General features: G+C 72.2%; 47 protein-coding genes and 1 tRNA gene (2 of these 48 only partly in view). 22 read left to right on the forward strand and 26 right to left on the reverse strand.

Annotated features, from left to right (window positions below):
- From ACFV88_RS03120 to ACFV88_RS03130, 3 genes are all read right to left on the reverse strand, one after another.
- Positions 1-39, reverse strand: the beginning of a protein-coding gene (locus ACFV88_RS03120) for a TerD family protein (RefSeq protein WP_385485394.1). The gene continues 597 nt to the left of window position 1, outside the view; only the first 39 of its 636 coding nucleotides appear in the window; the start codon lies at positions 37-39; the stop codon falls past the left edge of the window.
- Positions 40-198: 159 nt separating this feature from the next.
- Positions 199-2,334, reverse strand: coding sequence for an excinuclease ABC subunit UvrB (gene uvrB / locus ACFV88_RS03125; protein WP_385485396.1), 2,136 nt, complete (start codon positions 2,332-2,334; stop codon positions 199-201).
- Positions 2,335-2,436: 102 nt separating this feature from the next.
- On the reverse strand, positions 2,437-3,303 hold the full coding sequence (locus ACFV88_RS03130; RefSeq protein ID WP_385485398.1) for an MHYT domain-containing protein: 867 nt from the start codon (positions 3,301-3,303) through the stop codon (positions 2,437-2,439).
- A gap of 280 nt (positions 3,304-3,583) precedes the next feature.
- On the opposite strand from ACFV88_RS03130, the gene ACFV88_RS03135 reads away from it, so the two are divergent.
- The 4 genes from ACFV88_RS03135 (at position 3,584) to ACFV88_RS03150 (ending at position 7,883) form a co-directional block, all read left to right on the forward strand.
- Positions 3,584-4,477, forward strand: a complete 894-nt coding sequence (locus tag ACFV88_RS03135) for a glycerophosphodiester phosphodiesterase (protein ID WP_385486002.1) — start codon at positions 3,584-3,586, stop codon at positions 4,475-4,477.
- A 46-nt stretch (positions 4,478-4,523) separates the two neighbouring features.
- On the forward strand, positions 4,524-5,150 hold the full coding sequence (locus ACFV88_RS03140; RefSeq protein WP_385485400.1) for a methylated-DNA--[protein]-cysteine S-methyltransferase: 627 nt from the start codon (positions 4,524-4,526) through the stop codon (positions 5,148-5,150).
- Between the two features lie 143 nt (positions 5,151-5,293).
- Positions 5,294-6,571: an MFS transporter gene (locus ACFV88_RS03145; RefSeq protein WP_385486004.1), complete on the forward strand. Its 1,278-nt coding sequence runs from the start codon at positions 5,294-5,296 to the stop codon at positions 6,569-6,571.
- 169 nt (positions 6,572-6,740) lie between these two features.
- Entirely contained in the window at positions 6,741-7,883 is a 1,143-nt protein-coding gene (locus ACFV88_RS03150; protein ID WP_385485402.1) for a magnesium and cobalt transport protein CorA, read from the forward strand.
- A gap of 13 nt (positions 7,884-7,896) precedes the next feature.
- On the opposite strand, the gene ACFV88_RS03155 is transcribed toward ACFV88_RS03150, so the two are convergent.
- Together ACFV88_RS03155 and ACFV88_RS03160 are read right to left on the reverse strand one after the other, a co-directional pair.
- Entirely contained in the window at positions 7,897-8,316 is a 420-nt protein-coding gene (locus ACFV88_RS03155; RefSeq protein ID WP_385485404.1) for a CBS domain-containing protein, read from the reverse strand.
- A gap of 109 nt (positions 8,317-8,425) precedes the next feature.
- The gene (locus tag ACFV88_RS03160; RefSeq protein ID WP_385485406.1) at positions 8,426-9,088 is read right to left on the reverse strand and encodes a uridine kinase; all 663 of its coding nucleotides are present in this window, start codon (positions 9,086-9,088) and stop codon (positions 8,426-8,428) included.
- 151 nt (positions 9,089-9,239) lie between these two features.
- On the opposite strand from ACFV88_RS03160, the gene ACFV88_RS03165 reads away from it, so the two are divergent.
- Positions 9,240-9,722, forward strand: coding sequence for a DUF1772 domain-containing protein (locus ACFV88_RS03165; protein ID WP_385485408.1), 483 nt, complete (start codon positions 9,240-9,242; stop codon positions 9,720-9,722).
- Positions 9,723-9,790: 68 nt separating this feature from the next.
- Positions 9,791-11,275: a glutamate synthase subunit beta gene (locus ACFV88_RS03170; protein ID WP_385485410.1), complete on the forward strand. Its 1,485-nt coding sequence runs from the start codon at positions 9,791-9,793 to the stop codon at positions 11,273-11,275.
- A gap of 337 nt (positions 11,276-11,612) precedes the next feature.
- On the opposite strand, the gene ACFV88_RS03175 is transcribed toward ACFV88_RS03170, so the two are convergent.
- Positions 11,613-11,855 carry a DUF397 domain-containing protein gene (locus ACFV88_RS03175; protein WP_385485412.1) on the reverse strand — a complete coding sequence of 81 codons (243 nt, stop codon included), beginning with the start codon at positions 11,853-11,855 and terminating at the stop codon, positions 11,613-11,615.
- Positions 11,856-12,716 carry a helix-turn-helix domain-containing protein gene (locus tag ACFV88_RS03180; protein ID WP_385485414.1) on the reverse strand — a complete coding sequence of 287 codons (861 nt, stop codon included), beginning with the start codon at positions 12,714-12,716 and terminating at the stop codon, positions 11,856-11,858.
- Positions 12,717-12,882: 166 nt separating this feature from the next.
- Here ACFV88_RS03180 and ACFV88_RS03185 point away from each other — a divergent pair, with 166 nt between their 5' ends.
- Together ACFV88_RS03185 and ACFV88_RS03190 are read left to right on the forward strand one after the other, a co-directional pair.
- Positions 12,883-13,437, forward strand: a complete 555-nt coding sequence (locus tag ACFV88_RS03185; RefSeq protein ID WP_385485416.1) for an ATP-binding protein — start codon at positions 12,883-12,885, stop codon at positions 13,435-13,437.
- Complete coding sequence (locus ACFV88_RS03190) at positions 13,428-13,877, forward strand: hypothetical protein (protein WP_385485418.1); 450 nt, start codon at positions 13,428-13,430, stop codon at positions 13,875-13,877. The genes ACFV88_RS03185 and ACFV88_RS03190 overlap by 10 nt, the downstream gene beginning before the upstream one ends.
- Before the next feature lie 153 nt (positions 13,878-14,030).
- On the opposite strand, the gene ACFV88_RS03195 is transcribed toward ACFV88_RS03190, so the two are convergent.
- The gene (locus tag ACFV88_RS03195) at positions 14,031-14,732 is read right to left on the reverse strand and encodes a DUF899 domain-containing protein (RefSeq protein WP_385485420.1); all 702 of its coding nucleotides are present in this window, start codon (positions 14,730-14,732) and stop codon (positions 14,031-14,033) included.
- A gap of 70 nt (positions 14,733-14,802) precedes the next feature.
- Positions 14,803-16,125: a cytochrome P450 gene (locus tag ACFV88_RS03200; RefSeq protein ID WP_385485422.1), complete on the reverse strand. Its 1,323-nt coding sequence runs from the start codon at positions 16,123-16,125 to the stop codon at positions 14,803-14,805.
- Between the two features lie 166 nt (positions 16,126-16,291).
- On the opposite strand from ACFV88_RS03200, the gene ACFV88_RS03205 reads away from it, so the two are divergent.
- Complete coding sequence (locus tag ACFV88_RS03205) at positions 16,292-16,696, forward strand: RidA family protein (protein WP_385485424.1); 405 nt, start codon at positions 16,292-16,294, stop codon at positions 16,694-16,696.
- Here ACFV88_RS03205 and ACFV88_RS03210 read toward each other — a convergent pair.
- Together ACFV88_RS03210 and ACFV88_RS03215 are read right to left on the reverse strand one after the other, a co-directional pair.
- The gene (locus ACFV88_RS03210; protein WP_385485426.1) at positions 16,665-17,516 is read right to left on the reverse strand and encodes a uracil-DNA glycosylase; all 852 of its coding nucleotides are present in this window, start codon (positions 17,514-17,516) and stop codon (positions 16,665-16,667) included. The genes ACFV88_RS03205 and ACFV88_RS03210 overlap by 32 nt on opposite strands.
- Before the next feature lie 62 nt (positions 17,517-17,578).
- Positions 17,579-19,114, reverse strand: coding sequence for a YfcC family protein (locus ACFV88_RS03215; RefSeq protein WP_385485428.1), 1,536 nt, complete (start codon positions 19,112-19,114; stop codon positions 17,579-17,581).
- A gap of 217 nt (positions 19,115-19,331) precedes the next feature.
- Here ACFV88_RS03215 and ACFV88_RS03220 point away from each other — a divergent pair, with 217 nt between their 5' ends.
- A complete protein-coding gene (locus ACFV88_RS03220; protein ID WP_385485430.1) occupies positions 19,332-19,937 on the forward strand; it encodes an RNA-binding S4 domain-containing protein in 606 nt (201 codons plus the stop codon).
- A 38-nt stretch (positions 19,938-19,975) separates the two neighbouring features.
- Here ACFV88_RS03220 and ACFV88_RS03225 read toward each other — a convergent pair whose 3' ends face one another.
- A complete protein-coding gene (locus ACFV88_RS03225; protein ID WP_385485432.1) occupies positions 19,976-20,986 on the reverse strand; it encodes an acyltransferase domain-containing protein in 1,011 nt (336 codons plus the stop codon).
- Between the two features lie 187 nt (positions 20,987-21,173).
- On the opposite strand from ACFV88_RS03225, the gene ACFV88_RS03230 reads away from it, so the two are divergent.
- Positions 21,174-21,434: a DUF6343 family protein gene (locus tag ACFV88_RS03230; RefSeq protein WP_385485434.1), complete on the forward strand. Its 261-nt coding sequence runs from the start codon at positions 21,174-21,176 to the stop codon at positions 21,432-21,434.
- Between the two features lie 35 nt (positions 21,435-21,469).
- Here ACFV88_RS03230 and ACFV88_RS03235 read toward each other — a convergent pair whose 3' ends face one another.
- From ACFV88_RS03235 to rpsA, 4 genes are all read right to left on the reverse strand, one after another.
- Positions 21,470-21,850, reverse strand: a complete 381-nt coding sequence (locus ACFV88_RS03235; RefSeq protein ID WP_385485436.1) for a tetratricopeptide repeat protein — start codon at positions 21,848-21,850, stop codon at positions 21,470-21,472.
- A gap of 28 nt (positions 21,851-21,878) precedes the next feature.
- Positions 21,879-22,541 (reverse strand): dephospho-CoA kinase, encoded by a 663-nt coding sequence (gene coaE / locus ACFV88_RS03240; RefSeq protein WP_385485438.1) that lies wholly within the window; start codon positions 22,539-22,541, stop codon positions 21,879-21,881.
- 44 nt (positions 22,542-22,585) lie between these two features.
- The gene (locus ACFV88_RS03245) at positions 22,586-23,524 is read right to left on the reverse strand and encodes a PAC2 family protein (protein WP_385485440.1); all 939 of its coding nucleotides are present in this window, start codon (positions 23,522-23,524) and stop codon (positions 22,586-22,588) included.
- Between the two features lie 223 nt (positions 23,525-23,747).
- Positions 23,748-25,244: a 30S ribosomal protein S1 gene (rpsA, locus tag ACFV88_RS03250; protein WP_385485442.1), complete on the reverse strand. Its 1,497-nt coding sequence runs from the start codon at positions 25,242-25,244 to the stop codon at positions 23,748-23,750.
- A gap of 439 nt (positions 25,245-25,683) precedes the next feature.
- Between rpsA and ACFV88_RS03255 the strand changes: the two genes are divergently transcribed.
- Both ACFV88_RS03255 and hrpB read left to right on the forward strand, forming a co-directional pair.
- Positions 25,684-26,502, forward strand: coding sequence for a class I SAM-dependent methyltransferase (locus ACFV88_RS03255; RefSeq protein WP_385486006.1), 819 nt, complete (start codon positions 25,684-25,686; stop codon positions 26,500-26,502).
- A gap of 105 nt (positions 26,503-26,607) precedes the next feature.
- Positions 26,608-29,202, forward strand: coding sequence for an ATP-dependent helicase HrpB (gene hrpB / locus ACFV88_RS03260; RefSeq protein ID WP_385485444.1), 2,595 nt, complete (start codon positions 26,608-26,610; stop codon positions 29,200-29,202).
- A gap of 104 nt (positions 29,203-29,306) precedes the next feature.
- Here the strand turns inward: hrpB and ACFV88_RS03265 are convergent, their stop codons facing one another.
- Together ACFV88_RS03265 and polA are read right to left on the reverse strand one after the other, a co-directional pair.
- Positions 29,307-31,163 carry a lytic transglycosylase gene (locus ACFV88_RS03265; RefSeq protein WP_385485446.1) on the reverse strand — a complete coding sequence of 619 codons (1,857 nt, stop codon included), beginning with the start codon at positions 31,161-31,163 and terminating at the stop codon, positions 29,307-29,309.
- A gap of 846 nt (positions 31,164-32,009) precedes the next feature.
- On the reverse strand, positions 32,010-34,736 hold the full coding sequence (gene polA, locus ACFV88_RS03270) for a DNA polymerase I (RefSeq protein WP_385485448.1): 2,727 nt from the start codon (positions 34,734-34,736) through the stop codon (positions 32,010-32,012).
- Between the two features lie 137 nt (positions 34,737-34,873).
- Between polA and ACFV88_RS03275 the strand changes: the two genes are divergently transcribed.
- From ACFV88_RS03275 to ACFV88_RS03305, 7 genes are all read left to right on the forward strand, one after another.
- Positions 34,874-37,153, forward strand: a complete 2,280-nt coding sequence (locus ACFV88_RS03275) for an FdhF/YdeP family oxidoreductase (protein WP_385485450.1) — start codon at positions 34,874-34,876, stop codon at positions 37,151-37,153.
- Between the two features lie 91 nt (positions 37,154-37,244).
- Entirely contained in the window at positions 37,245-37,712 is a 468-nt protein-coding gene (locus tag ACFV88_RS03280) for a PaaI family thioesterase (RefSeq protein WP_385486008.1), read from the forward strand.
- A 1,190-nt stretch (positions 37,713-38,902) separates the two neighbouring features.
- Complete coding sequence (locus ACFV88_RS03285) at positions 38,903-40,126, forward strand: branched-chain amino acid ABC transporter substrate-binding protein (protein ID WP_385486010.1); 1,224 nt, start codon at positions 38,903-38,905, stop codon at positions 40,124-40,126.
- Between the two features lie 135 nt (positions 40,127-40,261).
- A complete protein-coding gene (locus ACFV88_RS03290) occupies positions 40,262-41,194 on the forward strand; it encodes a branched-chain amino acid ABC transporter permease (protein ID WP_385485452.1) in 933 nt (310 codons plus the stop codon).
- The gene (locus ACFV88_RS03295) at positions 41,191-42,996 is read left to right on the forward strand and encodes a branched-chain amino acid ABC transporter permease (RefSeq protein WP_385485454.1); all 1,806 of its coding nucleotides are present in this window, start codon (positions 41,191-41,193) and stop codon (positions 42,994-42,996) included. Before ACFV88_RS03290 ends, ACFV88_RS03295 begins: the two co-directional genes overlap by 4 nt.
- Before the next feature lie 5 nt (positions 42,997-43,001).
- On the forward strand, positions 43,002-43,973 hold the full coding sequence (locus tag ACFV88_RS03300) for an ABC transporter ATP-binding protein (RefSeq protein WP_385486012.1): 972 nt from the start codon (positions 43,002-43,004) through the stop codon (positions 43,971-43,973).
- Positions 43,970-44,686: an ABC transporter ATP-binding protein gene (locus ACFV88_RS03305; protein WP_385485456.1), complete on the forward strand. Its 717-nt coding sequence runs from the start codon at positions 43,970-43,972 to the stop codon at positions 44,684-44,686. The genes ACFV88_RS03300 and ACFV88_RS03305 overlap by 4 nt, the downstream gene beginning before the upstream one ends.
- Before the next feature lie 78 nt (positions 44,687-44,764).
- Here the strand turns inward: ACFV88_RS03305 and ACFV88_RS03310 are convergent, their stop codons facing one another.
- The gene (locus ACFV88_RS03310; protein WP_385485458.1) at positions 44,765-45,424 is read right to left on the reverse strand and encodes an ANTAR domain-containing response regulator; all 660 of its coding nucleotides are present in this window, start codon (positions 45,422-45,424) and stop codon (positions 44,765-44,767) included.
- 94 nt (positions 45,425-45,518) lie between these two features.
- On the opposite strand from ACFV88_RS03310, the gene ACFV88_RS03315 reads away from it, so the two are divergent.
- Positions 45,519-45,601 (forward strand) — tRNA-Leu (locus ACFV88_RS03315).
- A gap of 153 nt (positions 45,602-45,754) precedes the next feature.
- Here the strand turns inward: ACFV88_RS03315 and pyk are convergent.
- The 7 genes from pyk to ACFV88_RS03350 all read right to left on the reverse strand — a co-directional run bounded on the left by pyk (position 45,755) and on the right by ACFV88_RS03350 (position 55,303).
- Positions 45,755-47,185, reverse strand: a complete 1,431-nt coding sequence (pyk, locus tag ACFV88_RS03320; RefSeq protein WP_385485460.1) for a pyruvate kinase — start codon at positions 47,183-47,185, stop codon at positions 45,755-45,757.
- A gap of 199 nt (positions 47,186-47,384) precedes the next feature.
- Entirely contained in the window at positions 47,385-48,113 is a 729-nt protein-coding gene (locus ACFV88_RS03325; protein WP_385485462.1) for an SIMPL domain-containing protein, read from the reverse strand.
- A gap of 116 nt (positions 48,114-48,229) precedes the next feature.
- Positions 48,230-49,678 carry a lysine N(6)-hydroxylase/L-ornithine N(5)-oxygenase family protein gene (locus tag ACFV88_RS03330; protein ID WP_385485464.1) on the reverse strand — a complete coding sequence of 483 codons (1,449 nt, stop codon included), beginning with the start codon at positions 49,676-49,678 and terminating at the stop codon, positions 48,230-48,232.
- The gene (locus ACFV88_RS03335) at positions 49,675-51,072 is read right to left on the reverse strand and encodes a pyridoxal phosphate-dependent decarboxylase family protein (protein ID WP_385485466.1); all 1,398 of its coding nucleotides are present in this window, start codon (positions 51,070-51,072) and stop codon (positions 49,675-49,677) included. Before ACFV88_RS03335 ends, ACFV88_RS03330 begins: the two co-directional genes overlap by 4 nt.
- Positions 51,073-51,249: 177 nt before the next feature.
- The gene (gene pepN / locus ACFV88_RS03340) at positions 51,250-53,745 is read right to left on the reverse strand and encodes an aminopeptidase N (protein ID WP_385485468.1); all 2,496 of its coding nucleotides are present in this window, start codon (positions 53,743-53,745) and stop codon (positions 51,250-51,252) included.
- A 301-nt stretch (positions 53,746-54,046) separates the two neighbouring features.
- Positions 54,047-54,403, reverse strand: a complete 357-nt coding sequence (locus ACFV88_RS03345; protein ID WP_385485470.1) for a chorismate mutase — start codon at positions 54,401-54,403, stop codon at positions 54,047-54,049.
- 6 nt (positions 54,404-54,409) lie between these two features.
- Complete coding sequence (locus ACFV88_RS03350) at positions 54,410-55,303, reverse strand: helix-turn-helix domain-containing protein (protein ID WP_385485472.1); 894 nt, start codon at positions 55,301-55,303, stop codon at positions 54,410-54,412.
- Between the two features lie 176 nt (positions 55,304-55,479).
- Between ACFV88_RS03350 and ACFV88_RS03355 the strand changes: the two genes are divergently transcribed.
- A protein-coding gene (locus tag ACFV88_RS03355; protein ID WP_385486014.1) for a beta-galactosidase family protein crosses the window boundary here: on the forward strand, positions 55,480-57,059 show its 5' portion. 193 nt of this gene lie beyond the right edge of the window; 1,580 of the gene's 1,773 nt are visible here — the first part of the coding sequence; it begins with the start codon at positions 55,480-55,482; its stop codon lies off the right edge, out of view.

Consider the following 57,059-nt stretch of genomic DNA (forward strand, 5'->3'; position numbering starts at 1 on the left):
CAGGTTGATGGCCTGGCCCTTGGTCATGTTGACCGTCACGCGCTGTCCCCTCTCGAACCGTCCCCTGTTACCGCGGTGAACGCGGTTGTCGAGAACCCTACGCACGGGCAGCGACAACGCCGCCCCGGCGTTCGGCATTTGTGTCGCTCTTGCAACACACCGGCCGACCGCTCCCCCGCCGTGGCCCCGACCGTGCGGTCAGGCCTGTCCGGCTTCCTTCATCTGCCGCAGTTCCTTCTTCATCTCCGACACCTCGTCGCGCAGTCGTGCCGCGATCTCGAACTGGAGGTCCGCCGCGGCGGCGCGCATCCGGGCGGTCATCTCCTCGATCTGCTCGGCGAGCTCCGCGGCGGGACGGTCCGTGGGCACCCGGGCCGCCTTGGCCCCACCCTTGCCCTTGGCCCCCTGGCCCGCGGCGCCCCGTGCGGGGACGGGGGTCTTCGTCGGCTTGCCGTCCTTGGCCGCCCGGTAGCCGGTGCCGAGCAGTTGCTCGGTGTCGACCTCTTCGCGGGCGATGGTCGCCACGATGTCGTTGATCTTCTTGCGGAGGGGCTGCGGGTCGATGCCCCGCTCCTTGTTGTACGCGACCTGCTTCTCCCGGCGGCGGTTGGTCTCCTCGATCGCCTTGTCCATGGCCGCGGTGATCTTGTCGGCGTACATGTGGACCTGTCCGGAGACGTTGCGGGCCGCGCGTCCGATGGTCTGGATCAACGAGGTGCCCGAGCGCAGGAAGCCCTCCTTGTCGGCGTCGAGGATCGCGACGAGGGAGACCTCGGGGAGGTCCAACCCCTCGCGCAGCAGGTTGATGCCGACCAGGACGTCGTACTCCCCGGCCCGCAGCTCCCGCAGGAGCTCGACGCGGCGCAGCGTGTCCACGTCGCTGTGCAGGTAGCGGACCTGGATGCCCAGCTCCAGGAAGTAGTCCGTGAGGTCCTCGGCCATCTTCTTGGTGAGGGTGGTGACGAGGACGCGTTCGTCGCGCTCGGTGCGCTTGCGGATCTCGTGCACCAGGTCGTCGATCTGGCCCTCGGTGGGCTTGACGACGACCTCGGGGTCGATCAGGCCGGTGGGGCGGATGATCTGCTCGACGAAACCGTCTCCGCGCGACAGCTCGTAGTTCCCCGGCGTCGCGGACAGGTAGACGGTCTGGTCGATGCGCTTTTGGAACTCCTCCCACTTCAGCGGGCGGTTGTCGAGCGCGGAGGGCAGTCGGAAGCCGTGGTCGACCAGGGTGCGCTTGCGGGAGGCGTCCCCCTCGTACATGGCGCCGATCTGGGGGACCGTGACGTGCGACTCGTCGATGACGAGGAGGAAGTCCTCGGGGAAGTAGTCCAGCAGCGTGTTCGGCGGGGAGCCCGGTTCGCGGCCGTCGAAGTGCATCGAGTAGTTCTCCACGCCGGAGCAGGAGCCGATCTGGCGGAGCATCTCCAGGTCGTACGTGGTGCGCATCCGCAGCCGCTGCGCCTCCAGGAGCTTGCCCTGCTTCTCCAGCTCGGCCAGCCGGTCCGTCAGTTCCTTCTCGATGTCGTTCGCCGCGCGTTCCAGGCGCTCGGGGCCGGCCACGTAGTGCGTGGCGGGGAACACGTGCAGCCGCTGGTCGTCGGAGATGATCTCGCCGGTGAGCGGGTGGAGGGTGGAGAGGGCCTCGATCTCGTCGCCGAACATCTCGATCCGGACGGCGAGCTCCTCGTAGACCGGGAAGATCTCGATGGTGTCGCCGCGCACCCGGAAGGTGCCCCGGGTGAACGCCGTGTCGTTGCGGGTGTACTGGATGTCGACGAAGCGGCGCAGCAGCTCGTCCCGGTCGACCTCGTCGCCGACCTTCAGGGAGACCATGCGGTCGACGTACTCCTGCGGCGTGCCGAGGCCGTAGATGCAGGAGACGGAGGCGACCACGACGACGTCACGCCGGGTGAGCAGGGAGTTCGTCGCGGAGTGCCGCAGCCGTTCCACCTCCTCGTTGATCGAGGAGTCCTTCTCGATGTACGTGTCCGACTGGGGGACGTACGCCTCGGGCTGGTAGTAGTCGTAGTACGAGACGAAGTACTCGACGGCGTTGTTCGGCAGCAGCTCGCGGAACTCGTTCGCCAGCTGGGCGGCCAGGGTCTTGTTCGGTGCCATCACCAGGGTGGGGCGCTGGAGCTTCTCGATCATCCACGCGGTGGTCGCGGACTTGCCGGTGCCGGTCGCCCCGAGCAGGACGACGTCCTTCTCACCCGCGCGGATGCGCCGGTCGAGCTCGGCGATGGCCGCGGGCTGGTCGCCACTGGGGCTGAAGGGGCTGACGACCTCGAAGGGTGCCACCGTGCGTTCGATATGGGATACGGGCCGCATGACACCCACCGTACGGCGCGCCACTGACATCGGGGGCGGGCCGGGCGCGGAGGCGGCGCCGACCGGGCCGGCGCCGCGTCGTGCGGGCCGGCCCGATGCGGGTCACCAGTTCTGCGGGCCGGGCGGGGCGGCGGACGGGGCGGGGACCGGGCCGGAGGTGTCGAAGAGGGACGGGTCGGCCGGTGCGGGGGGCGCCAGCCGGGCTTCGTCGCGGGCCCGGGCGGTCTCCCACTCCGTGCGGCCCATGATGAGCATCGGGTCGAACATCACAACCACGCCGGCGAGCAGCAGGAACACCAGCGGACCGATCAGCATCGGGGTGAGCAGTTCCGCGGGCGAGTCGCCGTCGGGGTTGCCGGGGATTCCGTGGAGCTTCACGCTGAGCGCGGCCATCCCCGTGTAGTGCATCCCGGTGACGGCGATGCCCATGACCAGGCTGGCGCCGAGCGTCCAGCGGAAGCCGCGCACCTGGGCGGCGGCCCACAGGGCGGCGGTCGCGGCGACCACGGCGACGACGACCGACAGGACGACGACACCGGTGTCGTAGACGAGGCGCCCGTTCATGTGCATGGCCGCCATGCCCATGTAGTGCATGGAGGCGACGCCGAGGCCGGTGAGGGTGCCGCCGGTGAACAGGGAAGCCTTGGTCGCGCCCTTGTAGCCGACGATGAAGACCCCCACGCCGACCATGACGATCGCCACGGCCAGGCTGGCGAACGTCAGCTTGACGTCGTAGCGGATGGGCGTTTCCTGGATGGTGAAGCCCATCATCGCGACGAAGTGCATGGTCCAGATGCCGGAGCCGATGGCCGCGGAGCCCATCAGCAGCCAGCCGGGCCGCCAGGAGTCGGTGATGAGCAGCGATCTGGTGGTGCAGCGCAGGCCGAGCCCCGCGCCCAGGCAGGCCATCACGTACGCGATGACCGGGGTGACCCATCCGTAGCTGAAGCCGTCGACGGTGCCTTGCATGAAACGGTTTGCCTTTCGCTCTGTGCGAACCCCCCTGTTGGCGTCCGTTTCCCCCTTCCCAGGGCCCGGAACGTCATGGGCTGCAACGAGATTATGACCCCAGAAGGAACGTACGAGCGATTCCGGTTCAAAGAATCGTGTTCGTTCCGCTCCGCACCCTCGGTCCCGCTTCCGCGTCGGACATGCGTCCGACCGGGTCATCCGTTCCGCGCGTGTGCACGCGCCGTACACGGTCCGTTGCGATGGTGCTGGCAGGGTCGACCCCGTGCTCGTTCATATGATGCGAAAACTGCCGGTACCCCTACGGACGGGAGCGGTGTCCTCGGTCGTCGTGTTGGGCGCGGCGGCCGTGGTCCTGCCCGCCCTGTCCAGCCAGGCCCTCGCCACCGAGGACCAGGTGGCCGTGATCGCCCATCGCGGCGCTTCGGCCCAGGCGCCCGAGAACACCCTCGCCGCGGTGGACCGGGCGGACCAGCTGGGCGTCGACTGGGTCGAGAACGACGTCCAGCGCACCAAGGACGGCGTCCTCGTGGTGATCCACGACACCGACCTCCAGCGCACCACCAACGCCGAACAGGTCTTCCCCGGACGGTCGCCGTGGAAGGTCGCCGACTTCACCGCGGCGGAGGTCTCCCGCCTGGACGCGGGCGGCTGGAAGGGCGAGGAGTACGCGGGCACCCGGGTGCCCACCCTGCGCGACTACCTGCGGCGGGTCGACGTCAACGACCAGAAGCTGCTCATGGAGATCAAGGCCCCGGAGCAGTACCCGGGGATCGAGGACGACGTCCTGCGGGTGCTCGGCGAGGAACGCTGGCTCAACCAGCGCCATCTCAGGAACCGGCTCGTCGTCCAGAGCTTCAGCACGGACAGCATCCGTACCCTGCACGGCGCCCGCCCCGACGTGCGCACCGGTTTCCTCGGCACCCCCTCGCTCGCGGCACTGCCCTGGTACGCGCAGTTCACGGACCAGATCAACCCGAAGCACAGCACGGTGTCCGCGGCGTACGTGGCGGCCGTGCAGAGCTTCGGCGGGCCGCACGGCCGCCGTCTGGAGGTGAACACCTGGACGGTGAACGCGGCGCCGGAGGCGCGGCTGGCCGCCCGCAACGGCGTGGACGGCATCATCACCAACACCCCCGACGTCGTGGCGGAGGCGCTCGGTCAGGTCGACTGACGGCGGCGGGCCCGCGCTGTCAGGGGGTGGGCGTACGGTGGGCCGCATGGTGAGCAGGGACGACGGGCAGCACGCCGAGGGCACGGACAGCAGCGCCAGCACGGGCGGCACGGGTGGGTCCGGCGGCCTCCGCCCGGGCACCCGGGCCCCCGCCTGGGAGGTCGTCGACAGCACCATCGGCCCGCTGCTCCTGGTCACCACGGACCGGGGTCTGGTCACGGTCGGCTTCCACTCCACGGACGCGGTGCGGGACGACACCCTGGACGCCCTGGCGGCCCGGCTGGGCACCCGGCCTGTGCACGCCCCCGCCGACCCGCTGCTCGCGGAGGCGATCCGCCAGGTGGCGGCGTACTTCGCCGGCGAACTGCGCACCTTCACCGTGCCCCTGGACTGGTCGTTGGTCTCGGGGTTCCACCGCGAGGTGCTGCGGGAGCTGCTGGCGGGCGTGCCCTACGGCGCGGTCGCGGGGTACGGGGAGTTGGCCGGTCGGGTCGGACAGCCCGGCGCCGCGCAGGCCGTGGGGGCGGCCATGGGCGCCAACCCGCTGCCCGTCGTCGTGCCCTGCCACCGGGTCGTCGAGCGGGACGGCGGCATCGGCGGCTTCGGGGGCGGGCTGGAGGCCAAGCGGACGCTGCTGGCGCTGGAGGGCGTCCTGCCGCAACCCCTGTTCTAAGGGCTCCCCGCTGTTTGCGCAGGTCAATTGAGTGTTCCGAGGGGCAGGTGCCCTGTCAGACTGCGTCGGTGAATCCTTCCAGCACGCCCGAACCCGACACCACGGTCCCCCGGCCCGGACCCGACCGCGGCCCGAGCGTCGCGGTGACGAACCCGGTGGCCGTCCCGGAGGACCTGCCCGCGCTGCGCCGACGGGTGTCGACCGCCCTGATATCCAGCCAGATACTCGGCGGACTCGGGGTCGCCATCGGGGTGGCCCTGTCCGCGGTGCTGGCCGAGGAGGTCAGCGGAACCGGTTCCCTGGCGGGGCTCGCCCCCACCGCGACGGTCGCCGGGACGGCCCTCCTGGCGCTGCCGCTGGCGGCGCTGATGAACGCCCGCGGCCGACGCGCCGGGCTGGTGCTGGGGTACCTGATCGGAGCGGTCGGCGCCGGGGTGATCGTGGTCGCGGGGGTGGTGGACAGCTTCCCGCTGCTGCTGCTCGGCATGGCGGCGTTCGGTGCGGCGACCGCGGCGAACCTCCAGGCGAGGTTCGCCGCGGCGGACCTCGCGGAACCCGGCCACCGGGCACGGGCCATCTCCCACGTCGTGTGGGCCACCACCATCGGCGCGGTCCTCGGCCCGAACATCGCGGGTCCGGCCGGGGCGAGCGCCGCCCCGCTCGGGGTGCCGGAGACCGCCGGGCCGTTCCTGTGGGCGGTGGGGGTGTTCCTGGCCGCCGCGGGGGTGGTCGCGCTCCTGATGCGACCCGATCCGCTGCTGGTGGCCCGCGCCCTGTCCCCCGGCGATGCGGCGCCGGGGCGGGGCGGCACCCTGCGCGTGGGCTTCGCGGCCGTCTCGGCGTCGCCCCGGGCCCGGCTGGCGCTGGTGACCGTCACGCTCGGGCACACGGTGATGGTGGGGGTCATGGCGATGACCCCGGTGCACCTAGGGCACCACGGCGCCGGCATCGAGCTGATCGGTCTGGTGATCAGCGGTCACATCGCCGGCATGTACGCCTTCTCCCCGGTCATGGGGTGGTTGTCGGACCGGCTGGGGCGCGATGCGGTGATCGGACTGTCGGTGGTGCTGCTGGCGTGCGCCGCTCTCCTCGCAGGTACCTCGGGCGGTGCGCACGGCCGGACCGCGGCCGGTCTCTTCCTGTTGGGGCTGGGCTGGTCGGCGGCGCTGGTGGCCGGTTCGGCGCTGCTCACCGAGTCGGTCCCGAAGGCCGCGCAGGCAGCTGCCCAGGGCCTGTCCGACCTGGTCATGAGCGCGGCAGCGGGGGTGGGCGGCGCCCTTGCGGGACTCGTGGTGGCGGCGGCCGGGTACGCCTGGCTGAACCTCTGGGCCGCGCTGCTGTTGCTCCCGCTGAGCGCGTTGACCCTGCTCACCCGGCGAGCGGACCGGAATGCGGCTCCTCGTCGGGGCGGCGGAGTCTAGCGCCGGTCGGGACGTGCGGAGCCCGCTGTTGCGCAAGGGGCGCGAGGGGCGAACCCGCAGGCCACCAGGGTGAGCGGGAGCACTGGGGGACCCCCGCCCACGTCCCCACGGCACCCCGGGGGCTGGCAGACTGACCCGCCACATCGCAGTACGACGCGAGGAGTTCGGCATGTCGATGGCGGGAAGTCTGCGGAAGGCCGGTGGCCTCCGGGGAGTCGGCGGCCTGCGCAAGGTGGCGCAGTTGACCCGTGGCCGCCGGCGGGTCGACCTCAGCCACCCCGCCCGCTCCCCGCTGGGTTCGGCCGTCGTCAACTGCGTGCGCTACCAGGGCGGGGTGCGGCAGACGGACGGGCCGGCGCTGACCGGCGAGGCGCTGGCCCGGGCCGTGGAACGGGTCCGCGCCCGCGGCGACGGCTTCTTCTGGATGGGGCTCCACGAACCGACGGAGGAACAGTTCGCGGGCATCGCCGAGCTGTTCGACCTGCACCCCCTCGCGGTGGAGGACGCCGTCCACGCGCACCAGCGGCCGAAGGTGGAACGCTACGGGGAGACGCTGTTCGCGGTGTTCAAGACCGTCGCCTACGTGGAGCACGCCGAACTCACCGCGACCAGCGAGGTGGTGGACACCGGGGAGCTCATGGTCTTCGTCGGCCGCGGGTTCGTCATCACCGTCCGGCACGGCCAGCACGGTTCGCTCGGCCCGGTCCGGGAGGAGTTGGAGTCCGAGCCGGAGCGGCTGGCAAAGGGGCCGGCCGCGGTGCTGCACGCCGTGGCCGACCACGTGGTCGACGACTACCTCCGGGTCACCGACGCGATCCAGGCCGACATGGACCAGATCGAGTCCGCGGTGTTCGCCGAGGGCGGTGCCCGGGTCGACCCCGGCCGGGTGTACCAGCTCAAGCGCGAACTGCTGGAGCTGAAGCGGGCCGTCCTCCCCCTGAACCGACCGCTCCAGATCCTCTCCGGTCACCCGACGCGGTCCGTGGACCCGGAGATGCAGACGTACTTCCGGGACGTCGCCGACCACCTGTTGCGGGTCGGCGAGCAGATCAGCGCCTTCGACGACCTCCTCAACTCGATCCTCCAGGCCCATCTGGCGCAGGTGACGGTGGCCCAGAACGCCGACATGCGGAAGATCACCGCCTGGGCGGCCATCATCGCGGTCCCGACGATGGTGTGCGGGGTCTACGGCATGAACTTCACGCACATGCCCGAACTCCGGTCCCCGTACGGTTACCCGGCCGTGCTCACCGTGATCGCCACGGCGTGCGTCCTGGTGTACCGGGGGTTCCGCCGCAACGGTTGGCTCTGAGTTCCGGGCGGGGTCAGCGCGTGGCGTACACGCTCTCGACCCAGTGGGCGATCTGCTCGTCGGACAGGTGCCCGGCGAGGTCCGCCTCGCTGATCATGCCGACCAGACGCTTGTCCTCCAGGACCGGCAACCGCCGGATCTGATGACCCTGCATCTCGTTCAGCACCTCGTCCACGTCGGCGCCCGCGTCGACCCAGCGCGGGGTGCCCTGGGCCAGGTCGCCCGCGGTGACCTTGGCCGGGTCGTGGCCCATCGCCACGCACTCGATCACGATGTCGCGGTCCGTGAGGATGCCGCAGAGGCGTTCGTCGGCGTCGGCGATGGGGAGGGCACCGACCCCCAGGTCCCGCATCAGCTGGGCGGCACGGTCGAGGGTCTCGTGGGCGGGGATCCACTGGGCGCCCCGGTGCATGATGTCTCCGGCGGTGGTCATGCGGTACCTCCCGGTGCCGGACGGCCGGCGCGGCGCGGGACGCGTCGCTAGTCCCGGCGCCCTCCATTGTCACCGCACCGGGAGGGGGCCGCACCCGAGACGCCCCGGGTCAGCCGTTCCACGCCGGCCGCCCGGGGTCGTCAGCCCGTACGAGGACGTCCGCCACGGCCGCCGGATCGACCTCGGACGCGTACCGGGCGAAGGCGGGCAGCGTCCACTGCTGCGCCGCGGGCGTACGGCGCTCCAAGGCCGCCGCGGAGAGCCCCAGGTGCACCGTGAGGTCGAACGGGAACCAGTGTCCGAGCAGGAACGGGCCGTGCAGCAGCAGCACACCGCCCGGCGGCAGGGCGGCGGGGGCGCTGCGGGTGGCGCGGTCCGTGACGGGGTCCCACAGGTCGGGCAACACCAGGCCGGTGCCTCCCGGGTCCAGCGGCGCGAACACCTCCCGCCACAGGGCGCCGGTGTCGAGCCAGCCGTCGTAGTAGGAGTCGGGGTCCTCGCGGCCGTGTTCGTAGCGGAGCGAGGCGGGACGGTGGAAGCCCTCCGTCCCGATGACCACGGCGGCCCGGCCGCGCGTCCGCAGCGCTTCGGCCAGCCGCTGTGCCAGGTCCGCGGGCCGGGCCGCCGGAGCGGCGTCGAGGGCGATCCGCAGCCAGGTGCGGTCGGTGTCGTGGTCCGCGGCGGGGTCGGGTCCGCGGTCGGCCTCCGGAGCGAGCAGCCGCTCGACGAGGGCGTGGGCGAGCCGGTCCCAGGTGATCGGTTGCAGGCGCACGGGTCCATCCTCCCCGGGCCGGGTGCGGGCCACCGGGCGGGGGGGTACGCAGACGCATGCCGGTGCGCGTCTCGGCCATGGTCGGCCGAGGCGGCCGGGGCTTGACTGGGAGCACGGGCCCGGGACCGGGCCCCGGACGAGGGGAGCGGTGATGATCGACGGGGCGTTCTTCGTGGTGGTGTTCGCGGGGGCACTGCTGTGCGGGTTGACGGCGGGGGCGCTGTACGCGTTCTCCACCTTCGTGATGCGGGCGCTGGTCTCGTTGCCGCCGCCCCAGGGCGTCGCGGCGATGCAGGCCATCAACCGGACGGCGCTGAGCCCCTGGGTCATGGTGGCGTTCGCGGGCGGCGCGGTGCTGAGCGCGGTGATCGTCGGGTTCACCCTGGTGTCCTGGCCCGGGTCGACCGGGGTGCTGCTGCTGGCGGGCGCCGGACTGTACCTGTTCGGGACCCTCGGGCTCAGTGCCGTGGCGCACTTCCCGCGCAACGACGCGCTGGCGGAGGTCGACCCCGCAGGACCGGACACCGCCGGGTACTGGCGGACCTGGGCGCGCGAGTGGACGCGCGCCAACCACGTCCGTACGGGCGCCGCGCTCGCGTCCTGCGCGCTGTACGTGCTGGCGCTCGCCCGGTGAGCCGGGCCGCGCCCCCGCTCACCGGCGCGGCGTATCGTGGCTCGGGAGCGCACACGAGGGAGACGGCCATGGCCGACCCCAAGGGGTTCCTACGGACGGGGCGCGAGGAGTGGCCGCGCCGCCCGGTGGAGGAACGGGTCCGGGACTGGGACGAGGTGTACGTGCCCGGGGCGCTGCTGCCCCTGGTCCGGCGGCAGGCCGACCGCTGCATGGACTGCGGGGTCCCGTTCTGCCACGAGGCGTGTCCGCTGGGCAATCTGATCCCGGACTGGAACGACCTCGTGGCGCGCGACGACTGGCGGGCGGCCAGCGACCGGCTGCACGCCACCAACAACTTCCCGGAGTTCACCGGACGGTTGTGTCCCGCGCCCTGCGAGGCCGGGTGCGTGCTGGCGATCAACCAGCCGGCGGTCACGATCAAGAACGTGGAGGCCGCGATAGCGGACCGGGCGTGGGCCGACGGACTGCTGCCGCCCCGGCCCCCCGAGCGGCTGTCGGGGCGGACGGTGGCGGTGGTGGGTTCGGGGCCGGCGGGGCTCGCCGCGGCGCAACAGCTGACCCGGGCCGGGCACACGGTGGTCGTGTACGAGCGGGAGGACCGGATCGGCGGGCTGCTGCGGTACGGGATACCCGCGTTCAAGATGGACAAGGGGCAGTTGGACCGGCGGCTGGCGCAGATGCGGGACGAGGGGACGAAGTTCCACCCGGGCACCGCGGTGGGCCGTGGGTGCGGTGCGCAGGAGTTGCTGTCCCGTCATGACGCGCTGGTCCTGGCCACGGGGGCGACGGCGTGGCGCGAGCTGCCGGTGCCGGGGCGGGAGTTGACGGGCATCCACCAGGCGATGGAGTACCTGCCCTGGGCGAACCGGGTGTGCGAGGGGGATCTGGAGGTGTCCCCGCTGTCGGCCGCGGGACGGCACGTCGTCATCATCGGCGGTGGGGACACCGGCTCGGACTGTCTGGGCACGGCGCTGCGCGAAGGTGCCGCGTCGGTGACCCAGTTGGACATCAACGTCCTGCCGGAGCCGGACCGCGGGGCGGGGGAACCCTGGCCCACGTACCCCCGGGTCTACCGGTTGTCGGCGGCGCACGAGGAGGGCGCCCGGTTGCACAGTGCGCCCGTGTCGGACGCCGACGCGCGGCTGTTTGCCGCGTCGACCCTGGGTTTCGAGGGGGACGCGGACGGCCGGGTGCGCGGGGTGCGGGTGGCCGACGTCGATGCGCGGCGGAAGCCGTTGCGGGGGTCGGAGCGGACCTTGCGGGCCGATCTGGTGCTGCTGGCGCTCGGGTTCTCGGGTCCCGACCGGGACGACGGGCTGTTGTCGGGGTTGGGCGTGGAGGTGGACGTCCGCGGGGGCATCGCCCGGGACCGTTCCTTCGCCACGAACCGCCCGGGCGTGTTCGCCGCGGGTGACGCGGCGCGCGGTCAGTCGCTGGTGGTGTGGGCGATCGCGGAGGGCCGGGCGGTGGCGGCGGCGGTCGACCGGTACCTGGTCGGCACGAGCGGACTGCCCGTGCCGATCGGGCCGGAGGACCGCCCGATGCGCGCCTGACCGTGCGCCCCGCCGAGGGCGCCCGGGCCGTGCACCGCTCGCCGTGCACCGGTCGGGCGGTGCACGGCGGGGCGCCCCTTCCGTTGCCGTGCCGGAACGACCCGACGCCGCGGGGGGACGGCGGGGTGCGGAGGGGGGACGTCAGGTGCCGGGTGCGACCGCCGACGGCGGTGTCATGACGGGCCGCGGACGGGGCCGTGCGCGCCCGATCGGTCCGCAAGAGCGCCGCGGGCGGACGTGGGGGAGGACGGTACGAGTCCGGGCGGGCAGCAGAGGCCCTGGCCGGTCGACCGAGAGGCGCGGTCCCGGGTGGTGCGCGGTGCGGGAGCCGGTCGGTTCAGGAGAGCAGGAAGTCGGCCTCACCCGCCTTGGCCCCCTGGATGAACGCCCTGATCTCTCCACGCGTGTAGATCAGCGCCGGCCCGTCCGGATCCGCGGACTGACGCACGGCCACCCGGCCGTCGGCCAGCTTCATGGTTTCGACGCAGTTCCCGCCGTTGCCCCCGCTCCAGGGCTTGTGCCAGCCCTCGGCGCCGAGTTCCCGAGCGGGCATGCCGTTGTATATCCCCTGTCGATCCATTCATAGCTCCTTGCGGAGATCCCGCAGGATCTCCTTCGTGCGATGTGCTGTGGCGGCCTGGGCCGCCATGCGGTCCATGACCTCAAGATGCCGGGCGACCTCGGGACGTGCGTCGAGGTAGACGGCACCGGTCAGGTACTCGCTGTACACCATGTCGGGCAGTTCCGGCACGGTGAAGCGGAACAGCACGAAGGGGCCGTACGTGCCGGGGTGCGGACCCGACTCGAACTGGGCGATCTGGAGGGTGACGTTCGGCAGCGCCGTGCGGTCCAGCAGTTTGTCGATCTGGTCGCGCATCACCTCGGGACCGCCGGCCGGACGGCGCAGCACGGTCTCGTCCATGACGACCCACAGCCGCGGGGCGTCCTCGCGGGTGAGCAGGTCCTGCCGTTGCATGCGCAGCGCGACGTGCCCCTCGATGTCCTCGGGACGGGTCTGCCCCACGGCACCGGAGCGGAGCACCGCGCGTGCGTAGTCCTCCGTCTGGAGCAGTCCGGGCACGAAGTGGGGTTCATACGTCCGGATGAGGCTCGCCGACCCCTCCAAGCTGACGTGCATGGAGAACCAGCCCGGCAGCACCTCGTGGAAGCGCTGCCACCAGCCGGGGCGGTTGGCGTCCTCCGCCAGGGTGACGAAGGTGTCGGCCTCGTCGTCGGCGACCCCGTACGCCTTCAGCAGGAGCTGCACGTACGGGATTTTGAGGGCGACTTCGGCGTTCTCCATGCGGCGGACGGTGGCGGGGGCGACCCGGAGGACCTGGGCGGCTTCCTCACGCTTCAGTCCGGCGCGCTCCCGCAGGTCCTGGAGGCGACGACCGAGCACGACCTGGCCGACGGTCGGCGCGGACCGCGGTTCGCTCACGTCCACCTCCGGAGAGTCACCGATGATCAGGCAGCACAGAACAGCGGACCCAACTGGGGCCGCTTCGCGTGCTGTTGCGAGCAGTGTGCCATGTGCCCCTCGCCGGGCACACTGCACTCTGCAATTTTCAGAGTGCCACTTGCCAAGTGTTCACGGCGGGGAGATAGTGGCAAACGTGATTCCGTCCGCGCCGTTAGGAACAGAGGCTGCCGAAATGGGTATCGGTGCCGAGGCAGCCGGGGCGCCTCCTGGCGAGGCTGCCAGGCGCCGCTTCCGCTTCGAGTTGGCTGCACATCCGGGCTCGCCCGCACAGGCCAGGCGCCTCACACGGGCCCGGCTGTCCGGCTGGTCCGTCTGTGAGGACACCTGCGACGCGGCCGATCTCGTGGTGTCCGAGCTGGTCACCAACGCCATCGTGCACACCGCTTCCACCCTGATCGTCTGCGAGTTGCACGACGACACCGAAAAGGTGCGCATAGCCGTCAGCGACGAGGGGTGTGCCCCGGGCGAGCCCCGGCCCTCGTCACAGCGGCCCGAGGAGGAGCACGGCCGGGGCCTGCTGCTCGTCGCGGCGGTCTCCAGCGCCTGGGGTGCCCAGGAGACCGGGCCGGGCCTGCTGGTCTGGGCCGAACTGCCGCGGGCCGCCGAACCGGTGGGCGGCAAGACGGTCCCGGGCGCCCGTGCGGAGGCGTTCCGCGGGACGGGGGCCGAATGGCTGTGACGACCGCACGGACGTTGAGTCTCGACACCCTGGTCGCCCGGGAACGTCACCGCAGGGCACGGGGGCGTACGCGCACCACCTGCTCGCCGCGCCTGGCACTGCCCGCGGGCATGTCCCTCCCGCTCGGCTGCGACGCGGTGTCGGTGCCCGAGGCCCACGCCCGCCGGATGGTCCCCCGACTGCCCCGGATCGGCTGTGTGTACGCCGACGACCGGGACCGCTGGTGGTGGATCGTCCCCGCGGGCTCGGACGTGGCGCTGCACTGGCCCGCACCCGCCCACTACGTGAACGGGGCCCTGCTCCCGGACGGAGGCCGCCCCCCGGGGCTGATCCACCGGCCGGCGGCGACGGTCCCCTACACCCCGCCCATACCGCTCTATCTGGCTCTATGCCGCGTCACGGGAACGACACCCACGTGGTGCCGTCCCGTGACGGCCTGACCGGCGACCCTGGGGGTGTCGCCCGGTCACCCGGTCCGACCGGCGGCCCGTGGGGGTGCCGCCGGTCGGACCCTTTTTCCGACCTCTGACCCCCGCCCGTGACCCCGCCCCCCGGCCCTCGGGGGTGCCGTCGCCCGTTGTCCGTCCGCGGCGTCAGTCCTCGTACTCGTCGTGGTACCGCAACCAGCCGCCGGCGTCCCGGGCACCGTGGCCCAGCCCGCGCCCTCGGGGTTCCTCCCACTCCTCCTGCCGGCCGAGCGCGGTCAGGTCGAGGAGGCTCGCCGTCGAACCGAGTCCGTCGAGACCGCGTTCCGTGGTCGAGTAGGTGTGGAACAGCCGCTCCCCGTGCCGCAGGAAGCAACTCACCCCGGACCGTTCGACGAGCCGGCCGCCCTCCCGCACCGTGGCGCCGAAGTCGGTGTTGAAGTCGGCGTCGCGGTCGCACCGGCCCGACGAGTACCAGGGCACCGACCAGCCCATCCGCGCCTGGAACGGCAGGATGCGGGTGAACGCGGCCCGGGACACGGCGACGAAGGCCGTACTGCGCGCCCTGAGGTGGGCCAGGTTCCCGATCTGGTCGAGGAAGGCGGAGCAACCGACGCAGCCCGACTCCCACTCGGGGGCGAACATGAAGTGCAGGACGATGAGCTGGTCCCGGTCCTCGAAGAGGTCCCGCAGCGTCACCGCCCCGTCGGCGCCGTCGAAGACGTACTCCGTGCGCACCTCGACCATCGGCAGTCTGCGCCGCTCCGCGTTGAGCGCGTCCCGCGCGCGGGTGACGGCCTTCTCCTTGGCCAACAGGTCCTCCCGCGCACTCACCCACTCCGCTCGCGTGACGATCTGCGGAAACGACATCGTTCCTCCTCCGGACGGCGACGGCTGTGCGGGGTGGACCGTACGGAGGACCGGAACTCATCGGCGGGGCTCAGAATCTGACGGGCAGTTCCCGCAGACCCCTGTTCCGCAGGGTGCGCCGGCGCGGCAGGGGGGCCGCCGGATCGACGTCCAGCGCGAGCCCCGGCAGGCGTTCGAGGAGGACCGCGAGGGCGACCTCCGCCTCCAACCGGGCGAGCGAGGCACCCAGGCAGTAGTGGATGCCGTGGCCGAGGGCCAGGTGGCCCGAGGCGTCCCGGGACAGGTCGAGCCGGTCGGCGTCGGGGAAGCGGTCCGGGTCCCGGTTCGCCGACGCCAGGCAGAGGAACACCGTCTCCCCTGCCCCGACGGTGACCCCGGCGATCCGCACGTCCTCGGTGGGGAACCGGCGGAAGGCGAGCAGCGCGGGAGTGTCGTAGCGGGTCAACTCGTCGACCGCGGCGGGCCACCGCGCGGGGTCGGCACGCAGTTCGGCGGACGCCTCGGGGTGGGTCAGCAGGGCGAGGGCGGCGTTGCCGATGAGGTGGACGGCGTTCTCGTAGCCGGCGAAGTGGATGAGGAAGGCCAGCGAGACCAGTTCGTCCTCGGTGAGTCGCCCGTCCGCTGCGGACCCGGGCGGGCCGGGCGGGCCGGACGGCGACGGTTCGGCGGTCTCGTCGCGGACGGCGACGAGGTCGGACAGCAGGTCGTCCCCGGGGGCGCGGCGCTTGTCGGCGACGAGTCCGGTGTAGAAGCGCAGCATCGCCCCCATCGTCTCCTTCGCGGCGACCGGGTCGGGGCGCTCCGGGCCGAGGAGCGTCTCGGTCCAGCTCCGGAAGTCGAGCCGGTCGCCCTCCGGGACCCCCAGGAGGTCGCCGATGACGGTGATGGGCAACGGCCCCGCGTACGCGGTGACGAGGTCGACGCGGCCGGTGGAGCCGAAACCGTCGACCAGGGCGTGCGCCGCGCGGCGGATCGGTTCCCGGAGCCGCTCGATCCGGCGCGGGGTGAAGGCGCGCGCCACGAGACGGCGGATGCGGGTGTGGTCGGGAGGGTCCATGTTCAGCAGGTTGGCGTCGAGCGCGGGCGGCAGCCGGAAGCCGTGGTAACCGCCCGGCAGGGCGTTCTTCTTGTCGAGCGAGAGCCGGGGGTCCGCGAGCCCGGACCGCACGTCCTCGTAGCGGGTGACGAGCCAGGCGGGGGTGCCGTCGGGTCCGGCGATCCGGTGGACGGGAGCGGTGGCGCGCAGGGCCGCGTAGGCGGTGAAGGGGTCGTCGAGCAGCCGGTCCGCGGGGTCCTGGGGCGCACGGCGGGCGCCCCGGACGGGGCAACCGTCCGCGGCCGGCGGGAGCTCGTCGGAGGGTTCCGGACGCGGGTGCGCGGAAGGGGTGACCATGGGCGGCAAGCCTAGGTGCGGACGGCCGGCGGAGCGCACGGATCGAGGCAAGGGGAACACCGCGTTCCGATAATCGGATGCGAGGATCGCTGCGGGCACCACATGATCGTGCCTGGTACGTCCCGCCCCGACCGGGTGCGGGGCCCGCGTCCGGCCGAGGAGCCCCATGATCCGTCGTGTCACCGTCCCGTCCCTGTTCACCCCGCCCACCTACGCGCACGCCTCCGTGGTGGAGGCCGGCACCCGGCTCGCCTTCCTGTCCGGCTCCGTCCCCTTGGACCCGGCGGGCGAACTCGTCGGCCCCGGCGACGCGGTCCGTCAGACCGAGCAGGTCATCGCGAACCTCACCGAGCAGGCGAAGGCCGTCGGCGCCGCACTGGAAGACGTCGTCTACACCGATGTGTACGTGGTCAGCGATGCGCACGAGACGCTGGACGCGGTCTGGGAGGTGGTCCAGGCCAGCGGTCTGAGCCGTGGCCCGCACTCCTCGACGATCATGGGAGTCACCCTTCTCGGTTACCCCGGCCAGCTCGTGGAGATCACGGCGACGGTGGCGGTGCCCCAGGACTGACGTCCCCGGGAGCATCTCGGGCCGGGAGCACCCCCGCCGCCCCGGCCGCCGTGGCGAGCACCCGCCGCAGCATCGCGGGGGTGAGCCGACCGGTGAACGTGTTGCGCTGGCTGACGTGGTAGCAGCCGAAGACGGTGGGTCCCGGCCCGCCCGCGGTCCGGCCCGGCTCCGGGCCGGCGGGCCGCGACCCGACGCCCACCCGGGTTCCGTGGCCGAAGGCGGGGCGGGGCCTCGGCACCGCGAAGCCGGCCGCCGCGAGCGCGGGCCACAACGCCTGCCAGCCGAAGGCGCCCAGCACCACGACGGACCGCAGGGTGGGGCGCAGCAGCTCCAGCTCACGGACGAGCCAGGGCCGGCAGGTGTCCCGTTCCCCCGGGCTGGGGCGGTTGGCGGGTGGCGCGCAGTGCACGGGGGAGGTGATGCGCACCCCCCGCAGGGCCAGTCCGTCGTCGGCCGCCTCGGTGTGGGGTGCGGAGGCCAGTCCGAGGGCGTGCAGCGCCGCGTACAGCACGTCGCCCGAGCGGTCGCCGGTGAACATGCGCCCCGTGCGATTGGCACCGTGCGCGGCGGGGGCGAGGCCCACGAGCAACAGCGCGGCGTCGGGCGGCCCGAACCCGGGGACCGGCCGCGCCCAGTACTCCTGGTCACGATGGGCGGGGCGCTTGACCCGCGCGGTCTCCTCCCGCCACGCGACGAGCCGTGGACAGGCGGCGCAGTCGGTGATCCGCACGTCCAGCGCGGCCAACCCGTCCGGGTCCCGGACGGTCCGTGCGGCGTCCTCGACGGCCCCGGCGTCCCCGATGGCTCCCGCGTGCCCCATGGGACCACGGTAGGCACCCGGCGGCGCGCCCGCAGCAGACGGACGGCACCGGTCGGAGCGGATCAGCCGAGCACCGCGCCGAGCGCCAGGAATCCGCAGACCAGGACCGCCAGGATCGCCAGCAACGGCCACACGAACCTCAGGTACCGGTCGTACCCGACCTTCGCCAGGGCGACCCCGCCGATGGTGACGGCCGTCGTGGGCACCCAGAGGTTCATCCAGCCGCTCGCCGCCGCCCAGGCCGTGACGACGACCGCCCGGGACACCCCCGCGAAGTCGGCGAGCGGCGCGAGGATCGGCATGGCGAGCGTGGCGTGCCCGGAGCTGGAGGGGATCAGGAACGCCAGCGGGAGGTTCACCAGGAAGACGATCACCGCGAACCCGGCGGACGAGGTGCCCGCCACGACCCCTTCGATGGAGTGCAGCACGGTGTCCGTGATCTGCGAGTTGTTCATGATGACCGTGATGCCGCGGGCGAGGACGATGACCAGCGCCGGGGAGAGGAAGTCCGCCGCGCCCCGGACCACGGTGGCGCTCAGCTGCTGTTCGCCCATCCGCGCGACGATCCCGACCAGGACGGCCGCGACGAGGAACAGCGCCGCGAGTTCGGGGAACGACCAGCCGAGCTCCCATCCGTACGGGACCGCGTCCGCGCGCCCGGTGAGCGCGGACGCCCAGGGCACCACCGAGAAGATCATGAAGGAGAAGACCAGGGTGGTGAGCGCGAGGACGGCCCGGTGGGTGCCCGTCAGTTCCGGGACCGCCGCATCGGGGCCGCCGGCCGCGGCGAGCGCCCGGTCACCGGGCAGGAACCCGGACACCGACCGCTCGGGACGGGCACGCACCCGCCGGGCGTACCGGACGACGTACGTGATGGTGACGGAGGTGAGCACCACCCACATGACGAACCGCAGCACGATGCCGTCGCCCAGCGAGATCCCGGCGGCGGCGGAGGCGACCCCCGTCGCGAAGGGGTTGACGGTGGAACACATGACGCCCACCCCGGCACCGAGGATGATCGTGCCCACGGCCGTCATCCGGTCGTAGCCGAGGGCGAGCATCAGCGGCACCACCAGCCCGTAGAAGCCGAGGGTCTCCTCGGCGAAGCCCTCGACCGTGCCGAGCACCGAGAAGACCACCATGACGCCCGCGATGAGCAACCAGCCCCGGCTCCGCAGTCGGTGCGCGAGCCGTTCGATGCCGCGGTCCAGTGCGCCCGTCGCGAAGACGACGGTGATGAACGCGCCGATCGCGAGGACGAAGAGGAAGACTCCGGCGCTGCCGAACAACTCGCCCGACAGCTGGGGCCCGACCTGCCCGCTCCGGGCGTCGAGGATGCCGTAGAGGCCGTTGACCGGGGCGAGGAACAGGTCGTTCAGCCGGTCGGCGAAGCTCTGCGAGGCATCGACCCGGTGGTACGTGCCCTGGACGGGGGCGCCCCGCGCGTCACGGTCGTAGGTGCCCGGCGGGATCAGGAAGGTGAGCGCCCAGACGGCGAGGGTGACCAGGACCAGGACCGTCTGGGCGCTGGGGAAGCGGAACCCGGTTCGGGGCTCCTGCGCCGGGTCCGGTTCGGCCTCGGGGGTCCGGGTGGTCAAGGCCCGCCCCCGGGGGCGGCGGTCGTGGCCTCGCTGTGCACGGGACGCGCTCCCTCCCGGTTCCGCACCACCAGGTGGCTGTCGAAGGACCGGACCGGGGTCCGGCGGGCGGCTGGATGTCAGGATTCCGGGGCCCCCGCCCCGTTGCACCCCGGAGTGGGCCGCTCGGGCGGAATATCCACGGCGTCCGGGGCACGCACCGGGCTAAGGTCGGGGCATGGCTTCTGATCTGGCGGACGGCCCCCCTCCCCCGGCCGCACCGGGTTCCTCTCGCCCGGCCGCACCGGGTTCCTCCTCCGGCGCCGGGACGGACGACCCCGGTGGCCTTGGGGATGCAGACGCGAGCACCGAGCGCGGGGGCACCGGGCCCGTGGTGGCCCCCGACCCCGCGCAGGGCAGTGCCCGGGTGGACAGCTGGATCTGGTCGGTGCGCCTGGTGAAGAGCCGCTCCCTGGCGGCGGCCGCATGTCGCGGCGGCCATGTCCGGGTCAACGGCGAGCGGGTGAAGCCGGCCCACGGGGTGCGCGTCGGCGACGAGGTGCGGCTGCGGCACGCGGGGCGCGAGCGGATCGTGATCGTCAAGCGCGTCCTGCGCAAGCGGGTCGGTGCACCCGTGGCCGTCGAGGCCTACGTCGACAACAGCCCGCCGCCCCCGCCGCGCGAGGCCGTGGCCGTCGCCGGGGTGCGGGACCGCGGCACCGGTCGGCCGACCAAGCGGGACCGCAGGGACATGGAGCGCCTGCGGAGCACCGGGGGCCTGGGCATCACCCGAGGCCCGGAGGAGCCGACGGGCTTCGGCCGGGGGCGCGCGAGCGATCGCTGAGCACCCGGACCGCGGAGGTCACCGGACCCCGCCCGGCGTCACAGCGGGAACCAGCCCCGCCCGTGGTACCAGTGCCCGCCGGACCTGAGGTGGTCACCGATCGCCCGCTCGACGGAGGTGCGCCGGGGCAGCTCGTCCCACGGCACCGTGGGATCGCCGAAGACGAACGCCACGGGGCTCTGGTCATCGGGCTCGCTGTCGGGCGGACCGAACCGGAACCGCTCTTGGAACCGCACGATGTTCGACCCGGGGCGCAGCCGGGTCCGGAGCTGCGTGTCCAGCAGCCAGGAGGAGCAGGCCGCGGTGCGGTACCGCTCTTCGGGGTAGTGGCGCGCGAAGAAGGAGCGCGCCCGCTCCAGGGACCGGTCACAGACGTCCGGTGACAACGGACCCCGGAAGTCGGGGATGTGGAGACTCGCACAGAGGTCGGTGGGGTCGCTCGCCAAGCCGGCCTCGATGACGAGCGGCGCGAGCCCTTCGAGCAGCTGCGCCCGCTGGAACTGGAGCCGTCCCAGTTGGTAGAGCTCGCCGCGGAAGGCGAGCGAGCACCAGCCGGGCGGAGTCGTTCCGGTCTCCCCGTGCCGGCGGCGGTGGACGGCGATCTGACGTCCCAGGTCGGCGAGGGAGGCGCGGGAGACCTCGTCCTCGATGCCGCGGGCCCGGTGCAGCGCACGGGTGTGCGGGAGCGCCGCCAGATAGACGAAGATCGGGAAGCAGCGTCCGAGGGGGTCGTCCCCGGTCGGCAGGGTCTGCGGCGCGATGCCCTCGCCGATCTCGTCCGGGCGGTGCAGCAGTCCGGCGACGGCCCGCTCCAGCAGCAGCCGTGCACTCGGGTCCCGGTCGAACCGGTCGCGCAGCGCCAGGAGCTCGGCCACCGCTTCGTGGGGCACCGCGAGTCCCAGCAGGACGTCGGGGAGGTCGTCGACGGGCGGCAGTTCCGCCCGGACGGGCGCGATGCCCGGGTCTTCCAGTGCCGCCAGCCACCGGGCGGACTGCTCGTCCGTGCGCGCCGCTTCGTCCAGCGGCGTCGTCCCCCGCTCCGCTCCCATGAACGCCCCCTGTCGTCGTGGTCGTCGTGCGCCTGCGTCGGCACCGCGGGACGACCCGCTGCCCCGTCCCCCGCTCAACGGATCGCCCGCACGAGAAGTGCCCGGACATCACCGTACGTGTTCACCCGGCTCGCCGTCCGCACCGGGCGGCACGGGAGTACCGTGCAGACGAGGAGGGTGTGTGGCGATGCGTACGGGCAGTGAGCCGATGACCGCGCGCAGTCCGCTGCGCATGCGTTTCTGGCTGAGCCTGTGGGGAATGGTCTGGGCGCTCGCCGGCACGGTCGCCTTCGCCTGGGTCGGCCGCCCCGGCTGGGCCGCGGCCTGCGCGGTGCTGTGGCTGATCACCGTGGTCGACACGGCCGTGATCGTCCGCCACATCCGGCAGGGGCCGCACTACCAGCCGGGCCGGGACGTCCCGCCCTACCAACCGCCGTCGGAGCGTTGACGCCGTGGGGCGCTCCGCGTCCGACGCGGGCAGCGTCAGTCTTCGAAGCGGGCCGCGGCCGTGTACTCGGGGTTGGGGTCCAACGCCGCCGCGAGCCTGAAGTGCCGCAGCGCCTGCTCGGGGCGGCCCGCCCGCTCGTAGGTCCGGGCGAGCGCGAAGTGGGCGAAGGCGTTGTCGGGTTCGCGCTCCAGCACGATGGTGAACTCCAGTTCGGCGGGCCTGAGCTGGGCCGCGGCGAAGAAGGCCCGCGCGCGCAGCAGCCTGGCCGCGGTGTTCTCCGGATGGGCGGCGATGACCCGGTCCAACAGCTTCACGGCCCCCCTGGGGTCGCGCGCGGCGAGGAGTTGCTCGGCGGCGCGGAAATCGATGACATGCGTCTCCGGGCTTCGTCCGGGTGATCCACTACGCTCGGGCACGCTCCATCCCTTCCCCTCGTTCACCCGTTCAACGCCCCTTCCTGCTCGTTGCATTCCCCGTCGGCGTTCCCTCCGGCCGCTCCCCGCGCCACCCGGTGGCCGCGCGACGGAGCAGTTCCTCCCACACCTGCGCCACCCGCTCCCCCAGTTCGTCCCGCGACACGTCGTTGTCGATCACGATGTCGGCGACGGCGAGGCGCTGTTCACGGGTGGCCTGGGCGGCCATCCGGGCCCGGGCGTCCGCCTCGCTCATGCCGCGCAGCCGCACCAAACGGTCCAGCTGCGTCTGCGGCGCCACGTCGACCACGATCACCAGGTCGTAGAGGTCCGCCAAGCCGTTCTCCGTGAGGAGGGGGACGTCCTGCACCACGACCGCGTCCTCGGGCGCCGTGGCCTTCAGTTCGGCGGACCGCTCCCGGACGAGGGGGTGCACGATGCCGTTGAGCACGGCCAGCTCGTCGGGGTCCGCGAAGACGATCGCACCCAGGGCGGCCCGGTCGAGGGAACCGTCCTCGGCGAGCACGTCCCGGCCGAAGGCGGCCACCACGGCGGCGAGACCGGGGGTCCCCGGTTCGACCACTTCCCGGGCGATCCGGTCCGCGTCGATCAGGACCGCGCCGTGCCCCACGAGGAGCCGCGCCACCTCGCTCTTACCGGCTCCGATGCCCCCGGTCAGGCCCACTGTCAGCATGACCGCAGCTTAGAGGGAGGGGGTGCGGGGCCGCGGGGCCCGGGTCAGCCCTCGCCCTCGCGCTCCGCGAGGAAACGCTCGAACTCCAAGCCGATCTCGTCGGCGGACGGGATCTCCGCCGGCTCCGCCAGCATGTTGCCCCGGCTCTCGGCTCCGGCGGCGGCGTCGTACTGGTGCTCAAGGCCCTGCACCAGGCTGGTGAGTTCCTCGTCGCCCTCGCGGATCTGTCGGTCGATCTCGGTCTGGGTGCGGTGCGCCTCGGTGCGCAGCGCGTGCGCGACGCCCGGCAGGACGAGTCCGGTGGCGGAGGTGATGGCTTCGAGGACGGTGAGGGCGGCGTCCGGGTACGGGGAGCGGGCGATGTAGTGCGGCACGTGCGCGGCGACGCCGAGCACGTCGTGCCCCGCTTCCATCAGTCGGTACTCGACCAGGGACTCGGCGCTCCCGGGCACCTGCGCCTCGTCGAAGGGACTGCGGTGACCCGGCACCAGGTCGGTGCGCGAACCGTGCGGGGTGAGTCCGACGGGTCGGGTGTGCGGCACTCCCATGGGGATGCCGTGGAAGTTCACTGCGAGTCGGACGCCGAGACGTTCGATGATCTGTTGGACCGCGGCGGCGAAGCGTTCCCACTCGACGTCCGGCTCGGGCCCGGCCAGCAACAGGAAGGGTGCTCCGGTGGCGTCCTGGACGAGCCGCACCTCCAGGGCGGGCACCTCGTAGTCCGTCCAACGATCGCGCTGGAAGGTCAGCAAGGGGCGCCGGGCCCGGTAGTCGACCAGCCGGTCGTGGTCGAAGCGGGCGACGACCTGGTGCGGCATCGAGTCGAGGAGTCGCTCGACGATCTGGTCGCCGGTTTCACCCGCGTCGATGTAACCGTCGAAGTGGTAGAGCATCACCAGTCCGGCGGACTCCTGGGCCAGGGCCACGTCGACGACGGCCAGGCCCTTCGGTTCCCACGTGTACAAACCCTGCGGATCAAGCACAGCCGCTCCTCCTCGTGTCCCTCAGTCAGAACACGCTGCGGTACGAAGGAATTCCCGGAGTGACCGTCCGACCTTCCCCGCTCATCCGTCCGTTCGATCACCCGGACACGGCCGGGACAGGAGGTGGCGGTGGTGCGCGGGGTGCGTCCGGGAACGGCGTCGGGCCCGCATCCCCGAGGGGGTGCGGGCCCGACGTCAGCGGCTAGCGCCTAGTGGTTGAGCCTCAGCTCTGGCCACCGGCGAGCTTCTCACGGAGCGCGGCGAGCGCCTCGTCGGAAGCCAGGGCACCGGAGTTGTCCGCGGACTCCGAGGAGTACGAACCGCCCGTGCTCGCGGCCTGGGCGGCGATGGCCTCGCCACCCTCGGCAGCAGCCTGCTCGTCGGCCTCGCGGGACTTGATGACCTGGGCCTGGTGCTGCTCGAAGCGGGTCTGCGCCTCCGCGTACTGGCGCTCCCACTCCTCGCGCTGCTTCTCGTACCCCTCCAACCAGTCGTTGGTCTCGGGGTCGAAGCCCTCGGGGTAGATGTAGTTGCCCTGGTCGTCGTAGGACGCGGCCATGCCGTACAGGGTCGGGTCGAACTCGACCGCGGCCGGGTCGGCGCCGAAGGACTCGTTGGCCTGCTTCAGCGAGAGGCTGATGCGACGGCGCTCAAGGTCGATGTCGATGACCTTGACGAAGATCTCGTCGTTGACCTGGACGACCTGCTCCGGGATCTCCACGTGGCGCTCGGCCAGCTCGGAGATGTGGACCAGGCCCTCGATGCCTTCGTCCACGCGGACGAACGCACCGAACGGAACGAGCTTGGTGACCTTGCCGGGGACGACCTGACCGATCTGGTGCGTCCGGGCGAACTGCTGCCACGGGTCTTCCTGCGTCGCCTTGAGCGACAGGGAGACGCGCTCGCGGTCCATGTCCACGTCGAGGACCTCGACGGTGACTTCCTGACCGACCTCGACGACCTCGGAGGGGTGGTCGATGTGCTTCCAGGACAGCTCGGAGACGTGGACGAGACCGTCGACGCCACCCAGGTCCACGAAGGCACCGAAGTTGACGATCGAGGAAACGACGCCGGAGCGGACCTGACCCTTCTGGAGGGTCGTGAGGAAGGTCTGGCGGACCTCGGACTGGGTCTGCTCCAGCCAGGCACGGCGGGACAGGACCACGTTGTTGCGGTTCTTGTCCAGCTCGATGATCTTCGCCTCGAGCTCCTTGCCGACGTACGGCTGGAGGTCGCGGACGCGGCGCATCTCGACCAGGGAGGCCGGGAGGAAGCCACGGAGGCCGATGTCAAGGATGAGACCACCCTTGACGACCTCGATGACGGTACCGGTGACGATGCCGTCCTCTTCCTTGATCTTCTCGATCGTGCCCCAGGCGCGCTCGTACTGGGCGCGCTTCTTCGAGAGGATCAGGCGGCCTTCCTTGTCCTCCTTCTGAAGGACAAGGGCTTCGATCTCGTCGCCGACCTTGACGACCTCGTTCGGGTCGACGTCGTGCTTGATCGAGAGCTCTCGGCTCGGGATGACACCTTCGGTCTTGTAACCGATGTCGAGCAGGACCTCGTCCCGGTCGACCTTCACGATGACGCCGTCGACGATGTCGCCGTCGTTGAAGTACTTGATCGTCTCGTCGATCGCGGCGAGGAAGGCTTCCTCGTTACCGATGTCGTTGACCGCTACCTGCGGGGTGGTGGCGGTGGTCTCGGTGCTGCTCGTCATGTGGGAAAGGGCTCCGGTACGGACATTGAAGTCGTAGGTACTGCTACGCCGGGAGCCGTTGTCGCTCTGTATAAGCCGGACAGCCTGGGAAGCGCGGGCCCGCTTTCCCTGACGGGAGAACGGAACGCACCTCGAAAACCGAGGGGACATACATACAGACGCGAGCGCAGCCTGCTAGGTCTGAGGAGCGCAGGCTCGCAGCGCAACTTGTAGCATACGGGGGCAGCCGGACAGGGTCAATGCGCGAAGGCGCACACCCGGGGCGGATCGCCGCATACCCGGCGCAAGAACTGCCGCGAGAGGCCACGGAGAACGCATCCGGCCACCCGACGCGGACGCCCGGCCGCCCGCCCCGAGCGCGATCACGGACGGGTCCGGTCAGCGGACGGACGCGGGACGCGCCCCCGGCGATTCACGGAAGAGTACGACGAGGGAGCCGATCATCCAAGAGGTCGAACAGCCCGAACCGGAAGCCACTCGGCGCACCGCATCGGGCACGGAGAGCAGCCGCGCGAACCGCGGCTGGTGGGACCGCAACGCCGACGAGTACCAGAGCGACCACGGCGCGTTCCTGGGGGACGGGAGGTTCGTCTGGGGGCCCGAGGGGCTGGACGAGGCCGATGCCCGGCTGCTGGGCCCGGCGGGTGCGCTGGAGGGTCGGGACGTCCTGGAGATCGGTGCCGGCGCGGCCCAGTGCGCGCGCTGGCTCGCGGAGCAGGGGGCACGGCCGGTGGCGCTGGACCTGTCGCACCGGCAGCTCCAGCACGCGCTGCGGATCGGTGCGGACGGCATCGCCCTGGTCGAGGCGGACGCCGGGGCCCTGCCCTTCCGTGACGGGTCCTTCGACCTGGCGTGTTCCGCGTACGGTGCGCTGCCGTTCGTCGCGGACCCGGTGCGGGTGCTGCGGGAGGTGCGGCGGGTGCTGCGGCCCGGGGGGCGGTTCGTGTTCTCGGTGACGCACCCGATCCGCTGGGCGTTCCCGGACGAGCCGGGTCCCGAGGGGCTGTCGGTGGCGGCCTCCTACTTCGACCGCACGCCGTACGTGGAGCAGGGCGAGGACGGCGCGGCAGTGTACGTCGAGCACCACCGGACGGTGGGCGACCGGGTGCGGGACGTGGTGGCCGGCGGGTTCCGACTGGTGGACCTCGTGGAGCCGGAATGGCCGCTGTGGAACCGTCAGGAGTGGGGCGGTTGGTCACCTCTGCGGGGGCAGCTGATCCCCGGAACGGCGATCTTCGTCTGCGAACGGCACGAGTGACCCGGGAGCGCTCCGCACGTCCGGGTAAGTCATACGATCCGCTGATCCGACCCTGCCTGTGGACAACTGGACGCACCGGTCCCGACGAAGCAGCACACTGACCGCATGATCCGAACCGACGCACTCGACCGACTCCCGGTACGCGAAGCCGTTCCGGCCTTGCTGTCCGCCCTGGAGACGCAGGGCACCGCGGTGCTCTGCGCGCCCCCGGGGACCGGCAAGACGACCCTGGTGCCGTTGGCGCTCGCGGGACTTGCGGGGTACGAGGGCGTCGGGGACGGCGGGGCGCCCCGCCGGGTGGTCGTCGCGGAGCCGCGGCGGATCGCGGCGCGGGCCGCGGCGCGCCGGATGGCGTGGCTGCTCGGGGAGCAGCCCGGCGAGAGCGTCGGTTTCACGGTGCGCGGGGAGCGGGTGGTGGGCCGGCAGACCCGGGTCGAGGTGGTCACGACCGGGGTCCTCCTCCAGCGCCTCCAGCGGGACCAGGAGTTGGCGGGGGTGGACGCCGTGGTCCTGGACGAGTGCCACGAACGGCACCTGGACGCGGACACGGCCGCCGCGTTCCTCCTCGACGTCCGGGGCACCCTCCGCCCGGACCTGCGCCTGGTGGCCGCTTCGGCGACGACCGACGCGCGCGGGTGGGCGGAGCTGATGGGCGGGGCGCCGGTGATCGAGACGGCCGGCACCTCCCATCCGGTGGACGTGGTGTGGGCACCGCCGCCCCGGGTGGTGCGACCTGCGCACGGCATGCGCGTCGACCCGGCGATGCTGACGCACGTCGCGTCCGTGGTGCGCCGCGCACTGGCCGAGCGGACGGGGGACGTCCTGTGCTTCCTCCCCGGGGTCGGTGAGATCGCGCGGGTCGCGGGCCAGTTGGCGGACCTCACGGAGCGGAGCGACACGGAGGTCCTCCAGGTGCACGGGCGGGCGCCGGCCGCGGTGCAGGACGCGGTGCTGGCCGGTGGGTCCCGACGCCGGGTGGTCCTCGCGACGTCGGTGGCGGAGTCGAGCCTGACGGTGCCGGGCGTGCGGGTCGTGGTCGACTCGGGTCTGGCCCGGGAGCCGCGGACGGACCACGCCCGGGGCCTCGGCTCCCTGACGACCGTGCGGTCGTCCCGCGCCGCGGCCCGACAGCGGGCGGGGCGGGCGGGGCGGGAGGCGCCGGGAGCGGTGTACCGCTGTTGGTCACCGGCGGAGCACGACCGCTTGCCCCCGTTCCCCGCGCCCGAGATCAAGGTGGCCGAACTGACCGCGTTCGCGCTCCAGGCCGCGGTGTGGGGCGATCCGGACGCGACCGGGCTTGCCCTGTTGGACGCCCCGCCGGCGGGCGCGATGGCCGCGGCCAGGTCGGTGCTGACGGCGATCGGCGCGGTGGACACGGCGTCCGGGCGGGTCACCGAACGCGGCCTGCGGCTGGCGCGGGTCGGAGTGCACCCCCGGCTCGGGCGGGCCCTGCTGGACGGGGCGGCCGAGGTCGGCGGGCGCCGCGCGGCCGAGGTGGTGGCCCTGCTGAGCGAGGAACCTCCCCGGGAGTACGGGGACGACCTCGCCGCGGTGTGGCGCTCCGCGCGACGCGGCAACGACGGGTACGCGGCCCGGTGGCGCTCGGAGGTGCGCCGGCTGACGGCCGCCCTGGACGCGGCGGGACCCTCGGCGGAAGCCGGGACAGGACCCGGGGCCGTGTCGACGGGGCGGGGGGACGGGCCGAACGACTCGCCCGCCGATGACCGGGACCGGACCGGTGGCCTGGTGGTGGCACTGGCCTTCCCCGAACGGCTGGCGCGCGAGCGGGGCGAGGGCGACTACCGGATGGTGTCGGGGACCCGTGCGGAGTTGGGTGGCGGTTCGGCGCTGCGGGGCGTCCCGTGGTTGGCGGTGGCGGTCGCGGACCGTCCGGCGGGTGCCGGGCACGCTCGGGTGCGACTGGCCGCCGTCGTGGACGAGGACGTCGCTCGCCGGGCCGCCGGGTCCCTACGGACGGAGGGCGAGGAGGTCACCTGGTCCGAGGGGGACCTGATCGCCCGGCGGGTGGAACGGCTGGGGGCGGTGGAACTGACGGTGCGTCCGCTGCGGGACCCCGAACCCGGGCTGGTCCGGGAGGCCCTGCTCCAGGGGCTGCGGCGGGAGGGGCTCGGGCTGCTGCGGTGGGACCGGGACGCGTCCGTGCTGCGGCAGCGCCTGGCGTTCCTGCACCGCACGGTGGGCGGGGACTGGCCCGACGTGTCCGACGAGGCGCTGCTCGCCCGGGCCGATGAGTGGCTGGAGCCCGAGCTGGGGCGGGCCCGGGGTCGGGCGCAGCTCGCTCGGATCGACGCGGGGCAGGCGCTCACCCGGCTGCTGCCGTGGGCGAGCGGGGAGGCGGCCCGGCTCGACGTGCTGGCACCGGAGCGGATCGGGGTGCCGAGCGGTTCCCGCATCCGGGTGGACTACGCGGACCCCGAACGTCCCGTGTTGGCGGTGAAGTTGCAGGAGATGTTCGGGCTGGCGCGGACACCGGAGGTGGCGGGGGTGCCGCTGCTGGTGCACCTGTTGTCCCCCGCGGGACGACCGGCGGCGGTGACCGCCGACCTCGCCTCCTTTTGGAAGGAGGGGTACCGCGCGGTGCGGGCCGAGCTGCGGGGGCGGTACCCCAAGCACCCGTGGCCGGAGGACCCTGCGGCGGCACGGCCCACCCGGCACACCAAGGCGCGGGCCGGGAGCTGAGCGACGCGCCGCTGCCTGGCGGGGCCGACGGGCCGGATGTGCGACGCCCCCGCGTCCGTGGTGCCGGTGGACGCGGGGGCGGGCGGGGCGGGCGGGGCGGCGGATCAGGTCGCGGGCGGGGCCTCGACCTTCAGTTCCACCGTGAGCGTGGCGCCCCCGGTGGTGGTGATGCGCAGCAGGAAGGTGCCGGGGACCTCGTCGGCGTGCAGCTGTGGCAGCCGCAGCAGTCCGTCCTTGTCGGTGACGAGGCCGGTGAGGGTGCGCACGGGCTTGCCGGCGGCGTCCTTGAAGTGCGGTCCCTTGTCGTTCGGGGTGGTGTCCTCGGCCGACGTGACCAGGGTGGCCGTGGCCGCGACGCGGGCGGCGGCAGCGCCCTTGTAGGTGGCCTTGACCTCGACGGCGTCCGCGAACTGGGCGCCGGGCACGCAGATCAGTTCCTTGTCGCCGGTGCGGACGAGGGCGTCGGCCTGTCGAGCGGTGACGGTCGCCGGGAGGTCGGTGCGCACCGCGCGCCCGACGAGTGCGGCACGCACGATGAAGCGGCCGACCTTCTCGCCCGCCACCAGTGCGGGCGCGGTGGCGATGCCGGCCCGGTCGGTGAGGACGGTGGCGACGCTCTCGCCACCGGGGAAGGTGGCGTCGGTGTCGCCGACGAGGCTGAAGCGGACGCGCACCTTGCCCACCGGATCGCCCGACGCGTTCTGCGCACGGACCTTGGCGGCATGGGCGAAGGTCCCGCCCGCGGTCGCCGTGAGTCGCTCACGACTCGTGTGCGCCAACCGCTTCACCGAGTCGGTCGGAGTCGAGGTGGGCGGGCTCGTGGGCGGGGTGGTCGGAGGGGTCGTGGGCGGGGTGGTGGGCGGGGTGGTGGGCGGGTCGCTCGGGTCGACGGCACCAGGCGGCTTGGTGGGGTCGTCGGGGTCGGGCGACGGGGTCGCACCGGGCTCCGAAGGGCTGCGCGGCTTGTCGTTCGCGCCGTTGTCGCCGTTGTCGCCGTTCTTGTCGTCCCCGTTGCCCTGGTCGTTCTGGTTGTTGTCGTCGCCGGAGCGCGGGGTGGACGAACCCGGGCGGTCGCCCGAGCCGTCGCCGGCTCCGCCGCCGGTGCCCCCGTCGCTGCGGTCCCGGGGCACGGAGCCGGAGCCGTCGGGGATCTCGTGGGTGCCCTCGCGGTAGTACTCCAGCCACGACAGCACGGTGTTCGCGTACTCGGTGGACCGGTTGTAGCTGAGGATCGCCGCACGGAGTTGGGGCGCCTTCGTGAGGTCGCGACCGCCCGCGCAGAGGTAACGTCCGGCGGCGAGCGCGGCGTCGTAGATGTTGTTGGGGTCCCGCTTGCCGTCTCCGTTGGCGTCGGCGCCCCATCCCTGGCCGTCCGGTCCGCCCTGGCCCCAGGTGGAGGGGATGAACTGCATCGGTCCGACGGCGCGGTCGTACGTCGAGTCGCCGTCGAACGCCCCGTTGTCGGTGTCCGAGATGTTCGCGAAGCCGTTGCCGTCGAGGACGGGGCCGAGGATCGGGGACGTCGTCGTGCCGTTGCCGTCGACCTGGCCGCCGCGGGCGTGGCCCGATTCGACCTTGCCGATCGCGGCGAGCAGTTCCCAGGGGAGGTTGCACTCCGGCTGGGAGGAACGCAGCGAGGATTCGGCCCGCTTGTAGGCGTCGAGCACGGTCGCCGGTATGCCCGATTCCGATCTTCCCCCGTTGGCCGTCTCACCGGCGGTGGGCGGTACGGCCGGGCTCTTGAGCGGCGGCAGTTCGGTGTAGTAGGGCGAGTCGCCGGTGGCCGAAGGGTCACCGCCCTGGAAGCCCGGTGCGTTGTCGGCGGCCTGGAGCCCGGACGCCGAGTCGGTGATTCCTTGCGCACCGGGTGCGCCCGACGCGGACAGTGCCGCCACGGCCAACGCCGCGACGGCGGTGGTCGCCGCTCCCTTGCACAGCCTTCTGCCGAGGTACGCCGCCATTGAACCAGTTCTCCTCTCCGCCGCTGACAGATCCCGCGCGCGCGGTCCCTCACGCACGCTGTGACCCTACGGCAACTTCCTGTGCGGAGACATGGGTTCACACCCGATTTAAGGTGATTGATTCGCCTATGGGGGACGGGTGGGTACGCGGTCCGGCGGTAGGCGATTCCCGTTGGGGACCGCTCACCGGATTGCACACGGCGGACGCCCCGTCAGTTCCACGCCGGGGCGAGTAGCGGCCCGCCCCAAGCCACGGGCGACGGGCGACGGGCAGGCGCGACGGCGTGCGGACGGCGAGCGGCGAGCGGCGAGCGGCGAGCGGCGAACCCGGTACGAGTCGGGCCGGAGCGACGGGCTGGAGTGGGGCGGGCGGGTTCAGCCCGTACGACGCGGTGGGCGGTTGCGCGCGCCGCCCCCGCGAAGGCGCCGGGCGAAGGAGTGCGGCAGGGCGGTCGTCCCCGGCGGCCAGCGGAAGGCGGTCGGGGACTCGCGGCGAACGCTCGCCGCCGCACACCGTGCCCCGCTCCCCCGTGCCCTCCCCCACGGCCGCAGCGCGCGCACCCGGCGCGACCACGACGAAGCCGCCCCACCGCCCGGAGGCGATGGGGCGGCGAGATCCCGTTCCCGGTCGGCGCGGCGCAGCACCGCGGACCGCGCGCCCTCGGCGGCGGCACCCACCGCGGATATCGGTGCCAGCAGCACCGCCACCGCCGTGGCGAGGCCCGCGGTGAGGCTCGCACGCAGGTTGAGACCCATGCACGGCATCCTCGCGGTGCGGCTCCCCGGTGTCCCGGGGGCGCGGTCCAAGCGGGTGACCCGCCCCGGCAGGGCCGGGGACCGGGGCCGTCAGTGCGCGGCGGACTCCCAGTCGCTGCCGGACCCCACGGACACGTCCAGCGGGGCTCGCAGCCGCACCGCGGCCGCCATCTCGCGGCGGACCAGTTCCTCCAGGGGTTCCCGCTCCCCGGGCGCCACCTCCAGGACGATTTCGTCATGGACCTGGAGGAGCATGCGCGAGGCCAGCTCGGCCTCCTGCATCGCACGGTCGACGTTCAGCATGGCGATCTTGACGATGTCCGCGGCGGTGCCCTGGATCGGTGCGTTCAGGGCCATGCGCTCGGCCATCTCACGGCGCTGGCGGTTGTCGCTGTTGAGGTCGGGGAGGTAGCGGCGACGACCGAACAGGGTCTCCGTGTAGCCCGTGGCGCGGGCCTCCTCCACCACGCGGTGGAGGTAGTCGCGAACTCCGCCGAAGCGCTCGAAGTAGGTGTCCATCAGGGCGCGGGCCTCCCCCGCCTCGATGGTGAGCTGCTGGGAGAGGCCGAACGCCGACAGTCCGTACGCGAGACCGTAGGACATGGCCTTGATCTTGCGGCGCATCTCCGCGTCCACCGCGGACCGCTCCACCCCGAACACCTGCGAGGCGACGGTGCTGTGCAGGTCCTCGCCGGAGGTGAACGCCTCGATGAGGCCCTCGTCCTCCGACAGGTGGGCCATGACCCGCAGCTCGATCTGGCTGTAGTCCGCGGTCATCAGGGACTCGAAGCCCTCGCCGACGACGAACCCCCGACGGATCGCGCGGCCCTCGTCGGTGCGGACCGGGATGTTCTGGAGGTTCGGTTCCGTGGAGGACAGCCGTCCCGTGGCCGCCACCGTCTGGTTGAAGGTGGTGTGGATCCGGCCGTCCGCCGCGACCGTCTTGATCAGACCCTCGACCGTGACGCGCAGCTTCGCCTGCTCCCGGTGGCGCAGCATGATCACGGGCAGTTCGTGGTCGGTCTGGGTGGCGAGCCAGGCCAGGGCGTCCGCGTCGGTGGTGTACCCCGTCTTGGTCTTCTTGGTCTTCGGCAGGTCCAGCTCGCCGAAGAACACCTCCTGGAGCTGCTTGGGCGAACCGAGGTTGAACTCGTGGCCCACCGATGCGTGGGCCTCCTTCACCGCCTGCTGGACCGCACCGGCGAACATCTGCTCCATGGATTCCAGATGGGCCCGGTCGGCTGCGATGCCGTGCCGCTCCATCCGTGCCAGCAGCTCCGAGGTGGGCAGTTCCACGTCCCGCAGCAGGTCCGCGGCGCCGACCTCTGGCAGCCGCACCTCGAAGGCCCCGCCGAGGTCGAGGACGGCCCGCGCCTGCACCATCAGCGCGTCCGCCTCCGCCTGCTCGTCCGCGCCGAACGCCAACTGGCCGTCGGCCGCCGACGCCGGCGCCAGCTCCCGACCGAGGTACTCCAGCGTCAACGCGTCGAGCGCGAAGGAGCGGCGGCCCGGCTTCACCAGGTACGCGGCGAGCGCGGTGTCCATCGTGATGCCGTCGATGCTCCAGCCTTGTTCGGCGAAGACCCGCATCACGTTCTTGGCGTTGTGCAGCACCTTCGGGGCGGCGGGGTCGGCCAGCCAGGCGGCGAAGGCGTTCTCGTCGGCCTGGTCGAGCTGGGCCGGGTCGAACCAGGCCGCCGCCCCGTCCGCCGCGGCGAGTGCGATCTCGGTGACCGTGCCCGTGCCGAGCGACCAGGTGTCCACCACGGCCAGGCCGAGGGGCCGGCCGCCGTGTGCGGCGAGCCAGGGGGCGACCTCGCCCGTGGCCAGTACCGTGCCGTCGACCTCGACGCCCGCCTCGACCACCGGCTCCTCGGCGATCGCGCCCGGGTCCACCGCGAGCAGCCGCTCCCGCAGCGACGGATTGCGGATCTCCAGCGTGTCCAGGACCATCGCCACGGCCTGGCGGTCGTAGGGGGCGCGCGCCAGCTCGGTGACCGTGCGCGGCAGTTCCACGTCCCGGGTCAGTTCGGTGAGCCGGCGGTTCAGCTTCACGGCGTCCAGGTGGTCGCGGAGGTTCTGGCCGGCCTTGCCCTTGACCTCGTCGACGCGTTCCACCAGTTCCGCGAACGAACCGAACTGGTTGATCCACTTCGCGGCCGTCTTCTCGCCCACTCCGGGGATGCCGGGCAGGTTGTCGGACGGGTCGCCGCGCAGGGCGGCGAAGTCCGGGTACTGCGCGGGCGTGAGGCCGTACTTCTCCTGCACCTTCTCTGGGGTGAATCGGGTCAGCTCCGACACGCCCTTCGTCGGATAGAGCACCGTGGTGTGTTCGCTGACCAGCTGGAACGAGTCTCGGTCGCCCGTGACGATCAGCACCTCGAAGCCCTCGGCCTCGGCGCGCGTCGCCAGGGTCGCGATGACGTCGTCGGCCTCGAAGCCGTCGACCGCGAAGCGCTCCGCGTGCATCGCGTCGAGCAGTTCGCCGATCAGCTCGACCTGGCCGCGGAACTCGTCGGGGGTCTTCGAACGGTTCGCCTTGTACTCGGTGAACTCCTCGGAGCGCCACGTCTTGCGGGAGACGTCGAACGCCACCGCGAAGTGCGTGGGCGCCTCGTCACGCAGGGTGTTCGCCAGCATCGACGCGAAACCGTAGATCGCGTTCGTCGGCTGGCCCGTTGCGGTGGTGAAGTTCTCCGCGGGCAGCGCGAAGAACGCGCGGTACGCCAGTGAGTGCCCGTCCATGAGGAGCAGCCGCGGTCGGTCGCCGTCCGCGCCCGCTGCCGTCCCGGTCTTCTTCGATGCTGTCTCTGCCACGCCCCCGATCCTGCCACGCTCCACTGACAGCGGACTCCGCCGCCGCCCGCCACCGGGGCCCTGTCACACCCCCGTGGGAGGATCGGGGCGCCGTGGTCAGCGCGGCGACCGGACCCGCTGCTCGACGAGGAGCCGAGATGGCCAGCAAACCGCCCCAGAGCGACCCGGTGCAGGACGCCCCCGAGGTGTCCCCGCCCCCGCACGCGGCGGCCGGGTTGCCCGGCATCGGCCACAGCCTGCGCACGGCGCAGCAGCAGATGGGGGTGCGGCGCGCCGCGCTCACCCTGCTCCGGGTCAACCAGAAGGACGGCTTCGACTGCCCCGGGTGCGCCTGGCCCGAGCCCGAGCACCGGCACACCGCCGAGTTCTGCGAGAACGGGGCGAAGGCCGTCGCCGAGGAGGCGACCCTGCGGCGGGTCACCCCCGCGTTCTTCGCCGAGCACTCCGTGGCCGACCTCGCCGAGCGCAGCGGCTACTGGCTCGGTCAGCAGGGGCGCCTCACCCACCCGCTCTACCTGCCCGAGGGCGCGGAGCACTACGAACCGGTCAGCTGGGAGCGGGCCTTCGCGATCGTGGCCGAGGAGCTGAACGCCCTGGGCTCGCCCGACGAGGCCGTCTTCTACACCTCGGGCCGCACCAGCAACGAGGCCGCGTTCCTGTACCAGCTGTTCGTCCGCGAGTTCGGCACCAACAACCTCCCGGACTGCTCGAACATGTGCCACGAGTCCTCCGGCTCCGCGCTCACCGAGACGCTGGGGGTCGGCAAGGGCAGCGTGCTGCTGGAGGACCTGTACCGGGCGGACCTGATCATCGTCGCCGGGCAGAACCCGGGGACGAACCACCCGCGGATGCTCACCGCGCTGGAGAAGGCCAAGGCGTCCGGCGCCAGGATCATCACGGTGAACCCGTTGCCCGAGGCCGGTATGGAACGGTTCAAGAACCCCCAGACCCCCAAGGGACTGATGAGGGGCACCGCGCTCACTGACCTGTTCCTCCAGATCCGCATCGGCGGCGACCAGGCCCTGTTCCGGCTGCTGAACCGGCTCCTGCTCGACACCGAAGGCGGCGTCGACCGGGAGTTCGTCCGGGAGCACACCCACGGGTACGAGGAGTTCGCGGCGGTCGCCCGCAGCGCCGACTGGGACGAGACGCTGACCGCCACCGGGCTGGAGCGCGGTGCGATCGAGGAGGCGTTGCGCATGGTCCTCGCCTCCCGGCGCACGGTCGTGTGCTGGGCGATGGGCCTCACCCAGCACAAGCACTCCGTCCCCACCATCCGCGAGGTCGTCAACCTCCTGCTGCTGCGCGGCGCGATCGGCCGCCCCGGTGCGGGGGTGTGCCCGGTGCGCGGTCACTCCAACGTGCAGGGCGACCGGACGATGGGCATCTTCGAGCGCCCGGCGCCCGCCTTCCTCGACGCCCTGGAGCGGGAGTTCGGCTTCGCGCCGCCGCGCGCCCACGGCTACGACGTGGTGCGGGCGATCCGCGCGCTGCGCGACGGCGACGCGAAGGTCTTCCTCGCGATGGGCGGCAACTTCGTCTCGGCGTCCCCCGACACCGAGGTCACCGAGGCGGCGATGCGGCGCGCCCGGCTCACCGTGCACGTCTCCACCAAGCTCAACCGTTCGCACGTGGTCACCGGGGCCCGCGCGTTGATCCTCCCGACCCTCGGCCGCACCGAGCGCGACCTCCAGGCGCACGGCGAGCAGTTCGTCACCGTCGAGGACTCCATGGGGATGGTCCACGCGTCCCGCGGGCGCCTCGCCCCGGCGGGCCCGGAGCTGCTGTCCGAGCCGGCCATCGTGTGCCGCCTCGCGCGCGCCGTCCTCGGCGGCCGGAGCAACACCCCCTGGGAGGAGTTCGCCGACGACTACGCCACCGTCCGCGACCGCATCGCCCGGGTGGTACCGGGCTTCGAGGACTTCAACGCCCGGATCGCGCGGCCCGGCGGCTTCACCCTGCCCCACGCACCGCGCGACGAGCGCCGTTTCCCCACCGCCACCGGGAAGGCCAACTTCACCGCCGCGCCCGTCGAGCACCCCCGGGTGCCCGCCGGTCGGCTGCTGCTCCAGACCTTGCGCTCCCACGACCAGTACAACACCACCGTCTACGGACTCGACGACCGTTACCGGGGCATCAGGAACGGTCGCCGCGTGGTGCTGGTGCACCCCGAGGACGCCCGGGCACTCGGCTTCGCGGACGGGTCGTACGTCGATCTGGTCAGCGAGTGGCGCGACGGGGTCGACCGCCGGGCGCCGGGGTTCCGGGTCGTCCACTACCCGACCGCCCGGGGGTGCGCCGCGGCGTACTACCCGGAGACCAATGTCCTCGTCCCCCTCGATTCGACCGCCGACACCAGCAACACGCCCGCGAGCAAGTCCGTGGTCGTCCGGCTGGAACCCCCCACCACCGCCTAAGCGTTCGCTCAGTCGACCTGGTAGAACGGGTCGGACACACCATGTGCACCTGACACGCACAGACATGGACGAACCCGAACGGAGTGGACCCGTGGGCGAACAGCACGCCGTGAAGTTCCCGCAAGAGGTCATCGACGAGTACGCGAGCCTGGGCGTCGACCTGCCGTCCTTATTCTCGGCCGGACACCTCGGCACCCGGATGGGCATCGAACTCGTCGAGGCGTCCGCCGAGCGCGTCGTCGCCACCATGCCCGTCGAGGGCAACACCCAACCGTACGGGCTCCTGCACGGCGGCGCCTCGGCCGTGCTCGCGGAGACCCTGGGATCCATCGGCGCGATGCTGCACGGCGGCGCCGGCAAGATCGCGGTGGGCGTGGACCTCAACTGCACCCACCACCGCGGCGTGCGCTCCGGCGTCGTCACCGGCGCCGCCGTCCCCGTCCACCGGGGCCGTTCCACCGCCACGTACGAGGTCGTCATCACCGACGCCGAGGACCGGCGGGTGTGCACCGCCCGTCTCACCTGCCTGCTCCGCGAGGCGGGCGCCCGGGCGAGCTGACCCGGGACGGCCCCGGAGTTCGCCGCACGTACGCGGCTCCGCGGACGGGTCGGGTGACCGTCCGGTTCCGCTTTCCCGGGGCCCGACCTGTCCACCATGCGGACAGGTCGGCGCCCCTCCCGCCCCTCCACACGGCGGCTTGCGACGCTCCGGGCCCGGCGGCCCGGCGCCCGCTCGACCCCGGTCACCCTGCGAGACGCCCACCGCGCCCCTGACCGGCCCGATCCCCCGACGCGGGCACCCCGTCACACCCCGTTCCGGCAGGCCGAACACACCGGCGCCCCTCCGGCGCACCCGCCCGCCGGAACGACCACGACCCCGTAGCGCGTGCATCCTCCACGCATCGGCCACCCCCGCCGCGCCCACCGGCCGCCGGCCCCCTTCGGGCGCAACGCCGCGGACCCTCAGGTGCCGCCCGGCGTTCGCGTCCGGAAATCGGGCACCTCAGCGGCCCCGCGATCAGCCCGGACCGGGGCGAACCACCCCATCACGCCCGCTTTTCGCCCGCACGGCGCCCGACGAGCACCCCGATGCCGTGCGGGCGCGGCGGTGACGCGCGTCAAGTCGCCCGCCCGGGGCCCCGCGCCGCCCCGGCCCGTCCCGGCAGCCCTCGGACCGCGCGGTGCGGCAGACATGCACCCCGTTCAACATTCACAGGAATCCCAGGAGCCCTTCTCCGTATCACCATCGATTCCACCCGTTGCCGGGAAAGCCCGGACATCACACACCCCAGGAGGGGACATAGAGGGACGTTCACTTCGAACTCCCACTGAATACCGAACCCTCCTCGGGAAACTTCACGCTACGTAACACGGAAGCAATAGTCATCGAACATCTCAATGTTAGCGGCATCTAAATTATCGATCATTTCCGGGTGGTCAAAACGATCATCAAACACCCCTTCTCCGGCGCCCACCGCACCACCAAGCGGAAGTGCGGACTCTCAGAATGTGGACCACACGGAGAAACCATCGAAGCCGTCCGATCGGCAAGGAGCGGAATCAGAAATTCCGGCCCGTCATAACAAGAGAGTCACAAGCGCGCCCACGCCACTGCCCCGGGCCAGGGCTCAGGCTTAGAGTCACCGCCAGTCACCGCTCCATAGGGAGTTCGGTACCAGCCCGGCATTGTTTCGACCCAAACAGGGACGGACCTGTCGGCGGAAAGGACTGATTGTGCGACAGCGCTCTTTGCTGATACTCACCTCCGTTCTCACCACCGGAGCGCTCACCCTCACCGCTTGTGGATCACGCGACGACGGGGGCTCCGGAGACGACTCAGGCGGCGACACCACCCTCACCATCGGCGTGGACGCGCCCCTCTCCGGCGAGAATTCCGCCACCGGGCTCGGCATCCAGTACGGCGTCAAGATCGCCATTGACGACGCGAACAAAAAGAAGCTCGTCCCCGGCGTGAAATTCGTACTCAAAGCACTTGACGACAAGGCCCAGCCCGCCACCGGTCAGCAGAACGCCTCGGCCCTCGTGGCGGACAAACAGGTCGTAGGCGTGGTCGGCCCGCTCAACTCGGGCGTCGCCCAGACCATGCAGCAGGTGTTCGCCTCCGCCAACCTGGTGCAGATCAGCCCCTCCAACACCGACCCCGCACTGACCCAGGGCAAGGACTGGCAGAGCGGCGACAAGAAGCGCCGCTACCCCACGTACTTCCGCACCGCCACCACCGACGCCCTCCAGGGCGGCTTCGCCGCGGACTACGCGTACAACGGGCTCAAGAAGAAGAAGGTCTTCGTCGTCGACGACAAGCAGACCTACGGCGCCGGCCTGGCGAAGATCTTCCGCGAGCAGTTCAAGAAGCTCGGCGGCACCGTCGTCGGCACCGACAGCGTCAACACCGGCGACAAGGACTTCGGCGCCCTCGTCACCAAGATCGAGGACGCCAAGGCCGACCTCGTCTACTACGGCGGCCAGTACGACGAGTCCCAGCTCATCACCAAGCAGTTGAAGGAGGCCGGGGCGAAGATCCCGCTCTTCGGCGGCGACGGCATGTTCACCCCGACCTACATCGAGACCGCGGGCGCCACCTCCGAAGGCGACCTCGTGACCTCCGTCGGCGTGCCCGTCGACACCCTCCCCGCCGCCAAGCAGTTCATCGACACCTACAAGGCCAAGGGCTACAAGGGCGACTACGGCACCTACGGCGGCTACTCCTACGACGCCGCCACCGCCATCGTCAACGCCGTCAAGGCGGTCAAGGAAGCCAACGGCGACAAGCTGCCCACCGGGAACGACCTGCGCAAGAAGGTCGTCGAAGAGGTCGGCAAGAGCAACTTCGAAGGCATCGCCGGCAAGGTCTCCTTCGACGAGTACGGAGACACCACCAACAAGCAGCTGACCGTGTACCAGGTCAAGGGCGGCAAGTGGGAAGCCGTCAAGACCGGTACCTACAACGGCTGACCCGCCCGCACCACGACCCCCGCACCACCAGACGGCACCGGTTCCGCCCAGGGCCGCGCGGCAGGCAGATCCCCACCGCGCGGCCCCTCGTCTGGCCCCGACCTGCCCACCCCCAGCGACAATGGAGGCCACGCGGTGAACACTCTGCCGCAGCAGCTGGCCAACGGGCTGCTCCTCGGCTCGATGTACGGGCTGATCGCCATCGGATACACGATGGTCTACGGCATCGTCCAGCTGATCAACTTCGCGCACGGCGAGATCTTCATGATCGGCGGCTTCGGCGCGCTGACCATCTACGCCTACGTCCTGCCGGCCGGCACCTCGATCTGGGCGGCCCTGCCGCTGATGCTCATCGGCGGTGGACTCTTCGCCGTCCTCTTCGCCGTGGGAGCCGAACGCTTCGCCTACCGCCCCCTGCGCGGAGCGCCCCGACTCGCCCCCCTCATCACCGCCATCGGACTCTCCCTGGCCCTCCAGGAAGTCGTCCGCAACTTCTACCCCCGCGCCGACAAGCCCCGCGTCTTCCCCGAACTCGGCGGGGGCAGCTACGAGATCGGTACCCTCACCGTCACCAACGCCGACGTCTTCCTGATCAGCATCGCCGCCGTCTGCATGACCTCCCTCGCCCTCTTCGTCCGGCGCAGTCGCACCGGACGCGCCATGCAGGCCACCGCGCAGGACCCCGACACCGCGCAGCTCATGGGCATCGACACCAACCGCATCATCGTGATCGCCTTCGCCATCGGCGGATTCTTCGCCGCGGTCGCCGCCGTCGCCTACGGCTTCAAGTACGGTCACGTCGAGTACCGCATGGGCTTCATCATGGGCCTCAAGGCGTTCACCGCGGCCGTGCTCGGCGGCATCGGCAACATCTACGGCGCCATGCTCGGCGGAGTGGTCCTCGGCATCGCCGAAACCCTCGCCAGCGCCTACATCGACGGCATCCCCGGCATGGAACAGCTCGGCGGCTCCAGTTGGGCCAACGTCTGGGCCTTCTGCCTCCTCATCCTCGTCCTGCTGTTCCGGCCTCAGGGCCTGCTCGGCGAGCGCGTCGCGGACAGGGCGTGATCACCGTGACGACCACCCCGCGCGCCACCGCGCTGCTGCCCCTGCCGACCCCCGCGGCCCGTGCCCTGATCCTCGCCGGCGGCCCGGCGAGCATCGTCTCCCCCTTCCTCGCCTGGACCTGGACCAGCAGCTTCCCCGGTGACCTGACCGTCTACGGGTACCCCGGCGGGCTCCAGTGGATGACCCTCATAGCCGGCGTGCTCACCACCTTCTACGCGCTGGCCTCCGCCGGCGTGCCCGGCGTGCGCCGGTTGAACCCGGGCGGCGGCGACGCCCCCCTCGCCCTCGCCGCACTCGGCCTCTTCGCCACCACCTGGTTCACCGTCATCGCGATCGCCGTCACCCTCGGCGGCCTGGCGAACCTCGAACCCGGGGCCTACGTCGCCGCCGTGGCCGCCGCGCTGCCCCTGATCGGCGCCCTGGCCCTGCCCCAGCAGGCGCCCCGGCTCCCCGACACCGCCGGGGGACGGACCGCCGCGCTGCGCCCGCTGTTCAAGAAGCCCGATCGGATACCCGCGCCCTCCCCCCTCGCGCCCTGGGTGCAGCGGGCCGTGATCACCCTGGTCGCCTTCGCCGGACTGGGAGTCTTCACCTTCGGAGTGGACACCCCCTCCGAAGAGGGCGAGACCTTCATCGGCTACCTGATCGTGGTCGTCTTCGGCATCTGGGCGCTCAGCACCGCCGGGATCGTCGACCGGCTCTCCCGGCTCACCGCCGACAACCGCGCCTTCACCCTGGCCATGGGCTTCGCCGCGGCCATCGTCTTCCCGTTCACCCAGTCCAACGACCATTACGCCAACATCGGCGTCAACATCCTCATCTTCGGCACCGTCGCCCTCGGCCTCAACATCGTCGTCGGCCTCGCCGGACTCCTCGACCTCGGGTACGTGGCCTTCCTCGGTGTCGGTGCCTACGCAGCCGCCCTGGTCTCCGGCTCCGAGTTCTCCCGCTTCTCCGGGGTGCAGTTCCCCTTCTGGGCCGCCGCCCTCACCGGCGCCGCCGCCTCGTTGATCTTCGGCGTCCTGATCGGCGCCCCGACCCTGCGCCTGCGCGGCGACTACCTCGCCATCGTCACCCTGGGCTTCGGCGAGATCTTCCGCATCGCCGTCAACAACCTCGACGGCGAATCCGGCCCCGACATCACCAACGGCCCCAACGGCATCCCCTCCATCCCCGACCTCACGATGTTCGGCTTCGACTTCGGCGAGAGCCACCAGATCGCCGGCATCACCCTCGGCCGGTTCGCCAACTACTACCTGCTGATGGTCGTGATCATGGCCATCGTGGTCCTCGTCTACAACCGGGCCGCCGACTCCCGCATCGGCCGGGCCTGGGTCGCCATCCGCGAGGACGAGACCGCCGCCACCGCCATGGGCATCAACGGCTTCCGCGTCAAGCTCATCGCCTTCGCCCTCGGCGCCGCGCTCGCCGGGCTCGCCGGCACCGTCAGCGCCCACGTCACCTACAGCGTGGTCCCGAACCCCTACCAGTTCGCCGGGTCCACCCCGCCCAACTCCGCGTTCCTCCTCGCCGCCGTCGTCCTGGGCGGCATGGGCACCGTCAGCGGGCCCCTGCTCGGCGCCGCGCTCCTCTACCTGCTGCCGGAGAAGCTCGTCTTCCTCCAGGACAAGTCCCTGCTCGCCTTCGGCATCGCCCTGGTGCTCCTCATGCGCTTCCGCCCCGAAGGCATCATCGCCAACCGCCGTCAGCAACTCGAATTCCACGAAACCGGGCAACTCGACGTCCCCGATCGAGGGCTCGAACCGGGTCCCGGCGCGCACACCACCAAGGCGGGGGCGTGACCACCATGAGCACCGACACCACCACCGCCGCCACCGCCGGCGCCACCCTCCTCGAAGCCACCGGCGTCACCATGCGCTTCGGCGGCCTCACCGCCGTACGGTCCGTGGACTTCACCGTCAACGCGGGAGAGATCGTCGGACTCATCGGCCCCAACGGCGCCGGGAAGACGACCTTCTTCAACTGCCTCACCGGTCTCTACGTCCCCACCGAAGGCACCGTCGCCTACCGGGGCACCGTCCTGCCTCCCAAACCCCACCTCGTCACCCAGGCCGGCATCGCCCGCACCTTCCAGAACATCCGGCTCTTCGCCAACATGACCGTCCTGGAGAACGTGCTCGTCGGGCGGCACACCCGTACCAAGGAAGGACTCTGGTCCGCGCTCCTGCGCGGCCCCGGGTTCAAGAAGGCCGAACGGGAGTCCGAGGAACGCGCGATGGAGCTCCTCGACTTCATCGGGCTCGCCCGCAAACGCGACCACCTCGCGCGCAACCTCCCCTACGGCGAGCAGCGCAAACTGGAGATCGCCCGGGCCCTCGCCAGCGACCCCGGGCTCCTCCTCCTCGACGAGCCCACCGCGGGCATGAACCCCCAGGAGACCCGCACCACCGAAGAGCTCGTCTTCGCCATCCGGGACCAGGGCATCGCCGTCCTCGTCATCGAGCACGACATGCGCTTCATCTTCAACCTCTGCGACCGGGTCGCCTGCCTCGTCCAGGGCGAGAAGCTGGTCGAGGGCACCAGCAGCGTGGTCCAGAGCGACGAACGCGTGATCGCCGCCTATCTCGGCACCCCCTTCGACGGGGCGCCCGAGGACTCCGCCCTCGCCGAGGTCGTCGCCGCCGAGGCCGCCGCCCACACCGACCCGACCGGGGGCGCCGCGGAACCCGACGCCCCGTCCGACGCCCCGCGCGACACCCCGTCCGGCGGCCCGCACGAAGGCACCCGCGCCATCCGCCCGGAAGGGGACACCCCGTGACCGCGCTCCTGGAAGTCAAGGACCTCAGGGTCGCCTACGGCAAGATCGAGGCCGTCAAGGGCATCTCCTTCACCGTGGACGCGGGACAGGTCGTCACCCTCATCGGCACCAACGGAGCGGGGAAGACCACCACCCTGCGCACCATCTCCGGCCTCCTGAAACCGCTCAGCGGCAGCATCACCTTCGCCGGCACCCCCCTCGGCGCCACCCCCGCGCACAAGATCGTCGCCCTCGGGCTCGCCCACTCCCCCGAAGGCCGCCACATCTTCCCCCGGCTCACCATCGAGGAGAACCTCCAACTCGGCGCCTTCCTCCGCAAGGACACCGAGGGCATCCAGCAGGACGTCCAGCGCGCCTACGACCTCTTCCCCATCCTCGGCGAACGCCGCAGACAAGCCGCCGGCACGCTCTCCGGCGGCGAGCAGCAGATGCTCGCCATGGGCCGCGCCCTGATGTCCCGCCCCAAGCTGCTCATGCTGGACGAGCCGTCCATGGGCCTCTCCCCGATCATGATGCAGAAGATCATGGCCACCATCGCCGAGCTCAAGGCCCAGGGCACCACCATCCTGCTCGTCGAGCAGAACGCCCAGGCCGCGCTCTCCCTCGCCGACCAGGGGCACGTGATGGAGATCGGCAAGATCGTCCTGTCCGGCGCCGGCCCCGACCTCCTCCACGACGAGTCGGTCCGCAAGGCGTACCTCGGAGAGGACTGACCCCGCGCACGACGAGGCCCGCCGCCCGGAGATCACCTCTCCGGGCAGCGGGCCTCCCGCGTGCCGCGGTGCGCGTGCCTACTGCTGCTGGTCCTTCGCGGCCCGGCGCTCCTTGCCGTCCTCGATCACGGCCTCCGCGACCTCCCGCATCGACAGCCGGCGGTCCATCGAGGTCTTCTGGATCCAGCGGAACGCGGCGGGCTCCGACAGGCCGTACTCGGTCTGGAGCACCGACTTGGCCCGGTCCACCAACTTCCGCGTCTCCAGGCGCTGCGTCAGGTCCGCGATCTCCTGCTCCAGGGTGCGGAGCTCCGTGAAGCGCGAGACCGCCATCTCGATCGCCGGCACGACGTCGCTCTTGCTGAACGGCTTCACCAGGTACGCCATCGCGCCCGCGTCGCGCGCCCGCTCCACCAGGTCCCGCTGGGAGAACGCGGTCAGCATCAGGACCGGGGCGATCGATTCCTCCGCGATGCGCTCGGCGGCGGAGATCCCGTCCAGCTTCGGCATCTTCACGTCCAGGATCACCAGGTCCGGACGGAGTTCCCGGGCCAGTTCGACGGCCCGCTCGCCGTCGCCCGCCTCGCCGACCACGCTGTAGCCCTCTTCCTCCAGCATCTCTTTGAGGTCGAGGCGGATGAGCGCCTCGTCCTCGGCGATGACGACGCGGGTCGTCAGGGGAGGCACGTGCGACTTGTCGTCGTCTTCTACGGGCTGGGGCGGCTCGGGGGCGGTCACCTGGGGCTCCTCGTGGCGGGCCTGTCTGTCGTGGCAATGCAGCCTACCCAGCAGCGGACACGGGCGCCGACCCGGTATGCTGCTCGGGTGCCCTGCCGGGTTGGCGGAATGGCAGACGCTGATGTCTCAAACACATCTGTCCGAAAGGACGTGCGGGTTCGAATCCCGCACCCGGCACGCTTGAAGCGGAAGTTCACCCTCGGTGTGAACCTCCGCTTTTTTTCTACCCGAAGCAGCCGTGCTCACGCAGTGTGGCCACGCCGTACCCGCCGGGAAAGTCGTCCGTCCTCGCCCGGCGGGCCCGGGTGGCCGCGTACCCGCGGCCGTCCGTCAGGACGGGTTGTCCCCGATGTGGTGGATCCGGACCAGGTTGGTGGAGCCGGAGACCCCGGGCGGGGAGCCGGCGGTGATCACCACCGTGTCGCCCTTCTTGCAGCGACCGATCTTCAGCAGTTGCTCGTCGACCTGCTCGACCATCGCGTCGGTGGAATCGACGTGCGGGCCCAGGAAGGTCTCGACGCCCCAGGTGAGGTTGAGCTGGGAGCGGGTCGCCGGGTCGGGCGTGAAGGCGAGCAGGGGGATCGGCGAGCGGTAGCGGGACAGCCGCTTGACGGTGTCACCGGACTGGGTGAAGGCGACCAGGAACTTGGCACCGAGGAAGTCACCCATCTCGGCGGCGGCCCTGGCTACCGCTCCCCCCTGCGTACGGGGCTTGTTGGCCTCGTCGAGGGGCGGCAGACCCTTGGCGAGGAGGTCCTCCTCGGCCGCCTCGACGATGCGCGCCATGGTCCGCACGGTTTCGACGGGGTACTTCCCCACGCTCGTCTCGCCGGAGAGCATGACGGCGTCGGTGCCGTCGATGACGGCGTTGGCGACGTCGGACGCCTCCGCACGGGTCGGCCGGGAGTTCTCGATCATCGAGTCGAGCATCTGGGTGGCGACGATGACGGGCTTGGCATTGCGCCTGGCGAGTTTGACAGCCCGCTTTTGCACGAGCGGAACCTGCTCCAGGGGCATTTCGACGCCGAGGTCGCCACGGGCCACCATGATGCCGTCGAATGCGGCGACGATGCCCTCGATGTTCTCGACGGCCTGGGGCTTTTCGACCTTGGCGATGACCGGGACGAATCGCCCCTCTTCCCGCATGATGCGGTGGACGTCCCTGATGTCCTGTCCGCTCCGCACGAAGGAAAGGGCGATGACGTCGAACCCGGTGCGCAACGCCCAGCGGAGGTCGTCCTGGTCCTTGGTGGAGAGCGCGGGGACGGAGACGGCGACACCGGGGAGGTTCAGGCCCTTGTGGTCGGAGACCATGCCGCCCTCGATGACGGTGGTGCGCACCCGGGGGCCGTCCACGGCGACGACTTCGAGGGTGACCTTGCCGTCGTCCACGAGGATGCGTTCGCCCGCGGTCACGTCGGCGGCGAGGCCGTCGTACGTGGTCCCGCAGGTGTGGCGGTCGCCCTGGACGCCGTCCTCGACGGTGATGGTGAACGTGTCCCCGCGTTCAAGGAGTACGGGACCTTCGGTGAAGCGACCGAGCCGGATCTTCGGGCCTTGAAGGTCGGCGAGGGCGCCGACGCTGCGGCCGGTCTCGTCGGATGCCTTGCGGACGCGGTGGTAGCGCTCCTCGTGGTCGGCGTAGGAGCCGTGGCTGAGGTTGAAGCGGGCTACGTCCATTCCGGCTTCGACCAGTGACTTGATCTGGTCGTACGAGTCGACGGCGGGGCCCAGGGTACAGACGATTTTTGCTCGGCGCATGGTTCGAGAGTAGAGCTTACTGGCGGGTAGGAAATTGGTATGAGGTGACTGCCCAACATCCTTTGCATGAAAGGGTTTTAACAACTGTTGAATTGTGCACAGGGGTGCTCTGATGAGCATTTCCCGGCGTCGGGGTGCGGCTATTCGGGCACGTGGGGTAGCCGCGCGCAGCCACCGGGGAAAGGCCGGGCGGGCCGGGTCACAGGCGCGGCGGGACGAGGGTGAAACGGGCGTGCACGGCGGCGTTGACGTACTGGCGCTGGGGTTCGAGGTCGAGCGGCGGGACGTCGGCACCCTTGACGGCGCCGCCGGCGAACGCCGCGCTCCTGAAGCCCCCGGCCGCGGTGGGCCTCCAGTCGGCGCCGGCCGCCGCGTCGGCGCCGATGTCGGCGAGTTCGACCAGGTGCGCGACGGTGGTGCCGAGGGCCTCGGCGTACTCCCGGGCCCGCGTGACGGCGTCGTGGACGGCCCGCCGACGGACCTCGCGGTGCAGCGGCGAGGTGGGGCGCAGGTCCCACCAGGGGCCCTCGACCCGGGTGAGGTCCTGGTCGGCGAGCCGGGTGGTGAGTTCGCCGAGCACGTCGAAGTCGCCGAGTTCCGCGGTCAGGTGGATGTGCCCCTGGTAGTGGCGCACGTGATCGGCCCGGCCGCGCTTGGTGAGGTGCGGGGTGACGGTGAGGGTGCCGGTCTCCAGGTGCTCGACGGCGTCCCCCTGGGCGCGGATCAGGTCGAGGGTGGCGGTGTTGCGACCGGTGAGGTTGGTCAACAGCCGGGTGCGGTCGGTGTCGCGGGCGGTGAGGGTGACGGTGATGCGGGCGATCTCGGGGGCGGCTTCGAGGTGGGCCTCCCCGCGGACGGCGAGCCGGGGGGTGTCCGGGGTGCCGTAGGGCAGCGCGGTGGACTCGGCGGGGTGCTGAGGGGTGGTCATGGGGCCACTGTGGCACGGGGACGGGACCGGCGGGCACGGGCGTCGAGGGCGAGCGGGGTGCGACGGGGTCCGGTGGGGGTGGCCCAGGGAGTGGGGGGCGAGTCAGCGGGGGGCGGTCAGCGGGCTTCCTTGAGCGGGGTGAGCGTCAGTGCGCCGACGGGGCCGACGGGTGCGGGTCGGCTGAGCCCGAAGGTGGTGAAGGCGGTGCGGACGGGCAGGGGGTAGGGGTTCTTGCCGGTCACGGAGTTGAGGATGGTGGCGCTGCGCCAAGCGGCGAGCCCCAGGTCCGGGGTGCCGACGCCGTGGGTGTGGCGTTCCGCGTTCTGGACGTAGAGGTGACGGCCGGTGGCACCCAGGGAGGGGGCGAGGACGAGGCGTTGGTGCCGGTCGACGCGGAGCCGTCCGGAGGCGTCGTGGCGCAGGTGGGGGGTGAGCTCGGCGAGCAGGGGGGTCAGGGGGCGTTCGCGGTAGCCGGTGGCGAGGACGACGGCGTCGGTGGTGAGGCGACTGCGGGTGCTCTGCTGGGCGTGTTCCAGGTGGAGTTCGACCCGGGTGGTGGCGACGCGTCCCGCGGTGCGGACGGTGACGCCCGGGGTGAGGACGGCGTCGGGCCAGCCGCCGTGCAGGGTGCGTCGGTACAGCTCCTCGTGGATGGCGCTGATGGTCTCGGTGTCGATGCCCTTGTGGAGTTGCCACTGCCGGGGGACGAGGGTGTCCCGGACGGGCTCGGCGAGGTCGTGGAAGTAGTGGGTGTAGTCCGGGGTGAAGTGTTCGAGGCCGAGTTTGGAGTACTCCATGGGGGCGAACGCTTCTGTGCGGGCCAGCCAGTGGAGGCGTTCGCGTCCGGGGGGCCGACTGCGCAGCAGGTCGAGGAAGATCTCCGCACCGGACTGGCCGGAGCCGATCACGGTGACGTGGTCGGCGGCGAGCAGGCGTGCGCGGTGGGTGAGGTAGTCGGCGGAGTGGTGGACGGGGACGGTGGGGTCGGCGGCGAGGGGGCGCAGGGGGTCGGGGACGTGGGGGGCGGTGCCGATGCCGAGGGCGATGTTCTTGGCCAGGGCTCGACCGGTGGGCCCGGGCTCGCCGTCCGGTCCGGTCCGGGTGAACTCGACGTCGAAGAGGGCGCGTTCGGGGTTCCAGCGGATGGTGTCGACGTGATGGCCGAAGTGGAGGGTGGGGAGGTGGTCGCTCACCCAGCGGCAGTAGGCGTCGTACTCGGTGCGCGGGATGTGGAAGCGCTCGGAGAAGTAGAAGGGGTAGAGGCGTTCGTGGGCGCGGAGGTAGTTGAGGAAGCTCCAGGGGCTGGCGGGGTCGGCGAGGGTGACCAGGTCGGCGAGGAAGGGGACTTGGAGGGTGGCGCCGTCGATGAGGAGCCCGGGGTGCCAGTGGAAGGCGGGGTGGGGGTCGTAGAAGGCGGTGTCGAGGGTGGTGAGGGGGTGGGCGAGGGCGGCCAGTGACAGGTTGAAGGGGCCGATGCCGATGCCGATGAGGTCGCGGGGGGTGCCGGGGTCCCGGCGGGGCGCGGAACTCACCAGGGGCACTGCGGGCGGCGGGGTGGGGGTCATCGTCGGGGGTGTCCTTCCACCAGGTCGAGGAGGGTGGTGAGGTCGTGGGGGCTGGTGTGGGGGTTGAGGACGGTGGCCTTGAGCCAGAGGCGGCCGTCCGCGCGGGCGCGGCCGAGGACGGCGTCCCCGTCGTGGAGGAGGCGGCGGCGCAGGGCGGCGAGGTGGTGGTCGTCGGCGTCCCGGGGGCGGAAGAGCACGGTGCTGATGGTGGGGGTGGCGTGGAGTTCGAGGTGGGGACGGCGGGTGATGAGGTCGGCGAGGGTGTGGGCGTGGGCGCAGACCTGGTCGACGAGGGCGCCGATGCCGTGGCGGCCGAGGGCGCGGAAGGTGACGGCGAGTTTGAGGACGTCGGGGCGGCGGGTGGTGCGCAGCGAGCGGGTGAGGAGGTCGGGGAGGCCGGCTTCGGTGTCGTCGTCGGCGTTGAGGTAGTCGGCGCGGGTGGTGAGGTGGGCCAGGTCGCGGGGGTCGCGGACGGCGAGGAGTCCGGTGGCGACGGGCTGCCAGCCGAGTTTGTGGGCGTCGAGGGTGACGGTGTGGGCGTGGTGGATGCCGGTGAGGAGGCGGCGGCGGGTGTCGCTGAAGAGGAGTCCGCCCCCGTACGCGGCGTCGAGGTGGAGGCGGGCGCCGTGTTGGGCGGCGAGCCGGGCGAGGTCGGGGAGGGGGTCGATGAGTCCGGCGTCGGTGGTTCCGGCGGTGGCGGCGACGAGGGCGGGGCCGGGCACGCGGCTGAGGGCGGTGCGCAGGTCCTCGGGGTGGAGGGTGCCGGTGGGGGTGGGGATGACGTGGGGTTCGGGGAGGCCGAGGAGCCAGGCGGCGCGGCGCAGTGAGTGGTGGGCGTTGGCGCCGCAGACGAGGGTGGTGCGGCCGAGGAGTTCCCGGGCGAGGAGCAGGGCGAGTTGGTTGGACTCGGTGCCGCCGGTGGTGACGAGGGCCGTGGGGGGTTCGGTGGCGGGTCCGGGGGTGGGGGCGTCGCGGTAGACGAGGGCGGCGAGTTCGGTGGTGACGAGGGCTTCGAGGGCGGAGGCGGCGGGGGCCTGGTCCCAGGAGTCGAGGGAGGGGTTGAGGGCGCTGGCGGCGAGGTCGGCGGCGGTGGCGACGGCGAGCGGGGGGCAGTGCAGATGGGCGGCGCACAGGGGGTCGGCGGGGTCGGCGGCGCCTTCGGCGAGCATCCGGACGAGGGTGTGCAGGGCCTCTTCGGCGCCGGTGCCGTGCTCGGGGAGCGCGGGTGCGGCGGTGGCCCGGACGCGGTGGGTGACGGCGGCGGGTCCGCCGGCCGGAAGGGGGCCGCCGCGGGTGGCGGCACCGGTGCCGAGGGCGCGGAGCACGGTGGCGACGAGGGGTCTGAGGTGGGTGGCTCCGTTGGTTCCCCCGGCGAGTGGCGGCTGCGCGCTCATGGTGGTGCCTTTCGGGTGCTGGGGCGCGAAATGCCCAGACTGGCGGCCTGGTTGGGGCGGCCGCGTAGATCCACAGGAAGGGAACCCGAAAGAGTTACGGCGGGTGGACGGGCGGGTGGCCCGTCCACCCGCCGTGGGGTGGGGGCGGCCGTGCCGGAGCGGGGCCGCGGGGTGGGGTCAGGTGCCGCGGACGCGCAGGGCCCGGGCGAGGTCGTCGAGTTGGTCGGCGAGCCGCCGGTGGAGGGCGGGGGTGGTGGCGGGGTCGTCCAGGGCGGCCCGGCCGAGGGCGAGGGTGTCGGGGGCGACGGCGTGCGCGGGGAAGCCGTGGTGGCCGACGGCGGTGGCGATGGCGGGGCCGCGGCGGGCGGAGACCGCGATGGCGTCGCTGAAGTACCGGGGGACGTAGTCGGCGACAAGCTCGGCCTGCTCGGGCTGCCAGAAGCCCTGTGCGGTGGCGGTGAAGAGGTAGTTGGAGAGCTGGTCGTCACAGTGGAAGAGGGCGTCCCAGGCGGCGCGCTTGGCGTCGGGATCGGGAAGGGCGGCGCGGCAGCGGGCGGCGCCCTCCTGTCCGCTGGCGCTGGGGTCGCGGGCGAGTTCGGCGTCGATGGCGGCCTGGTCGGTGGCGCCGAGGACGGCGAGGCGGCCGAGGATGCGCCAGCGCAGTTCGGGGTCGAGTTCGGGGCCGCCGGGGACGGTGCCGTCGGCGAGCCAGTCCTCGATGGTGTCGGGGTGCGCCGCCGCGGAGATGTAGTGGCGGACGGCGATCAGCCGCAGTCCGGGGTTCTCGCCGTCCTCGGTGCGGCGGATCAGCGAGCGGCAGATCCCGGTGAGGGCGGCCAGCGCTTCGGGGCGCTGGGCGGGGGTGAGGTAGCGGTCGGCGATGTGGGTGGCGGTGAAGGTGAGGACGCCTTGGACGAGGGCGAGGTCGGTCTCGGCCGGGAGGTGGGCGGCGGCGGTGGCGAGGTAGGCGCCGGGTGCGAGGTCGCCGTCGCGGACCATGTCGCGCAGGGTGTTCCACAGCACGGCGCGGGCGAGCGGGTCGGGGACGCCGGAGAGGGTACGCAGGGCGGTTTCCTCGGAGTGCGCGTCGAGGCGGACCTTGGTGTAGGTGTGGTCCTGGTCGTTGGGCAGGACCAGGGCGGGGCGCACCCCGGTGCGGGGGGCGGTGTCCCCGGTGCGGGGCACGTCGACGTCGAGGCGTTCGCGCAGGACGAGGGCGCCGGCGTCGTTGAGGTCGCGGTCGTAGACGCCGACGGTGACGCGGTGGGGGCGGGTGCCCTCGCGGTCGACGGTGAGGGCCCAGGTGCCGGGTCTGGCGGCGACGGTGGCGGTGAGGGTGTCGACTCCGGTGGTGCGCAGCCAGGCGTCGGCCCAGGCGGGGACGTCGCGTTCGGTGGCGCTGGCGACGGAGTCGATGAAGTCGGCGAGGGTGGCGTTGCCGAACTTGTGGCGGGCGAAGTGCGTGTTGATGCCGGTGAGGAAGTCCTTCTCGCCGAGCCAGGCGACGAGTTGGCGGAGCGCGGAGGCGCCCTTGGCGTAGGAGATTCCGTCGAAGTTGAGCAGGGCGGAGGCCGTGTCGTCCACGGCGTCCGGGGCGACGGGGTGGGTGGTGGGCCGCTGGTCGGCGTCGTAGCCCCACGCCTTGCGGGCGACCCCGAAGTCGACCCAGGTGCCGGTGAAGCGGGTGCACTCGGTGAGGGTCTGGTAGCCCATGTACTCGGCGAAGGACTCGTTCAGCCAGATGTCGTCCCACCACTTGAGGGTGACGAGGTCGCCGAACCACATGTGGGCCATTTCGTGGGCGATGACCATGGCGCGGGTCTGGCGTTCGGTGTCGGTGACGGCGGAGCGGTAGACGAACTCGTCGCGGAAGGTGACGAGGCCGGGGTTCTCCATGGCTCCGGCGTTGAACTCGGGGACGAACGCCTGGTCGTACGAGTCGAAGGGGTAGGGCTCCTCGAACTTCTCGTGGTAGCGGTCGAAGAGGGCCTTGGTGGTGTCGAGGATCTCGTCGGCGTCGGTGTCGAGGTAGGCGCCCAGCGAGCGGCGGCAGTGGATGCCGAAGGGGAGGCCGCGGTGTTCGGTGCGGACGCTGTGCCAGGGGCCCGCGGCGACGGCGAGGAGGTACGTGGAGATGCGGGGGGTGGTGGCGGCGGTCCAGCGGCCGTCGCCGTGGTCGGTGGTGACGGAGTTGGCGAGCACCGTCCAGTCGGCGGGGGCGGTGACGGTGAGGTCGAAGACGGCCTTGAGGTCGGGCTGGTCGAAGGCGGCGTAGACGCGTTGCACGTCGTCGAGGAAGAGCTGGCTGTAGACGTACGTCTCGCCGTCGGTGGGGTCGGTGAAGCGGTGCATGCCCTCGCCGGTGCGGCTGTAGCGCATCGTCGCGGTGAGGGTGAGTTCGTGGGCGCCCTCGGTGAGGGTGAGGGGCAGCCGGTCGTCGGCGAGTGCGGCGGGGTCGAGTGCGGTGCCGTCGAGGGTGACGGAGTGGAGCACGGCGGGCTTCAGCTCGACGAAGGTGTCCGCGTCCGCGCGGGAGACGAAGCGGATGACCGTGCGGGAGGCGAAGGTGTCGTCGCCGGTGGTGAGGTCCAGGTCGACGGTGTAGTGCTGGACGTCGAGGAGCTTGGCTCGGTTGTGCGCTTCGTCGCGCGTCAGTACGGACATGCTGCTCATGCTGCACGATGCGGGGCGCCGGGCACAGAGGCGGTGTCCTCTCCCGAGCGTTCTGGGGCACTTGTGCCTGTTGTTCTCGTGGCTCCCGGGGCGCATCGGGGGGCGCGGGGGCGCGATCCCCCGCGCCGGGGACCGCCGGTCGGGCGGGCGGGGCGGGTGCTCGGGGCGGCCCGGGTGGGGCGGCCGGGGCGGGTGCGGGGTGGCCGTCCGCCGGGGGCGCCGTGGCGCGGAGGGTGCGCGGTGTCGCGGGGGTGTGCGGTGTCGTGCTGTGGGTCGGGCCGTGCTGTGGGTCGGGCCGGGTTCAGCTGCCGCCGGTCACGGACTCGTCCGCGATCTGTTCGTGGTGGCGGATCACCTCCGCGATGATGAAGTTGAGGAGCTTCTCCGCGAAGGCGGGGTCGAGCTTGGCGTTCTCGGCGAGGCTGCGCAGGCGGCTGATCTGCGCGGACTCCCGTGCGGGGTCGGCCGGCGGCAGGTGGTGGACGGCCTTGAGCAGGCCCACCTGCTGGGTGCACTTGAAGCGTTCCGCGAGCATGTGGACGACGGCGGCGTCGATGTTGTCGATGCTGTCGCGGAGGCGGGCGAGTTCGGCCCGGACGGCCGGTTCGGTGACGTCGGGGCGCTCGCCGCGGTCGGTTTCGGTGTCGCTGGAGGTCATGGTGGATCACCCTACGGGGCGGGCGGGACGGAGGGTCGGGGGGTCGTCGGGGTCGGGCACGGTGGTGGACCAGCCGCCGGGCACCGCACGGCCCTGTTGCTCCCGGAAGCGCACGGGGGCCGTGCCGACGCGGCGGGTGAAGAGCCGGGAGAAGTACGCGGGGTCGTCGTAGCCGACGCGGCGGGCGATGGAGGCGACGGGCAGTTCCGTGGCGGCGAGCAGTTCCTTGGCGCGGCCGAGCCGGATGCCGAGGAGGTAGTCCTTGGGGCTGCACCCGGCGGCGCGGCGGACGGCGGTGCGCAGTTCCGCGGGGGTCATTCCGTGGCGGGCGGCGTGCTCGGCGACGGACAGCGGCTGGCAGGCGTCCCGGGCCAGGGCCTGGAGGACGGGGTCGCCGTCGGGGGCCGCGCCGGCGCGGGCGCGGCGCAGGGCGACGAGGAGTTCATGGACGGCGGCCCCGGTCTCCACTTCGAGGAGGGGGTTGCCGCGGCGGGCCGCGCGGGCGATGCGGCCGACGGCGGCGCGGGGCCCGGAGGGGTCGGCGAGCGCGACGACGGGCCGTTCGGGTTCGATGTAGCCGAGTTCGGTGTAGGTGGTGGTGGCCGGGCCGGAGAAGTCGACGAAGCTCTCGTCCCAGCCGGTGCCGGGGTCGGGTCCGTAGTGGTGGGGGACGCCGGGGGTGAGCCAGAGCAGGGCGGGCGCGGTGATGGTGGTGCGGCGGCCGTCGGAGCTGCGGTACCAGCCCCGGCCGGCGGTGATGACGACGGCGACGTGGTGGTCGAGGGTGCGGGGTCCGACGGTGGGGAGGGTGCCGTGTTGCAGCCCGACGCCGAGGCAGACGAGTCCGAGTCGCTGGTGCAGCGGGCTCGGCGTGAAGTACCGCATCCAGGTGTGATACATCCGTCTTCCCTCGCTCGTCGTCCCCGTCGGCGCCGGTGGACCGGACCGCGGGTGCCACGGCCGGCCCTGCAGGGACGGTGCGGAGTCCTTGCGTCCAATCACCCTTGATCTTTGTCCATGGACCGGGCCGCCCGCCAGGGGTGATCGTGTGGGTGCCGGTGAGCGAGAGGGACGTGATGGCCGAGTTCAGGGTGGGCGAGGACGACTTCGAGATGGACGGGCGGCCGGTGCGGCTGCTCTCGGGGGCGCTGCACTACTTCCGGGTGCACGAGGAGCAGTGGGGCCACCGGTTGGCGATGCTGCGGGCGCTCGGCCTGAACTGCGTCGAGACGTACGTGCCGTGGAACCTGCACGAGCCGCGGCCGGGCGGGTACCGGGACGTGGAGCAGGTGGGGCGGTTCCTGGACGCGGTGCGGGCGGCCGGCATGTGGGCGATCGTGCGGCCGGGGCCGTACATCTGCGCCGAGTGGGAGAACGGCGGGTTGCCGCACTGGGTGACGGGGCCGCTGGGCCCGCGGGTGCGCACCCGGGACCCGGAGTTCTCGGTGGCCGTGGGGCGCTGGTTCGGGGCGCTGCTGCCGCAGGTCGTGGAGCGGCAGATCGACCGCGGGGGCCCGGTGATCATGGTGCAGGTGGAGAACGAGTACGGCTCCTACGGGTCGGACGCCGCCTATCTGCGGGGGCTCGCGGACCTGCTGGTGGACCTCGGGGTGCGGGTGCCGCTGTTCACCTCGGACGGGCCCGAGGACCACATGCTGACCGGGGGGTCGGTGCCGGGCGTGCTGGCGACGGTGAACTTCGGGTCACGGGCGCGGGAGGGTTTCGAGGCGCTGCGTCGGCACCGGGCGACGGGGCCGCTGATGTGCATGGAGTTCTGGTGCGGCTGGTTCGACCACTGGGGCGCGGAGCACGTGGTGCGGGACGCGCAGGACGCCGCCGGAGCGCTGCGGGAGATCCTGGAGTGCGGTGCGTCGGTCAATCTGTACATGGCGTTCGGGGGGACGAACTTCGCGGGGTGGGCGGGGGCGAACCGTGCCGGGGAGCTGCATGACGGGCGGCTGGAGCCGGACGTCACCTCGTACGACTACGACGCCCCGGTGGACGAGTTCGGCCGGGTCACGGAGAAGTTCCGGTTGATGCGGGAGGTCCTCGCCGCGTACGCGGACGGTCCGTTGCCCCCGGTTCCGCCGGCTCCCCCGGTGCTGGGCGCGCCGGTGACGGCGGGAGCCTTGGAGCGGGTGCCGTTGGTGACGGTGCTGGAGGGGCTCGGCGACCCGGAGTCGACGCACGGGGTGCCGCCGACGTTCGAGGAGCTGGGGGTGGACCGGGGGCTGGTGCGGTACGCGCTGGAGGTGCCGGGGCCCCGGCAGCCGTACGAGGTGCGGGTGCGGGGGTTGCGGGACCTCGCCCGGGTCCACGTGGACGGGGTGTGGGCGGGGACGCTCACCGAACAGGACGCGGTGCTCCCGGTGCCGGTCGCGGGGCCGGCCCGGCTGGAGCTGTGGGTGGAGTCGCTGGGCCGGGTGAACTACGGGCCGCGGCTCGGGGAGGCGAAGGGGCTGACGGGCGGGGTCCTGCACGAGCGGCAGTACCTGCACGGGGTGCGGGCGCGGGCGCTGCGGCTCGACGCGTTCGACGACGCGGAGCGGGTGCGCGCACTGGAGCCGGTGGACGGAGCGGGTGACGCGGAGCCGGGTGGCGACGACGGGCGGGGGTTGTACCGGGGCGGCTTCGAGGTGCGGGGGCCGGTGGGGGA

Source organism: Streptomyces sp. NPDC059816 (assembly GCF_042732055.1).
GTDB lineage: Bacteria > Actinomycetota > Actinomycetes > Streptomycetales > Streptomycetaceae > Streptomyces.

Excerpts from the sequence above, each read along its gene's own strand:
- uvrB (WP_385485396.1), bottom strand. The coding sequence starts at position 2,334 with ATGCGGCCCGTATCCCATATCGAACGCACGGTGGCACCCTTCGAGGTC.
- ACFV88_RS03130 (WP_385485398.1), bottom strand. The coding sequence starts at position 3,303 with ATGCAAGGCACCGTCGACGGCTTCAGCTACGGATGGGTCACCCCGGTC.
- ACFV88_RS03135 (WP_385486002.1), top strand. The coding sequence starts at position 3,584 with ATGCGAAAACTGCCGGTACCCCTACGGACGGGAGCGGTGTCCTCGGTC.
- ACFV88_RS03140 (WP_385485400.1), top strand. The coding sequence starts at position 4,524 with ATGGTGAGCAGGGACGACGGGCAGCACGCCGAGGGCACGGACAGCAGC.
- ACFV88_RS03150 (WP_385485402.1), top strand. The coding sequence starts at position 6,741 with ATGTCGATGGCGGGAAGTCTGCGGAAGGCCGGTGGCCTCCGGGGAGTC.
- ACFV88_RS03155 (WP_385485404.1), bottom strand. The coding sequence starts at position 8,316 with ATGACCACCGCCGGAGACATCATGCACCGGGGCGCCCAGTGGATCCCC.
- ACFV88_RS03165 (WP_385485408.1), top strand. The coding sequence starts at position 9,240 with ATGATCGACGGGGCGTTCTTCGTGGTGGTGTTCGCGGGGGCACTGCTG.
- ACFV88_RS03170 (WP_385485410.1), top strand. The coding sequence starts at position 9,791 with ATGGCCGACCCCAAGGGGTTCCTACGGACGGGGCGCGAGGAGTGGCCG.
- ACFV88_RS03175 (WP_385485412.1), bottom strand. The coding sequence starts at position 11,855 with ATGGATCGACAGGGGATATACAACGGCATGCCCGCTCGGGAACTCGGC.
- ACFV88_RS03190 (WP_385485418.1), top strand. The coding sequence starts at position 13,428 with ATGGCTGTGACGACCGCACGGACGTTGAGTCTCGACACCCTGGTCGCC.
- ACFV88_RS03195 (WP_385485420.1), bottom strand. The coding sequence starts at position 14,732 with ATGTCGTTTCCGCAGATCGTCACGCGAGCGGAGTGGGTGAGTGCGCGG.
- ACFV88_RS03200 (WP_385485422.1), bottom strand. The coding sequence starts at position 16,125 with ATGGTCACCCCTTCCGCGCACCCGCGTCCGGAACCCTCCGACGAGCTC.
- ACFV88_RS03205 (WP_385485424.1), top strand. The coding sequence starts at position 16,292 with ATGATCCGTCGTGTCACCGTCCCGTCCCTGTTCACCCCGCCCACCTAC.
- ACFV88_RS03210 (WP_385485426.1), bottom strand. The coding sequence starts at position 17,516 with ATGGGGCACGCGGGAGCCATCGGGGACGCCGGGGCCGTCGAGGACGCC.
- ACFV88_RS03220 (WP_385485430.1), top strand. The coding sequence starts at position 19,332 with ATGGCTTCTGATCTGGCGGACGGCCCCCCTCCCCCGGCCGCACCGGGT.
- ACFV88_RS03225 (WP_385485432.1), bottom strand. The coding sequence starts at position 20,986 with ATGGGAGCGGAGCGGGGGACGACGCCGCTGGACGAAGCGGCGCGCACG.
- ACFV88_RS03230 (WP_385485434.1), top strand. The coding sequence starts at position 21,174 with ATGCGTACGGGCAGTGAGCCGATGACCGCGCGCAGTCCGCTGCGCATG.
- coaE (WP_385485438.1), bottom strand. The coding sequence starts at position 22,541 with ATGCTGACAGTGGGCCTGACCGGGGGCATCGGAGCCGGTAAGAGCGAG.
- rpsA (WP_385485442.1), bottom strand. The coding sequence starts at position 25,244 with ATGACGAGCAGCACCGAGACCACCGCCACCACCCCGCAGGTAGCGGTC.
- hrpB (WP_385485444.1), top strand. The coding sequence starts at position 26,608 with ATGATCCGAACCGACGCACTCGACCGACTCCCGGTACGCGAAGCCGTT.
- ACFV88_RS03265 (WP_385485446.1), bottom strand. The coding sequence starts at position 31,163 with ATGGCGGCGTACCTCGGCAGAAGGCTGTGCAAGGGAGCGGCGACCACC.
- ACFV88_RS03275 (WP_385485450.1), top strand. The coding sequence starts at position 34,874 with ATGGCCAGCAAACCGCCCCAGAGCGACCCGGTGCAGGACGCCCCCGAG.
- ACFV88_RS03300 (WP_385486012.1), top strand. The coding sequence starts at position 43,002 with ATGAGCACCGACACCACCACCGCCGCCACCGCCGGCGCCACCCTCCTC.
- pyk (WP_385485460.1), bottom strand. The coding sequence starts at position 47,185 with ATGCGCCGAGCAAAAATCGTCTGTACCCTGGGCCCCGCCGTCGACTCG.
- ACFV88_RS03325 (WP_385485462.1), bottom strand. The coding sequence starts at position 48,113 with ATGACCACCCCTCAGCACCCCGCCGAGTCCACCGCGCTGCCCTACGGC.
- ACFV88_RS03330 (WP_385485464.1), bottom strand. The coding sequence starts at position 49,678 with ATGACCCCCACCCCGCCGCCCGCAGTGCCCCTGGTGAGTTCCGCGCCC.
- ACFV88_RS03335 (WP_385485466.1), bottom strand. The coding sequence starts at position 51,072 with ATGAGCGCGCAGCCGCCACTCGCCGGGGGAACCAACGGAGCCACCCAC.
- pepN (WP_385485468.1), bottom strand. The coding sequence starts at position 53,745 with ATGAGCAGCATGTCCGTACTGACGCGCGACGAAGCGCACAACCGAGCC.
- ACFV88_RS03345 (WP_385485470.1), bottom strand. The coding sequence starts at position 54,403 with ATGACCTCCAGCGACACCGAAACCGACCGCGGCGAGCGCCCCGACGTC.
- ACFV88_RS03350 (WP_385485472.1), bottom strand. The coding sequence starts at position 55,303 with ATGTATCACACCTGGATGCGGTACTTCACGCCGAGCCCGCTGCACCAG.